Origin of the sequence: Providencia sp. PROV150, from assembly GCF_028481025.1 — a bacterium.
GTDB lineage: Bacteria > Pseudomonadota > Gammaproteobacteria > Enterobacterales > Enterobacteriaceae > Providencia > Providencia hangzhouensis.
In genome coordinates, this window is record NZ_JAMPPJ010000004.1 from 1 (window position 1) to 57,671 (window position 57,671).

The 57,671-nt window shown below is 39.1% G+C and carries 57 protein-coding genes and 2 pseudogenes (1 of these 59 running past the window's edge); 20 read left to right on the forward strand and 39 right to left on the reverse strand.

Annotated features, from left to right (window positions below; all coding sequences use genetic code 11):
* Positions 1–148: 148 nt before the first annotated feature.
* From PSE83_RS03990 to rluE, 9 genes are all read right to left on the reverse strand, one after another.
* Positions 149–748 (reverse strand): LysE family translocator, encoded by a 600-nt coding sequence (locus PSE83_RS03990; RefSeq protein WP_004253335.1) that lies wholly within the window; start codon positions 746–748, stop codon positions 149–151.
* Between the two features lie 331 nt (positions 749–1,079).
* Complete coding sequence (locus tag PSE83_RS03995) at positions 1,080–2,204, reverse strand: ribosomal protein uL16 3-hydroxylase (RefSeq protein WP_004253337.1); 1,125 nt, start codon at positions 2,202–2,204, stop codon at positions 1,080–1,082.
* 248 nt (positions 2,205–2,452) lie between these two features.
* Entirely contained in the window at positions 2,453–3,910 is a 1,458-nt protein-coding gene (phoQ, locus tag PSE83_RS04000) for a two-component system sensor histidine kinase PhoQ (protein ID WP_172412197.1), read from the reverse strand.
* A 1-nt stretch (position 3,911) separates the two neighbouring features.
* Positions 3,912–4,586 carry a two-component system response regulator PhoP gene (gene phoP / locus PSE83_RS04005; RefSeq protein ID WP_004253350.1) on the reverse strand — a complete coding sequence of 225 codons (675 nt, stop codon included), beginning with the start codon at positions 4,584–4,586 and terminating at the stop codon, positions 3,912–3,914.
* A 241-nt stretch (positions 4,587–4,827) separates the two neighbouring features.
* Positions 4,828–6,198: an adenylosuccinate lyase gene (gene purB, locus PSE83_RS04010; RefSeq protein ID WP_110591827.1), complete on the reverse strand. Its 1,371-nt coding sequence runs from the start codon at positions 6,196–6,198 to the stop codon at positions 4,828–4,830.
* A gap of 17 nt (positions 6,199–6,215) precedes the next feature.
* A complete protein-coding gene (gene hflD / locus PSE83_RS04015; protein ID WP_004253359.1) occupies positions 6,216–6,842 on the reverse strand; it encodes a high frequency lysogenization protein HflD in 627 nt (208 codons plus the stop codon).
* Positions 6,843–6,844: 2 nt separating this feature from the next.
* Entirely contained in the window at positions 6,845–7,948 is a 1,104-nt protein-coding gene (mnmA, locus tag PSE83_RS04020; protein WP_164565704.1) for a tRNA 2-thiouridine(34) synthase MnmA, read from the reverse strand.
* A gap of 139 nt (positions 7,949–8,087) precedes the next feature.
* Positions 8,088–8,537 carry an NUDIX hydrolase gene (locus PSE83_RS04025; RefSeq protein WP_140172511.1) on the reverse strand — a complete coding sequence of 150 codons (450 nt, stop codon included), beginning with the start codon at positions 8,535–8,537 and terminating at the stop codon, positions 8,088–8,090.
* A complete protein-coding gene (gene rluE / locus PSE83_RS04030; RefSeq protein WP_172767064.1) occupies positions 8,530–9,180 on the reverse strand; it encodes a 23S rRNA pseudouridine(2457) synthase RluE in 651 nt (216 codons plus the stop codon). Before rluE ends, PSE83_RS04025 begins: the two co-directional genes overlap by 8 nt.
* A 540-nt stretch (positions 9,181–9,720) precedes the next feature.
* Here rluE and icd point away from each other — a divergent pair.
* Positions 9,721–10,974 carry an NADP-dependent isocitrate dehydrogenase gene (icd, locus tag PSE83_RS04035; protein WP_004253371.1) on the forward strand — a complete coding sequence of 418 codons (1,254 nt, stop codon included), beginning with the start codon at positions 9,721–9,723 and terminating at the stop codon, positions 10,972–10,974.
* 122 nt (positions 10,975–11,096) lie between these two features.
* Here the strand turns inward: icd and PSE83_RS04040 are convergent.
* Positions 11,097–11,249 (reverse strand): annotated as a pseudogene (locus tag PSE83_RS04040) (integrase); the annotation flags it as partial.
* 194 nt (positions 11,250–11,443) lie between these two features.
* Here PSE83_RS04040 and PSE83_RS04045 point away from each other — a divergent pair.
* Together PSE83_RS04045 and PSE83_RS04050 are read left to right on the forward strand one after the other, a co-directional pair.
* Positions 11,444–11,794, forward strand: coding sequence for a hypothetical protein (locus PSE83_RS04045; protein ID WP_004253374.1), 351 nt, complete (start codon positions 11,444–11,446; stop codon positions 11,792–11,794).
* An 18-nt stretch (positions 11,795–11,812) separates the two neighbouring features.
* On the forward strand, positions 11,813–12,544 hold the full coding sequence (locus tag PSE83_RS04050; protein ID WP_094960453.1) for a hypothetical protein: 732 nt from the start codon (positions 11,813–11,815) through the stop codon (positions 12,542–12,544).
* A 69-nt stretch (positions 12,545–12,613) separates the two neighbouring features.
* Here the strand turns inward: PSE83_RS04050 and PSE83_RS04055 are convergent, their stop codons facing one another.
* Entirely contained in the window at positions 12,614–12,856 is a 243-nt protein-coding gene (locus PSE83_RS04055) for a Rap1a/Tai family immunity protein (protein ID WP_036957627.1), read from the reverse strand.
* Positions 12,857–13,133: 277 nt separating this feature from the next.
* Between PSE83_RS04055 and PSE83_RS04060 the strand changes: the two genes are divergently transcribed.
* A complete protein-coding gene (locus PSE83_RS04060) occupies positions 13,134–13,493 on the forward strand; it encodes a hypothetical protein (protein ID WP_004253383.1) in 360 nt (119 codons plus the stop codon).
* A gap of 34 nt (positions 13,494–13,527) precedes the next feature.
* On the opposite strand, the gene PSE83_RS04065 is transcribed toward PSE83_RS04060, so the two are convergent.
* Positions 13,528–13,854 carry a hypothetical protein gene (locus PSE83_RS04065; RefSeq protein WP_004253386.1) on the reverse strand — a complete coding sequence of 109 codons (327 nt, stop codon included), beginning with the start codon at positions 13,852–13,854 and terminating at the stop codon, positions 13,528–13,530.
* Between the two features lie 126 nt (positions 13,855–13,980).
* Between PSE83_RS04065 and PSE83_RS04070 the strand changes: the two genes are divergently transcribed.
* Both PSE83_RS04070 and PSE83_RS04075 read left to right on the forward strand, forming a co-directional pair.
* Complete coding sequence (locus PSE83_RS04070) at positions 13,981–14,544, forward strand: hypothetical protein (RefSeq protein WP_272660673.1); 564 nt, start codon at positions 13,981–13,983, stop codon at positions 14,542–14,544.
* 143 nt (positions 14,545–14,687) lie between these two features.
* On the forward strand, positions 14,688–15,059 hold the full coding sequence (locus PSE83_RS04075) for a DUF4113 domain-containing protein (protein WP_272660674.1): 372 nt from the start codon (positions 14,688–14,690) through the stop codon (positions 15,057–15,059).
* A 265-nt stretch (positions 15,060–15,324) separates the two neighbouring features.
* Here the strand turns inward: PSE83_RS04075 and PSE83_RS04080 are convergent.
* The 4 genes and pseudogenes from PSE83_RS04080 to PSE83_RS04095 all read right to left on the reverse strand — a co-directional run.
* A pseudogene (locus tag PSE83_RS04080) lies at positions 15,325–16,440 on the reverse strand (SAM-dependent methyltransferase); the annotation flags it as partial.
* A gap of 40 nt (positions 16,441–16,480) precedes the next feature.
* Entirely contained in the window at positions 16,481–16,738 is a 258-nt protein-coding gene (locus PSE83_RS04085; RefSeq protein ID WP_071585852.1) for a YjhX family toxin, read from the reverse strand.
* Between the two features lie 479 nt (positions 16,739–17,217).
* Complete coding sequence (locus PSE83_RS04090; protein ID WP_004253405.1) at positions 17,218–17,448, reverse strand: helix-turn-helix domain-containing protein; 231 nt, start codon at positions 17,446–17,448, stop codon at positions 17,218–17,220.
* Between the two features lie 55 nt (positions 17,449–17,503).
* A complete protein-coding gene (locus tag PSE83_RS04095; RefSeq protein ID WP_004253408.1) occupies positions 17,504–17,827 on the reverse strand; it encodes a helix-turn-helix domain-containing protein in 324 nt (107 codons plus the stop codon).
* Between the two features lie 823 nt (positions 17,828–18,650).
* Between PSE83_RS04095 and PSE83_RS04100 the strand changes: the two genes are divergently transcribed.
* Entirely contained in the window at positions 18,651–19,007 is a 357-nt protein-coding gene (locus PSE83_RS04100; protein WP_036957631.1) for an MmcQ/YjbR family DNA-binding protein, read from the forward strand.
* A 47-nt stretch (positions 19,008–19,054) separates the two neighbouring features.
* Here PSE83_RS04100 and tam read toward each other — a convergent pair whose 3' ends face one another.
* From tam to PSE83_RS04115, 3 genes are all read right to left on the reverse strand, one after another.
* Positions 19,055–19,813: a trans-aconitate 2-methyltransferase gene (tam, locus tag PSE83_RS04105; RefSeq protein WP_004253415.1), complete on the reverse strand. Its 759-nt coding sequence runs from the start codon at positions 19,811–19,813 to the stop codon at positions 19,055–19,057.
* A 67-nt stretch (positions 19,814–19,880) separates the two neighbouring features.
* On the reverse strand, positions 19,881–20,768 hold the full coding sequence (locus PSE83_RS04110) for a PhzF family phenazine biosynthesis protein (protein WP_004253418.1): 888 nt from the start codon (positions 20,766–20,768) through the stop codon (positions 19,881–19,883).
* 330 nt (positions 20,769–21,098) lie between these two features.
* Complete coding sequence (locus tag PSE83_RS04115) at positions 21,099–21,308, reverse strand: hypothetical protein (protein WP_004253420.1); 210 nt, start codon at positions 21,306–21,308, stop codon at positions 21,099–21,101.
* A gap of 829 nt (positions 21,309–22,137) precedes the next feature.
* On the opposite strand from PSE83_RS04115, the gene PSE83_RS04120 reads away from it, so the two are divergent.
* The gene (locus tag PSE83_RS04120; RefSeq protein WP_004253422.1) at positions 22,138–22,527 is read left to right on the forward strand and encodes a nuclear transport factor 2 family protein; all 390 of its coding nucleotides are present in this window, start codon (positions 22,138–22,140) and stop codon (positions 22,525–22,527) included.
* 91 nt (positions 22,528–22,618) lie between these two features.
* On the opposite strand, the gene PSE83_RS04125 is transcribed toward PSE83_RS04120, so the two are convergent.
* Both PSE83_RS04125 and PSE83_RS04130 read right to left on the reverse strand, forming a co-directional pair.
* On the reverse strand, positions 22,619–23,461 hold the full coding sequence (locus tag PSE83_RS04125; RefSeq protein ID WP_036957636.1) for an MBL fold metallo-hydrolase: 843 nt from the start codon (positions 23,459–23,461) through the stop codon (positions 22,619–22,621).
* Between the two features lie 207 nt (positions 23,462–23,668).
* Positions 23,669–25,321 carry a methyl-accepting chemotaxis protein gene (locus tag PSE83_RS04130; RefSeq protein ID WP_272660675.1) on the reverse strand — a complete coding sequence of 551 codons (1,653 nt, stop codon included), beginning with the start codon at positions 25,319–25,321 and terminating at the stop codon, positions 23,669–23,671.
* Between the two features lie 357 nt (positions 25,322–25,678).
* On the opposite strand from PSE83_RS04130, the gene PSE83_RS04135 reads away from it, so the two are divergent.
* Together PSE83_RS04135 and PSE83_RS04140 are read left to right on the forward strand one after the other, a co-directional pair.
* Positions 25,679–26,017 (forward strand): GlpM family protein, encoded by a 339-nt coding sequence (locus PSE83_RS04135; RefSeq protein ID WP_004253427.1) that lies wholly within the window; start codon positions 25,679–25,681, stop codon positions 26,015–26,017.
* Between the two features lie 211 nt (positions 26,018–26,228).
* Positions 26,229–26,567: a hypothetical protein gene (locus PSE83_RS04140; RefSeq protein WP_226616956.1), complete on the forward strand. Its 339-nt coding sequence runs from the start codon at positions 26,229–26,231 to the stop codon at positions 26,565–26,567.
* A gap of 46 nt (positions 26,568–26,613) precedes the next feature.
* Here PSE83_RS04140 and PSE83_RS04145 read toward each other — a convergent pair whose 3' ends face one another.
* Positions 26,614–27,396 carry a class I SAM-dependent methyltransferase gene (locus PSE83_RS04145; RefSeq protein ID WP_153673356.1) on the reverse strand — a complete coding sequence of 261 codons (783 nt, stop codon included), beginning with the start codon at positions 27,394–27,396 and terminating at the stop codon, positions 26,614–26,616.
* 85 nt (positions 27,397–27,481) lie between these two features.
* Entirely contained in the window at positions 27,482–27,973 is a 492-nt protein-coding gene (locus PSE83_RS04150) for a GNAT family N-acetyltransferase (protein ID WP_164565248.1), read from the reverse strand.
* Positions 27,974–28,107: 134 nt separating this feature from the next.
* Between PSE83_RS04150 and PSE83_RS04155 the strand changes: the two genes are divergently transcribed.
* Positions 28,108–28,452: a DMT family protein gene (locus PSE83_RS04155; RefSeq protein WP_004253438.1), complete on the forward strand. Its 345-nt coding sequence runs from the start codon at positions 28,108–28,110 to the stop codon at positions 28,450–28,452.
* A 43-nt stretch (positions 28,453–28,495) separates the two neighbouring features.
* Here the strand turns inward: PSE83_RS04155 and PSE83_RS04160 are convergent, their stop codons facing one another.
* Entirely contained in the window at positions 28,496–29,647 is a 1,152-nt protein-coding gene (locus PSE83_RS04160) for a pyridoxal phosphate-dependent aminotransferase (protein WP_164565249.1), read from the reverse strand.
* Between the two features lie 279 nt (positions 29,648–29,926).
* On the opposite strand from PSE83_RS04160, the gene PSE83_RS04165 reads away from it, so the two are divergent.
* A complete protein-coding gene (locus PSE83_RS04165) occupies positions 29,927–30,430 on the forward strand; it encodes a DUF1543 domain-containing protein (protein ID WP_004253444.1) in 504 nt (167 codons plus the stop codon).
* A gap of 40 nt (positions 30,431–30,470) precedes the next feature.
* Here the strand turns inward: PSE83_RS04165 and PSE83_RS04170 are convergent, their stop codons facing one another.
* Both PSE83_RS04170 and PSE83_RS04175 read right to left on the reverse strand, forming a co-directional pair.
* The gene (locus PSE83_RS04170) at positions 30,471–30,809 is read right to left on the reverse strand and encodes a hypothetical protein (RefSeq protein WP_004253447.1); all 339 of its coding nucleotides are present in this window, start codon (positions 30,807–30,809) and stop codon (positions 30,471–30,473) included.
* A 189-nt stretch (positions 30,810–30,998) separates the two neighbouring features.
* Complete coding sequence (locus PSE83_RS04175; RefSeq protein WP_094960468.1) at positions 30,999–31,223, reverse strand: hypothetical protein; 225 nt, start codon at positions 31,221–31,223, stop codon at positions 30,999–31,001.
* Positions 31,224–31,509: 286 nt separating this feature from the next.
* Here PSE83_RS04175 and PSE83_RS04180 point away from each other — a divergent pair, with 286 nt between their 5' ends.
* Complete coding sequence (locus tag PSE83_RS04180; RefSeq protein ID WP_004253456.1) at positions 31,510–31,887, forward strand: hypothetical protein; 378 nt, start codon at positions 31,510–31,512, stop codon at positions 31,885–31,887.
* 59 nt (positions 31,888–31,946) lie between these two features.
* Here PSE83_RS04180 and PSE83_RS04185 read toward each other — a convergent pair whose 3' ends face one another.
* A complete protein-coding gene (locus PSE83_RS04185; RefSeq protein WP_036957640.1) occupies positions 31,947–32,318 on the reverse strand; it encodes a hypothetical protein in 372 nt (123 codons plus the stop codon).
* Between the two features lie 373 nt (positions 32,319–32,691).
* Positions 32,692–32,940: a DinI-like family protein gene (locus tag PSE83_RS04190; protein WP_004253462.1), complete on the reverse strand. Its 249-nt coding sequence runs from the start codon at positions 32,938–32,940 to the stop codon at positions 32,692–32,694.
* A 581-nt stretch (positions 32,941–33,521) separates the two neighbouring features.
* Here PSE83_RS04190 and PSE83_RS04195 point away from each other — a divergent pair.
* Complete coding sequence (locus tag PSE83_RS04195; RefSeq protein ID WP_094960470.1) at positions 33,522–34,982, forward strand: alanine/glycine:cation symporter family protein; 1,461 nt, start codon at positions 33,522–33,524, stop codon at positions 34,980–34,982.
* Positions 34,983–35,170: 188 nt separating this feature from the next.
* On the forward strand, positions 35,171–36,070 hold the full coding sequence (yddG, locus tag PSE83_RS04200) for an aromatic amino acid DMT transporter YddG (protein ID WP_094960471.1): 900 nt from the start codon (positions 35,171–35,173) through the stop codon (positions 36,068–36,070).
* A 67-nt stretch (positions 36,071–36,137) separates the two neighbouring features.
* Here the strand turns inward: yddG and yidA are convergent, their stop codons facing one another.
* Both yidA and PSE83_RS04210 read right to left on the reverse strand, forming a co-directional pair.
* The gene (yidA, locus tag PSE83_RS04205) at positions 36,138–36,950 is read right to left on the reverse strand and encodes a sugar-phosphatase (RefSeq protein WP_004253474.1); all 813 of its coding nucleotides are present in this window, start codon (positions 36,948–36,950) and stop codon (positions 36,138–36,140) included.
* A gap of 226 nt (positions 36,951–37,176) precedes the next feature.
* On the reverse strand, positions 37,177–37,560 hold the full coding sequence (locus tag PSE83_RS04210) for a helix-turn-helix domain-containing protein (protein ID WP_004253477.1): 384 nt from the start codon (positions 37,558–37,560) through the stop codon (positions 37,177–37,179).
* Positions 37,561–37,893: 333 nt separating this feature from the next.
* On the opposite strand from PSE83_RS04210, the gene mgrB reads away from it, so the two are divergent.
* Both mgrB and PSE83_RS04220 read left to right on the forward strand, forming a co-directional pair.
* Entirely contained in the window at positions 37,894–38,040 is a 147-nt protein-coding gene (mgrB, locus tag PSE83_RS04215) for a PhoP/PhoQ regulator MgrB (RefSeq protein ID WP_004253482.1), read from the forward strand.
* Between the two features lie 230 nt (positions 38,041–38,270).
* The gene (locus tag PSE83_RS04220) at positions 38,271–39,647 is read left to right on the forward strand and encodes an amino acid permease (protein WP_036957645.1); all 1,377 of its coding nucleotides are present in this window, start codon (positions 38,271–38,273) and stop codon (positions 39,645–39,647) included.
* Between the two features lie 75 nt (positions 39,648–39,722).
* Here the strand turns inward: PSE83_RS04220 and pagP are convergent, their stop codons facing one another.
* Positions 39,723–40,298 carry a lipid IV(A) palmitoyltransferase PagP gene (gene pagP / locus PSE83_RS04225; protein ID WP_004253487.1) on the reverse strand — a complete coding sequence of 192 codons (576 nt, stop codon included), beginning with the start codon at positions 40,296–40,298 and terminating at the stop codon, positions 39,723–39,725.
* A gap of 671 nt (positions 40,299–40,969) precedes the next feature.
* Between pagP and PSE83_RS04230 the strand changes: the two genes are divergently transcribed.
* The 3 genes from PSE83_RS04230 to thiD all read left to right on the forward strand — a co-directional run bounded on the left by PSE83_RS04230 (position 40,970) and on the right by thiD (position 44,353).
* Positions 40,970–42,526, forward strand: coding sequence for a YjjI family glycine radical enzyme (locus tag PSE83_RS04230; protein WP_112308354.1), 1,557 nt, complete (start codon positions 40,970–40,972; stop codon positions 42,524–42,526).
* The gene (locus PSE83_RS04235) at positions 42,498–43,364 is read left to right on the forward strand and encodes a YjjW family glycine radical enzyme activase (protein ID WP_036957647.1); all 867 of its coding nucleotides are present in this window, start codon (positions 42,498–42,500) and stop codon (positions 43,362–43,364) included. Before PSE83_RS04230 ends, PSE83_RS04235 begins: the two co-directional genes overlap by 29 nt.
* A gap of 191 nt (positions 43,365–43,555) precedes the next feature.
* Positions 43,556–44,353, forward strand: coding sequence for a bifunctional hydroxymethylpyrimidine kinase/phosphomethylpyrimidine kinase (gene thiD / locus PSE83_RS04240; RefSeq protein ID WP_004253495.1), 798 nt, complete (start codon positions 43,556–43,558; stop codon positions 44,351–44,353).
* A gap of 46 nt (positions 44,354–44,399) precedes the next feature.
* On the opposite strand, the gene yegS is transcribed toward thiD, so the two are convergent.
* The 8 genes from yegS to PSE83_RS04280 form a co-directional block, all read right to left on the reverse strand.
* Complete coding sequence (gene yegS, locus PSE83_RS04245; RefSeq protein ID WP_004253508.1) at positions 44,400–45,299, reverse strand: lipid kinase YegS; 900 nt, start codon at positions 45,297–45,299, stop codon at positions 44,400–44,402.
* Between the two features lie 462 nt (positions 45,300–45,761).
* Positions 45,762–47,147 (reverse strand): prephenate-dependent tRNA uridine(34) hydroxylase TrhP, encoded by a 1,386-nt coding sequence (gene trhP, locus PSE83_RS04250; protein ID WP_004253511.1) that lies wholly within the window; start codon positions 47,145–47,147, stop codon positions 45,762–45,764.
* Positions 47,148–47,275: 128 nt separating this feature from the next.
* A complete protein-coding gene (baeR, locus tag PSE83_RS04255; protein WP_172767103.1) occupies positions 47,276–47,983 on the reverse strand; it encodes a two-component system response regulator BaeR in 708 nt (235 codons plus the stop codon).
* Positions 47,984–47,985: 2 nt separating this feature from the next.
* Complete coding sequence (gene baeS / locus PSE83_RS04260) at positions 47,986–49,374, reverse strand: two-component system sensor histidine kinase BaeS (protein ID WP_004253515.1); 1,389 nt, start codon at positions 49,372–49,374, stop codon at positions 47,986–47,988.
* A complete protein-coding gene (mdtC, locus tag PSE83_RS04265) occupies positions 49,364–52,465 on the reverse strand; it encodes a multidrug efflux RND transporter permease subunit MdtC (RefSeq protein ID WP_272660676.1) in 3,102 nt (1,033 codons plus the stop codon). The genes baeS and mdtC overlap by 11 nt, the downstream gene beginning before the upstream one ends.
* The gene (locus PSE83_RS04270) at positions 52,465–55,587 is read right to left on the reverse strand and encodes an MdtB/MuxB family multidrug efflux RND transporter permease subunit (protein WP_164565251.1); all 3,123 of its coding nucleotides are present in this window, start codon (positions 55,585–55,587) and stop codon (positions 52,465–52,467) included. The genes mdtC and PSE83_RS04270 overlap by 1 nt, the downstream gene beginning before the upstream one ends.
* Positions 55,587–56,831 (reverse strand): MdtA/MuxA family multidrug efflux RND transporter periplasmic adaptor subunit, encoded by a 1,245-nt coding sequence (locus PSE83_RS04275; RefSeq protein ID WP_094960479.1) that lies wholly within the window; start codon positions 56,829–56,831, stop codon positions 55,587–55,589. The genes PSE83_RS04270 and PSE83_RS04275 overlap by 1 nt, the downstream gene beginning before the upstream one ends.
* Before the next feature lie 249 nt (positions 56,832–57,080).
* Positions 57,081–57,671: the 3' portion of an MFS transporter gene (locus tag PSE83_RS04280; RefSeq protein WP_004253528.1), read on the reverse strand. It continues 762 nt past the right edge of the window; only the last 591 of its 1,353 coding nucleotides appear in the window; the start codon falls outside the window, past its right edge; its stop codon occupies positions 57,081–57,083.

Here is a 57,671-nt window from a genome sequence, read left to right on the forward strand (position 1 = left end):
GAGGTTGTTGACAAAGTGGGATAAAAGCGTGGTTTTTCCCACTTTGTGTTATCAGCCGAAAATCAATAAATTGATTTTCCTAATTTATTTTCAAAACCTATTCGACTTGCCGCTAAACATAATATGTTTGTCAGCACTCTTACTGTTGTTATTGAAATAATACAGAAATACCACTAAGTGCCAGTAAAACTCCCATGACTAAATTAAACCGCTTTAATGTCTTAGGTTGTTTTAGCCTTTCTCTTAATTTACTACCAAACATAGCCCAGATAGCAACACATGGCCAATTGATGGCTGCAAATATGACAGCGACTTGCAACATTGATAAATAAGGTGAAATTGTATTGGTATACATCGCCATTCCAGAGACTGCCATCATCCAGGCTTTAGGATTTATCCATTGAAATAACGCCGCTTCTAAGAAAGTTAGTGGTTTAATTTCTTGGTTATTTGTCTGTGCAATTGAATGGCTAATAGTGGTTTTCCATGCAAGCCAGAACAAATAAATAATTCCAAAATATTTTAATATCGAATAAACCATAGGGGATGATTGAATCAATGCGCCCACCCCTAGCCCTACTGCCACTAACATAATAAGAAAGCCAATTGATACTCCAAATGAATGAGGTAATGTTTTTCTAAATCCAAAATTAATACCTGAAGCAAGTAACATAATATTATTTGGGCCTGGGGTTATGGATGTCACAAAGGAAAACAATGATAAAGCCAAAAGAGTTTCTATGTTCATGTTGTTATCATCTTTAAAAGGGACAATTAACGCTGTGCGTGACTGGCGACGGTGAAGTCAAAACAGTTTAAAATTGAATCAAATAATGTGCTTTATCTTTGCGTGCTTACGGGCAAGAAGGGGACATATTGCGAGTAGGTGCTAGCGGGATATAATATATATTAAAATAAATAATTTAGTTATTAATAATGATGTGTTAATTGTAGTCAGCGGTTTTCAATTGATGGTCAGGAGGGTGCTGCCATATCATACTAATAATATTATTTTTAATAAAAGACCCATAATGAATGGGCCTTTTTCACAAATATAAATTTAATATTATCAGTACCGATTAATCATCAAAATACCAATAACCATTATTAACGAGCGCAGTAAGCAGTGCGATGAAATTAACATCATCAATGGCATCAGCTAAATTTTCGCTATTAACGGCATCATAGCGGCATAAACTATCAGCGGCCTCATAACACTCAGTTTCCAAGCATTCACCATTAACAAAAAATTGGTCGCCAACGCGTAATGCTCTGAGACCATTTAATTTGTATAATGTTTCTTGCTGAGTTTTTAGCAAATCATAGATTTCTTCTTGCTCATAAGGCGGTTCAGGTGGCGCAATGTCTAACTCGTGGCGTGATTGGGAGATAAACTCACCTAACCATTTGCGAAAGAGCTCAGGGTCATTAATGAGTGATTCCATCATCTCACGCAGCTTAATTTGTTCACCTTGCAAGATCTCCGCGGGGTTATCACGGAATGATAAATCAGGGTCACTATAGCGGTAGCTGCCTAAATCGTTAGAAATTAAGTGATCGGCAAAGCTACTGATTAATTCACGAGTATTTGGTGCACGAAAGCCAACCGAGTAATTTAATGAAGGTTCAATGGCGTAGCCTTCATGTGGGAACCCAGGTGGAATGTACAAAATATCGCCGGGTTCCATTTCTTCGTCTATGATGGCATCGAAAGGTTGTACTTGCAGTAAGTCAGGGTGCGGGCAATGTTGTTTCATTGGGATTTTTTCGCCCACGCGCCAACGACGGCGGCCTTCACCTTGAATAATAAATACATCGTATTGGTCGAGGTGAGGACCTACACCACCGCCGGGGACCGAGTAGGAGATCATTAAATCGTCCATTCGCCAGTCTGAAAGTACACGGAATGGTTTCATCAACGCAGAGCTTGGGTGATGCCAATGGTCAACAGCCTGAACTAAAATAGACCAATTTTCTTCACCGAGATGGTCATAGCTTTCAAATGGGCCATGGCCAACTTGCCAAATCCCTTCTTTATGGCTAACTAAACGGCTATCAACCTCATCTTCCATCGCCAAACCTGCAAGTTCGTCAGGCGAGATAGGGTCAATAAAATTTGCAAACCCTTTTTTGATAAGCAGTGGGCGCTTCTGCCAGTGACTGTCGAGGAAACTTTGCCAGTCGAGATTTAGTTTGTAATCCATCTTATTGTCCCTTGGAGCTGCTAAATATAGCTAATCAGTTTATTGCAATATACCCGGTCTCAATACTACAAAATGACCTATATGTGTAATGGTATGATGTTAAATAAACTTTATGAAAAACATATAGTAAAGGTTTATCTTGAGAGTAAACCAATCAGTTACCCTAAATTACTTTTCATAAAACACTTCACAAATAGTATACCGGAAATGGTTTGTAAAATAGGGGGTAAACGGACACATATCACAGATTAACTATCTTCAATCATAGATTGCTGCCTAAATGTGACGGATAAACGCGCTCCGCCAAGAGGGCTGTCACTAATTATGATTTCCCCGTCATATTGGTCGATAATATCCACTGCAATAGATAAGCCTAAACCTTGACCTGGGCGAAGGGTGTCTGCGCGTTGCCCTCGAACGAAGATCAAACTACGTTTGCTTTCAGGCACCCCTGGGCCGTCATCATCGACAACTAATGTTAAGCTATCAGCACCTACAACAGCACTAACTTCAACAAATTCAAGGCAATACTTACACGCATTTTCCATGATATTACCCATCACTTCCATAAAATCATTGGGTTGACCCAGCCATGTTGTTTCAGGAGAAACATTAACCGTTATAGAAACCCCTTTGTGCTGATAAACTTTATGTAGGGCACTTGCAAGGCTATCTAGTATTGATGGGACAGATGAAATTTCACGTAGCATCATGTTTTCATCACCTTGCGTTGATGCGCGGTGTAAATAATAACCCACCTGTTGAGAAATACGGCCAATTTGTTCAAGCATGATAGGCTCTGCTTGTTCAATGTTCATTTGTTTGCCTGAACGAAGTAGCCGCAATGTCGACTGTAAAACAGCTAAAGGTGTCTTTAAACTGTGTGTTAAATCAGAAAGTGTGGTGCGATATTTACTGTAGCGTTTTCGTTCATTCGTTAACAAAATATTAAGGTTGCGTACTAGGCCGCGAAGCTCATACGGTGGGTTCTCATCCAGAGTATCCCGTTCACCTTTTTCTAGGCTACTGAGTTGTGATACTAATGATTTAATTGGCCGTAGACTCCAATAAGCAGCTAGCCATAATAACGGGATGACTAAGATTAAATTAGCCAGCAAAACATAACCAAACCACTCCCAAACTAACCCGGTATTTTGTAAGTCTTGTGGTAGAGTATCTACAACGACGATGGTGAGCGGGGGTAGGTTTTCACTTGCTGCATATTGGTTGACGGACACGGAATGAGTCAGCGGTTCGTCATCGTTATCCATGTCATCTAACTTTGTATTGAATTCGGGGTTATCGTCTAGGAGCTGGCGGGTTTCACGAATATCCGTATCAATTTCATATAAGCCCTCTTTTTTTAGCCAATCATTACGGATCAGCCGTTCAACGCTAGGCACATCACGTTGGCGCCATAGCACAAGCCCTTGTTCATCATAAATAATAACCAAAGTTGGGTTATTCAAAGTAAAATTTGGTGGGACTCGGATGTCAATTTTATTATTTTGCCATTGGGCTAGGCTATAAATTAAGTTACTTTGGCTACGTAATAAGGTGTAAGTCGTTTTATCAAAACTAATTAAATACCCCAAAATCGCAACAATACCATAGGATAAAGTGAGCGCTAAGATTACCGCTGATGTTGCACAAAGAAAACGTGCTCGTAGCGAAAGGGGTTTGAACTTAAATTTACTTAGCCACATATTAGCCATTCACATCAAAACGATAGCCTTGACCGCGTACAGTAACAATTACATCATCACTATGGAATTGTTGAATTTTTTTGCGTAATCGGCCCATTAAAACATCGATAGTATGACTTTCTCTAAGTTCGGCATCTGGATAAAGCTGGCGCATTAGCGAGTCTTTGCTAACCACTTTTCCATTATTGCGGAGCAGTGTTTCAATAATGGTGTATTCAAAAGCCGTTAATTTGACGGTTTCACCATTAACTGTAAATTCTTTACGTGAGAGGTCAATAACGAAATTACCTAATTCGAGAACTTGTGAAGCGAGACCGCTATTTCTGCGCATTAAAGCTTGCATACGGGCGACCAGCTCTTCTAGCTGGAAAGGTTTCGTCACGTAGTCATCTGCACCACTGTTTAGCGCTTGTACTTTTTCTTGCCAACTCTCCCGAGCCGTCAATACTAAAAGTGGAATATTGACGTGCTCACCACGCCAGCGTTTTATCATGGAAAGCCCGTCTTCATCAGGTAAGCCCAAATCGACAACCGCGATATCTGGACAACTTTCGTGTAAAAAATAGTCAGCTTCTTTTGCGTCTTCAGCGGAGTCAACCTGATGACCCAGATCTTTAAGCTGTACGGTTAAATGGTGGCGAAGTAACGCATTGTCTTCGACAATAAGAATACGCATCGGAAACCCTCACATTGAAAAGAGATAGCTACAACTGATTCAAATAGTAGCACTAGTTACGCTATGGTAAAAAGAGTTCTGAATAACGACAAGAGATTAAGTAAATATAAATCAAACGAACCGGAAAAATATTTTATCTATATTTATCTCTAGATAATTTAGCATAAGGAATAGAACGGGGAATTCAGAATGATAATTAAAAAGGGCGACTTAGAAGCCGCCCATTTTGAAAATATTGAGACTATTTTAGTTCGTCAATAAAAGTGACAGCGTAACCGATATAGTTAGCCGGTGTCATTTCTTTTAAACGCACTTTTTCGTGTTCTGGCAAATCTAAACCATCAATAAATTGTTTCATCCCTTCAGCGGTAACGCGTTTGCCACGGGTCAATTCTTTGAGTTTTTCATATGGTTTTTCAATACCATAGCGGCGCATTACAGTTTGAATAGGCTCAGCTAATACTTCCCAGTTTTGGTCTAATTCATCCAGTAAATGCTGTTCATTAACTTCTAATTTGTTTAAGCCTTTCATGGTTGATTGATAAGCAATCAATGCATAACCTAGGCCGACACCGAGATTACGTAATACAGTCGAGTCCGTTAAGTCACGCTGCCAGCGAGAAACAGGGAGCTTGCTCGCTAAATGACCTAAGACGGCATTTGCTAACCCTAAGTTACCTTCAGAGTTTTCAAAATCAATCGGGTTCACTTTGTGTGGCATGGTAGAAGAGCCAATTTCACCAGCGATTGTTTTTTGTTTGAAGTGATTTAATGCGATGTAGCCCCAAATATCACGGTCGAAATCTAACACGATAGTGTTAAAACGAGCGACACAATCAAATAACTCAGCAATATAATCATGAGGTTCAATTTGCGTGGTGAATGGGTTCCATTGGATGCCCAAAGACGTAACGAAGGTTTCGCTAAATTCGTGCCAGTTAACTTCAGGGTAAGCGACCATGTGGGCATTATAGTTACCAACTGCGCCATTAATTTTACCTAAAATTTCAACTTGTTGCAGCTGACGGAATTGGCGTTCCAAACGATAAGCAACGTTGGCAAACTCTTTACCAATGGTGGAAGGCGTTGCAGGTTGGCCGTGAGTACGCGATAGCAACGGCAAATTGCGGTACTCATGAGCCATTGTTTTGATTTTATCAATAATTTGACGCCATTGTGGCAGTAATACTTCTTCGCGAGCAGTTTTCAGCATTAATGCGTGCGAAAGGTTATTAATATCTTCTGAAGTACAAGCGAAGTGGATAAATTCAGAAACTGCATGAAGAGCAGGGATGTTGGCTACTTTTTCTTTTAGGAAATATTCTACAGCTTTCACATCATGGTTGGTTGTGCGTTCAATTTCTTTGATACGCATTGCGTCTTTTTCACAGAAGTTCGCGACAATTTCATCTAAGTAAGCGATTGCGTCAGCGTCAAATGAAGGAACTTCTTTGATTTGAGCGGTTGCAGCCAGTTTTTGTAGCCAGCGAACTTCAACTTGTACGCGAAATTTCAGTAAACCAAACTCACTAAAAATAGTGCGTAAAGCGCTGACTTTATCACCGTAACGGCCGTCAATCGGGGATACAGCGGTCAGTGAGGATAATTCCATTGGTAGCAACTCCAGATTTAAAGGTGAGACAAAATATCTTTCGCCTGATTAGCCAGACGATTGCGAGAGAACATGAGTTGGATACGACTTCCACCAACTTGTTGCCAAAGCACTGCGCAGCGAATACCTGCGAGCAAAGTGGCTCTAACTTTTGCTTGAACGAGTGTATTTTTGAGAATGTCTGGGGAACCAGTGACTTGAATTCGAGGCCCTGCAGGGCTGACTACGTCGACGTAAATACCCGCAAGTGCGTTAAACACACCTTCAGAGAGCGGTTCAAAATAGTCAGCTTGGCGCTCAAATTGTTCAATACGTTGACCAAGTTGGTTCATCGCTTCTTGATTTTTATTAAGACGGCGCTCAAGTACCATAATACTTAACATATAACGTGTCATTTCAGCGGATAAACCACTGTTACCGCCTGTTAACATGCCTAACATGGCATTGAGACCGGTCTTTAAATTTTCGGCATCATTACCAAATACATCCAAAGTTGATTTTGGATTCATATTGGTGAGGCAATTGACCATGGTTTCAGTGTCTTTCTCGAGACAAACACCTTCATGTGCGAGTTTTTGAACCATCGCGCTTGCTTGGCAGATACCCGCTAAAGCAAGCGTAATGTCGTAATAGTTTTTTGCCACATTTACTCCTGAATACGGGCTTCAATAATACCGCCACCGAGACAGACTTCATCGATATAAAATACGGCGGATTGACCTGGAGTGACAGCCGCGACTGGGTAGTCAAATGCAACTTCAATGCGATCATCACTTAATGGGGTTATCGTACAAGGGATATCCGCTTGACGATAACGTGTTTTTACTACACAACGTAGTGGTTCAGTCATTGTTTTACGGTCAACCCAATGTAATTGCTGAGCAATTAACCCAACAGACATTAACCTAGGGTGTTCATGGCCTTGAGCAACGATAAGAATATTGTTTTCAACGTCTTTATCGACAACATACCAAGGTTCTTCAGAGCCCTCTTTTGTACCACCGATACCTAAACCTTTACGCTGACCTAAGGTGTGGTACATCAAACCTTCATGTTGACCAATTGTTTCGCCATCGACAGTGACGATAGGGCCGGGTTGAGCAGGTAAGTAGCGGCCTAAAAAGTCGCGAAACTTACGCTCACCAATGAAACAAATCCCTGTAGAGTCCTTTTTTTTCGCAGTAACTAAGCCAATTTCTTCGGCAATACGGCGTACTTCAGGTTTTTCGAGCTCACCAACTGGAAAAAGGCTTTTAGCGACTTGCTCGTGACTCAGGGTATATAAAAAATAACTTTGGTCTTTGTTGCTATCTAAGCCACGTAATAATTGGCTTTTACCATCGATATCACGGCGACGCACATAATGACCAGTGGCAATGTAATCTGCGCCTAAATCTTCAGCAGCAAATTCTAAGAAAGCTTTAAATTTGATTTCTTTGTTGCAGAGAATATCTGGGTTCGGTGTGCGACCAGCTTTATATTCAGTTAAAAAATGTTCGAAGACATTGTCCCAATATTCAGCAGCGAAATTAATGGTATGAAGTTCAATACCCAGTTTGTCACACACGGCTTGCGCATCGGCAAGGTCAGCCGCAGCTGAGCAATATTCTGTGTCGTCATCTTCTTCCCAATTCTTCATAAACAGACCAGCAACCTGATACCCTTGTTGCTGTAGCAAGTAAGCGGATACAGAGGAGTCAACACCACCGGACATACCGACGATGACTTTTTTTTGGCTGTTATCTGACATGGTACTATTATTTGACATGGAAATATCTCACTGCGGAAAAATCAAGCCCCATACTTTAGCATGTTGTTCCCGCATTACACCAGAGTTAGAGGGGAATATTATTGCTTGGTGAAATCTTCACCAAGCAGAAGTTTAGTGCTTAACGATAATGATCGCCGTAAGCTGTTAAGATATCGAGAGGATAATGTTTTCCTGTGAGAAAACAGCGTAAACTTTCAGCCACTAATGGTGAACGCAGGCAGTTGCTATCTATAATTTCTTGGGCGGTCAGCCAGTGGCATTCGCTAATATCACTGTCTTGTGGCTGTGTTTCACAAATGGATTCAAGTTCTACGGCGAACAAAAAGCGGATAAACTGGGTTTTATCTGGGGCAATCCATTGGTGAATTTTAATTAATTGTGTTGGTGTGGCTTTGATTCCAGTTTCTTCTAGTAATTCACGTTCGGCGGCTTGCAAAATCGTCTCACCAGCTTCTAAGTGCCCAGCGGGTTGATTCCAAGTGGGTTTGTCATTTATCCACTCTTCCACGACTAAAAATTTGCCTTGAGCATGCACAACAGTTGCTACAGTCACATTAGGTTTAAACAACAGTTATCTCCTTCCATTCGCCAACTGAAAGATTTCCCAAATTAAATTCACCAATCTGATAGCGAATTAGCCTAAGTGTTGGAAAACCTATATTTGCCGTCATACGACGGACTTGCCGATTACGTCCTTCATATAAGGTGATTTTTAACCAACTGGTCGGGATATTTTTACGTTCCCGTATAGGCGGGTTTCTTTGCCATAGCCATTCTGGTTCATCAACTAGTTCGATCCCTGCGGGGAGCGTTGGACCATCATTTAATGTTAATCCTCGCCGAAATTTTAGCAATGCATCTTCGCTGGGAATACCCTCTACTTGAGCATAGTATATTTTCCCTGTTTTTTTCTGTGGTTGCGTTAAACGGGCCTGTAGTTTTCCATCATTAGTTAAAATTAATAAGCCTTCACTGTCCCTATCAAGGCGTCCTGCTGCGTATACATCGGTGATTGGAATATATTTTTTTAATGTATCGCGGCCTTGTTCATCAGTAAATTGAGGTAAAACATCAAAGGGTTTGTTAAATAAAATGATTTTAGTTGGTGTTTGCGAACTAACCGAAATCCGCTTAGTTCTATGCTTTAACGCAGTAGAGGTTGGCGAGTAACGATTTTTTTTCGGAACTGATTTTTTGTTCGGTCTGTTCATGGTCATTCAATGAGAATTTATTGGTTTTAATTTATGGCGGTTTATCCTATCTAGTGTAGGAGATTTAGCGGTTTGATCCTAGAACGTATTTTTCATGGCGATGTAATATTTAATTAACAACTTTAAAAACATTTAAATCAATAAAAACAATTTTTCATTTAAAAATAAGTACATATGAGTTTATTTGGATGACGATAGTGTGAGCGGAACGTATTTTTAATTTGAGTTAACTTGCTAGTATTATTTGTTGTTAGAAAAATATTTTAACAAAAGTTAAGTCATTCGCTCAAATGCGTCGTTGACAACTTTTCATCGTGGTTTGATTTATTTCTAATAATGGAATGCTTAAATTAATTTATTGATTTAACAGTGTTTATAAATAGTTATTTGATTAACTTACAAGATAAAACAGTACGTTAAATGCGATCGGCATTGAAGCTTAGATGAGTAATCATTGGCGTTCGACGCAGATTGAAGTAGTATTGACACGTCTCTTACAAAAAATTAACAAGCAAAATACGCAAGTGAAAGGAGAGGTTAATGGAAAGCAAAGTAGTAGTTCCGGCAGAAGGCGCTAAAATTACCATTGATGCAAAAGGCAAGCTAAACGTTCCGAACAACCCAATTATCCCTTATATCGAAGGTGACGGCATTGGTATCGATGTTACACCAGCAATGTTAAAAGTGGTTGATGCGGCAGTTAAAAAAGCCTACAACGGTGAGCGCAAAATTTCTTGGATGGAAGTTTACACCGGCGAAAAATCTACACAAATTTATGGTAAAGATGTTTGGTTACCAGAAGAAACCCTCGATTTAATCCGTGATTACCGTGTTTCAATTAAAGGTCCTTTAACAACTCCTGTTGGTGGTGGTATTCGTTCCTTGAACGTTGCACTACGTCAACAACTTGACCTGTATATCTGTTTACGTCCTGTTCGCTACTACAAAGGCACGCCAAGCCCAGTTAAACAACCTGAATTGACGGATATGGTTATTTTCCGTGAAAACTCTGAAGATATCTATGCGGGTATTGAGTGGAAAGCGGGTAGTGCAGAAGCAGACAAAGTTATTAAATTCCTGAAAGATGAAATGGGTGTGACTAAAATCCGTTTCCCACAAGACTGTGGTATTGGTATTAAACCTTGTTCAGAAGAAGGCACAAAGCGTTTAGTTCGTGCAGCAATTGAATATGCTATTGATAACGGCCGTGATTCAGTGACTTTGGTTCATAAAGGTAACATTATGAAATTCACTGAAGGTGCATTTAAAGATTGGGGATACCAATTAGCACAAGAGGAATTCGGCGGTGAATTATTAGATGGCGGCCCATGGGTTAAAATTAAAAACCCTAAAACAGGCAAAGATATCATTGTTAAAGATGTTATTGCAGATGCTTTCTTACAACAAATCCTGCTGCGCCCAGCTGAATATGATGTTATCGCGTGTATGAACCTAAATGGTGACTACATTTCTGATGCATTAGCAGCACAAGTTGGTGGTATCGGTATTGCACCAGGTGCGAATATTGGTTCTGAATGCGCATTATTTGAAGCAACGCACGGTACTGCACCTAAATATGCAGGCCAAGACAAAGTTAACCCAGGCTCTATCATCCTTTCTGCTGAGATGATGCTGCGCCACATGGGCTGGACTGAAGCGGCTGATCTAATCGTTAAAGGTATGGAAGGCGCAATCGAAGCTAAGACTGTAACCTATGACTTCGAACGTCAATTAGAAGGCGCTAAATTACTGAAATGTAGCGAATTCGGTGACGCAATCATTAAACACATGTAATTTATTACGTGGTGTGATTAATAACGGGAGCCTAAAAGCTCCCGTTTATTTTTTGTTCAATTAAAATTTTCCCTAAAACCCCCCAAAAATCCCTCCCCAAAACGGCTCAAAAAATAGGCTATTTAGATCGCGATAATTTGCCATTCTTTACCTCGGTCATCATTATATTTATCAGTCATTTTCTGTGACTTATGGCCAAGAAGTTTCTGAATATTGATACCTTGTTCTCGATAGAGTCTTTCCGATAAAGAACGTTGTTCATGAAATGAAGGTGCGGATCTTTCTGGCCATGTTAAACCACCATGTTCAAGACGCTTATAGACTCTTATAAACGCTTATAAATGTCTATATGACATACAACTGGGGTTGTTAAGTTAGCTTAAACACTTTAATATGATCGCAGCTATCTTAAGCATATTGCTTAATTACCCGTCAAAATGTCATTAATCTAAACTAACAAGGGGGCTATATGAGAACTGAACATACCAGATCTGTACAAACAATTAGCCATGCAACAGAACTTGTTAATACATTTTTTGATGATAATACTGAAAAGTTTTTCTCTGTTCGTCGCCTTAGTATGAGAAAGGATCCGAATAGACAGTTGTTTATTGTTACTATCGAAAATGATAACAAAAGCGATGAATATGAAATTGTTCCTTTTGCTGAGTTATCATATCGCCAAAAAAAGATTAATATAGTCGTTGACCCTAGCACGCAATATCCAGAACTAAATCAAAGCATAACTGATGTGATTGAAAAAATTAAATCTTCAATTCTTGGTTACATGTCAAATTATCAGAAGTTGTCTGTCCATTAATAAGATAGTGAGAATGGAATGGCTCCAAACTTTACCAGTAGTTACTCAAAGGATCTGAATAGAAAGCCAGAATGTGAAAGAGAAGATGAGATAGAGTCTTTCCATTATCTTACTGTTGAGGGCGATTTACTAAAAATCACGGAATACGCTCTTACTGGCAGCGAGTTTCATTATTACTCTAAAATTGTCGCATTAGGTTGTACTACTGAAGGTTTTTATGCAGACCATGCTGAGTTTTTGAGAAGTCACCGATTTTCTGATGAACATATCATTGGTGAGCTGCTTGAGTTAGGAATGCACGCGGAAGAAGATGATACTTTAATTGGGCGTGTTGCTTATAATGACTTCACTTTTTTTGATGGTTCAGCGATAAAGACAGGCAAGCAAATTAGGGGCGTGGCTATTCTTGATGATTATCAGGCTGGTGGCGTAGCTCGTAATGTTTATAAGTGCTTGTTACTGAAGCATGAATATATAGTATGTGATAACTTACAAACTATAGGTGGTGGTTCGTTGTGGGTGTCTGGCATGACCAGTATTGGTGAAGTAAGGATCTATGATACCATCCAAAAAAAATTCATTGATGTGCTATCAAAGGCTGGCTGTGGGTACAACGGTATAATCCCGTGGAGTGCAGAAGGCTTATCTCAAGCGGATATCGCTAAATGGGAGCCTAGGAAGTTATCAATGGACTCATGTCACCATATAGTAAACATTATCAGCAAAGATAGAATTTACAATATTGACTAATGTATTAACAGCTAAACCCACTTCGTTGGGTTTTTTATTGCCTAAGTAGAGGGGCCTCACCCAGAGACCTTATTTCTTCGGGCATGGCCATGCACTAATAAATGAATCCACTACTTGATGACTTGCTTGCTTGTTACGAGCTTCAGGTGAATTCTTTAGGTGTTTGGCCGCAACATCCATAGCTTGGTTCAAAGTAACACTACGTGGTGGGCAGAAAAGAATGCCTGAACCAAGGTCAAATGTTCCTGCAATATAGCCCGAGTACATACCCGATTTAACAACATCGTTAGCATCTAACAGAGTGTCATTCATTAGACGCTCCCTTGCTTGACTATATTCATGCACAGAATTCCCATCCCAAAGGTAATTTTGAGCAAAAAGTGGCATAGGGATTAGTAGGAGAAGTAAAAGTTTTTTCATTAGAAGTCTCAGAGAATAATTAATATTTTAGTGTTTTGGTAGGGCGCAAAATATCATATTTTCTTATACTTTAAAAATGACAAGTCTAGCTGCCTAATTCAGCGGTTTTTATTGCCTGAACTCTGCATCTATCCTAGAATTTACGTACTTAACTTAAATATGGTGATGTATGAAAAAGGGATTGGTGGTATTGCTTTTAGGTCTAGCTTCGTTTAGCTCATTTGTCAGCATTGCGAGTGTTGGCGCTAATGAACGGCCTGAAATTACAGAAGATGATGTAGTGCCAGATATGGCGGCAAGTATTAATCGACAGAAAGCACTTCTATGTGGTGCGTTTGAAAAACATGGCAACATACGTACTTGTAAGCGTTTAGTTGATAACATGGTTGCTTTGGCTTATTCCCAAGGCGAAGCTAGCATGGGCTGTAAGTTAAAAGCAGATGACCCGAAGTATAAGGAAATACCAAATATTGAAGAATACTGCGATAAAGCTAAGAGTCTAATTAGCAACCTAAGCCCTAATGATTAACCTGCTTCGGCAGTTTTTTTGTTATGAGCATCGATTAAGGATATATCCAAGACTCGGGTTTATCATAAATACCACATTCATCATCCATTACTTTAGCATGTAGTTTTTTGGCGATTTCTAGCATTTTTATATAGAGGGCAGTATCAGGCCATTTGGTATAAATCCTACCTTCGTACCAGTCAAGCCAAGGTTCTTCGTAGGTGCTATTACCGAACCATAAAGCGTTAAACTCATCGTTAATAGCATTTATTTTTAGCTCTGGGTCTTGTTCAACAAGAGCTAGCCACTCATCGCTACTGATTGGATTACTTTCACTATCAAACCAGCATTCAGCGCGAGTAATATGAAATTCTACACCCATACAGTCATCCTTATTAAATTAGTGAAAATAAAATATCACTTAAATACATAATCTGAAAGTGTGCTTTGCTTCAATTTGCATCCTCGCTAGGCTAACATTACTGAAACTAATTGATGGGATGGTGAGATGAAAGGATACGTAGTTGCTAGTTTGCTAATGATGACGTGCTTTGGTTCTGTTGCTGAAAATAATAAAGATACCGCTCCATTCGGGTTTAAATGGCAAGCATCGGTAGATGAAGTCAAAGAAAGTATTTCTGGCAATTACATCATTGTTAGTGAGGAAGTTAGTTGCCCAATAAGCAAGTTAAAGCTAATTAAGGCTAATGAAGAACACACAGGCAGTTGGGTGTATGAATTAGGGTTCTTTACTCCAAGGTCAGGCGATAATTTCATAGGATTGAACGAGGTTAGCTATAGCAAATCATCAAAAGATAAAAAAGCTATTGATGAGGATTTTAAAAATGTACGGGCTGAGCTCACAAGCCGCTATAAAGAAAAAGCCAACGAGAACAACACGCCAGATGAAATGTCATTCACCTATAATAGTCCTTATGTAACTGGTTTACTTGCATACGAGGATGGCTATGCAGGTTGGCAGGTAACCGCGATTGTACTAAACACACCGACTTTAGATAGAAAAGAGTGGGCCGAGGTGTACGATAAAGCAAAATCTGAGTGCTTTAAGTAGTAAGATAAATAGTTAGTGTTAATTTCTGTCTAGCCCGTCCTTGGGCTAATTTCATTGCATTACCCAGCGATCATTGACCCAACTGGCAGGGCTGTCTTCAATATTTACAACCCAATCAGTTGAAGGTAGCAACGAAGTTAACTGTGAAAGTGCGTCAAGCCAATACTCAATTGATTCCATCAGTATACCCCAGCAGTGATACCAGGGATATTATCAATGCAGCAATGCGTGGGTTAAATACTATTTGGCGTGACGGTTACCGGTATTATAAAGCAGGCATCATACTATCTGATTTTACTGATTCAGATGTTACTCAGTTTGATATGTTTTCAACACAAAAGCCATTTCGTAATAGCGATGAGCTAATGAAAACATTAGACGCCATTAATAAGAGCGGGCAGGGTAAAGTGTGGTTTGCTAGTAAGGGCGGCGATAGCGGATACAAAATGAAAAGAGAAATGTTATCGCCTGCTTACACAACAAATTTTGATGAATTGCCAGTGGTTAAAAGCTAAGAAATGGGCTGAGCGTTTTAAATGTATTGCTGAATAAATAAAAGAAAGCAGGGAGAAGAGCTGTGAAACACAAACAATATGGACTTTGCTTTTTGGCCTGACACAACTGGGACACAGAGCCAAATTGAATATAATTTTCTGCTCTGCCTTAACAACAGACATAGCTTGTATCCTTTGTAATCCAGTTTATAGGGAGCAGAACAATACATTTGTTCAATGCAAAGAAGAAGCCCCGGTATTTCCAAAAAATACCGGGAGTCTGTTGTTACCTGGCGATGAGCGCAAACACACCCCAGCCAATGTATTCCCGCGTGTAAGTCACGTGACGTTTCGGCGAGACCGTTAGCTCGGCCCTGACTTCTGCGGCGAAGTCGTCGTCAGGGTTAGCTTCCAACCAGCGGCGCATGGTCAGCCATTTCGCGGCCTCATACCGGTCCCAGCCTTCTTGGTCTGCCAGCACCATTTCCACTACGTCATAGCCGAGGCCGTCGAAAGCGCGGATAAGTTCAGGTAACGTCAGGAAATCAGCTATTGCGTTAACGCCACAGGCCTGAGCTATCTCTTCCGCTGCTGGTAGCTGACGCCAGTAGGGTTCGCCGATAAGCATGAATCCGCCCGGCTTCAAGCTCTGAGCCAGCAGCCCGACGGTCCCAGCAAACCCACCAGCAATCCATGTCGCCCCGATGCAGGCGACAACGTCGAATTTCTCCTCTGCAACATACCCAGCGGCGTCGTTATGTATGAACTGAACCCGGCTGCTGACGCCGAGTTCTTCCGCGCGGCGTTTAGCCTGTTCGCTGAACAACTGGCTCATGTCGATACCGACACCGGTAATGGCGTGATCCCGGGCCCAGGTACAAAGCATTTCCCCCGAGCCACTGCCGAGGTCAAGAATGCGAGCATCCGGCTTCATACGTAGTACACGGCCCAGCGTGGCGTACTTCTCTTCGGTGAACGGGTTGTGGATGCGATGTTCGCTTTCACTTATGGTAAAAATACGTGGGATATCCAATGCTGAATTCCTTTTATTGTGTTGAGTATTAAGAGGAAGTTCCTCTAAGTTTTTTGCTTTTTCAGCCAGAAGAGCAAATAGCTTCCCTTCAAATGTCTCGCTGACTGGCCAGTCGTGTCTTTCAGGAGGAGGGGGCAGGGTAAATCCGACATTATCGAGCAGGCTGAAGTACTCGTCATTGCGCAAGGCCATCATCTGGCTGCCGAAACGGGTGGTATGACCGTTTGCTTCAGTTATTCCCTGACGTTTAACTTCTTCGAAAGTATGGACTTCAGTGAGCAGCCGGCCCCTAGGCTCCAGCCGTAGTGCGCAGCGGCTGATGATGGTGCACGCATCCGTCAGTTCCCCAAACGTCATCATGATGAAATCGAGCGACCTATCAAGGGTATTGAAATCCATTATGCTCTCCTTAGCGGTTATCAAGCTGTGCACGAACATTATTCAGCCCGGTGGTGTTGATACGGTACGGCTGACCGTTGACGGACTTGATAAGTTTTTTGGCTTTGAGTTTTTTGAAAGTGGAGAGGGTGCAGTCGGTGAGCAACAGCCCTTCACGGGTGTAGCATTCAACGGCGGTGATGCGACCAGACGCATCGCGGACGTGCGCGATACGACCACCTTTAGCGAGAACGTGTAAGGTACGTTGTTCCTGACGGGATAAATTCATACTGGAAAACCTGTTTAATCATCATGTGCAAAATTCGCAAACACACTGCGGTGTTCGCATTCGATTTCGGCGCATTGATAATCAGTTCGGCCTGAAAAGGTCGATAAACTGATTATCGGATGATTACATTCTCCAGCATCAAAGCCTCGGGTTGAGTTGAAAGGTATTTACAGGGTTAATGTTAACACACAATTTAAATATGGGTATGTACAGTACAATAAAGTGTGATTTACTTCATCAAATTCCTTTTTTAACTTTGGCATGCTCCCCCGTTCATTCACATAGAATGCTGTTAGCAATGTCTGTTCCTCGAACAGAGCAGCACCATGAGTTCTGTTTATGGTTAGTTTAGTGCCAGAAGATGAATCCTAAGTTTTACTCAACTTAATGGCTTAGTTTCAAGTCTAAGAATAAAGAAAACTATGGGAGGAAGGTTAAAAGGCCAGCAGGAGCAAGCCTTTTAACGCGGGAGATATTGTTTAATTTCTCAGATAAACATTTAAAAATACGTTTATATGTATATTAAATATTTTAGATATGATTATTAGATGATCTGCATAAATTGAAGCATTTCCACTTTCATATTCGTTATAATGGCTGTCTGTAATATTTAGACTATCTGCCATTTCATGAGTTGATATTTTTTTATTTACTCTAATGTTTCTTATATATTCACCAAGGTTCTTATTTCTTTGTGTGGTTTTTTTCATTATTATCTTTCTATCTATTATATTGGTGTTAGCGCAGTATTTTATTTAAATTTATTTACAGATAAAGGTATTGATTTCTACGTGGCAATGAATTTGAATATAAACGCAATCCTAAATTAATAATTTCGCCATCACTCTCTAATTCTTTTAATAAAGAAACAAAGAAGGATTCGACACTAATATTTAATTTTATTAAAAATAGTAAAATTAGGCTGAATGATATAGTATTAATACCATTTTCGTAGCGTGAAACCTGCTGTTGGCTGACATGAAGTAATTTGCTTATGTCTTCTCCTGTCAGGTCATTTTCAATGCGTTTTTGTCGTAAATAATTTCCAATTAAGATGTTTACTTTGCTATTTAAAATAGCACGATCCATATTAACCTCTATAGTGAGTAAGAATTTTCTGAGATAAAAATTAGTCAAATAATAATATTAAGTACAATCGTTTATAACGCTTGATGGAATATTTTTCATCGGTATAAACGATTGATACGAAAAAATCAATCGTTTGATTTTATTTTCGTTTGGGCTTAATTTCATGATAAATAACAATTAATTTGATATTTCTTGTTTTTAAAATATTACAAGACAAATGAAGTGGCAATTGCGAATACACGCAATAAGAGTATTTGCGGTTTCATTTTTTATGGTATCTTGAATATTAACTTCAATGATTAAATTATGCTTATTGTTTAGTATTTTATTTATTTTGTATTTACATTCGATTTTTCTTATTTAATTTATACATATAATAATATTATTATTTACAACGCTGCATCATTTTTGAAATAAAATATTATCAATTGAAATATTTTGTTACAATATAACTGGTTTAATAGTGATAAAACAATCTAGAAAATTTTCTTATGTGTTGATTTTATCGTAAATAATAATGTGCTTATATTAAATCTAGCCGCAATTATTTAGAGTATCGGCAGTGATTTTATATACTTGAGGAGATTAATTATGGAGGTTAAATTTTCACTTTATGTTTCATTATGAAACTATTTTTTGAGGGATACAATGGTGGAATTCATACAGCTATACTGTTTTTTAGTGATATATAACGTATAACTATATGCAGATACTGTGTAACCCGAAGTCACGCTTTTTGAAAAAAAAGGTAGTGAACTAGAAGAAATGCAATAGTGAGGATGGCTGATATGGCTGAAGCTCATTAATGAACTGGAGTGATAACATGAACCGAAGTGAATTGGTTGATTATATTCAGCATAATTATGGCGTGGATCCTGAGACCCCTTGGGGGAAGTTCCCTGAGTATATTGTTTTTAGGAGAAGAAATAACGCAAAATGGTTTGCAGTTATTATGCGCATTTCATCAAATAAATTAGATACAAATAAAAATGAAGAGATGGTTAATATCGTCAACCTTAAAGCTCCCCCTGAACTCATTGGCTCATTGCGGTTAAAAGACGATATTTATCCGGCATATCATATGAATAAAGAGCATTGGATTACGATAAAGCTGCCAGGGAGCCTTACCGATAGTGAACTCAAAGAGTTAGTCGAAGATAGTTATAAGTTAACAGCATAACAGTTTATTATATTGCACCCCATCCTTAGGGAAAGTTTCTATACTAGCTAGTTAAGTTTTTTAGCAATGATAAATAATCGAGGAAATGGCATTAAAACATAGCCATTATCTTGTTTTGGGTAAGTTTCTGTTAATAATTCATGATAACGTGCGAGAAATTGCTCTTTTTGCTTTTTATTTAAGTTTTCAAGGTAAGGCCTCAACCCTGTTGCTCTTAACCAATCAATGATTGAATCAATAGATGGCATGACGTGGTAATAAGTTGTTTGCCATATATCAACAGAGCAGGTAGCTGCTGAAAGCAAATCATAATATTCAGTTATTGATAAAAGTGCTGTTCTATATATCGCAGAAATGGATTGCTCATTGGCTACTTTGCGCATTAAAGCATGTGTGGGTTCATTCCAATTATTTGGCATCTGAATGGCTAAAATACCGCCACTTTGTAGTTGGTTAACTAGGTGAGGAAATAATACCTTGTGATCAGGTAACCATTGTAAGGATGCATTGGCAAATATAAGGTCCTGCTTGGTTTCAGGAACCCAGGTTGTGATGTTCGCTTCTGTAAACTGGCAATCAGGAAGATTCTTTCTCGCTTCAACTAACATAGCGGGAGAATTATCAACTCCCATTATTCTTGCTAATGGATACATTTCACGAAGTATCTGAGTTGAATTACCGGGCCCACAACCTAAATCAGTTAAATTACATGCGTTAGAGACATGAATATGACTGAGTAAGTCGTATGATGGACGAGTTCTTTCCCGCTTAAATTGTAGGTACAAGTCTGGGTTCCAATCTTGCATGTGTGAGCCTCATTGTATTATTAGATAATTAAATCATAACCTATGGCTGAGCATATTGCATTTCTGGCTAAATATGAATTATTTGCGTACCCATCAGAACAGCTTGACCACCAACTTCTACCTGAATGATATTTTTTGTTTGCGAGTTAATTGTTACTTGAATTAATGACGGGCATCCCATTGCTCGACCTTGTTCAAACAGAAAATGAGTTTCATTTGGTAAAACATAATTGACCAAATAGCAGCCAAGGGCTCCGCTAGCACTGCCTGTTGCTGATTCTTCATTTATTCCGTAGAGCGGTGCGAAATTTCGACAATGTGCTGTGGTCGAAGAGTTATGGTTTAGCTCAAATACATGAAAACCGATAGCTTTGAATTCACGACTTAGCCTTGCTATTGCCTCATAATTAGGCTGTAGCAAATCTAAATGACCAGTTTTAACTGGAATAATAATGTCGGGTAACCCTGTTGAAACTATCATGATAGGTAAGCCTGTTTCAGCAATAACTTCGTTAGTTATGCCAAGGGCTGTTGCTACTTCATTGATACTGGGCCCATTGCGTAAGGTTGGTAGTGTTTGCTCCATAACGATGTTATTTGGGCTAACAGACACGCTCAGAATACCTGCTTTGGTTTTTTGAGTGTAAAGCCCATCAGTAAGTTGCTTAAGTGAAGCTAAAGTAGAAAACACAGCTAATGTGGCATGACCACAAAAATCAACTTCACCTTCAGCAGTATAGAAATCTACTATAAAATCAGTTTCTTCGCCGTTATAGACAAATGCAGTTTCTGAAAAACCGACCTGCCGCGCAATAGCAATTTTTTGTGAAGTGCTGAGTTTTGGCGGGTTGAGGACAACACCTGCTGGGTTACCACCAGAATTATTTTGTGTGAAAGAATTGACAAGGTATACCAGGATAGCTTGCTCAACTGAATCGGTATTTTTATTTTGCATGGGGATCTTATTGATTGGTTAAAATTTAACAAGAAGTATAGACAATATATTAGCATTAACTCATTGTATAATAGAATAAATATAAACAATCTATTGAGATAACATGATAGCGATGCAGAACTCAATATTATAAAGAGTTAAGTTGAAGTTGATTGAAAATTTGATATAAGTTGGGTGATTTATTTTGATGCAGGTGAAAATAATTGAAATATATGCTGCATAAAATTATGCGGAAGAAATATACAAAATCCTTCAAGACCTAGATGAATAGTAAAAAATTTTATTTATATGGCAATAAAACTTATTATTACCTAAGCTAGGTAATAAGCCTCAACCATTAGAGCAATGTTCAAAGCTATGTTTAAGTTGTTTAATAGCATATTTTTCTATGTCTCTTAAATTCATATTCATGGTATCCAACCCTTTGATATCCATTTTAAGTGTATGAGTGGAGTTGTCGTCACCGATCAAAGTTATATGCAAGCCTGTAACTTTTGTATTTTCTTCTAATATATTTACTTGAGTTAGATTAAATCGCATAAAAGTACCTTTTATGTAAATTATAATTATTAATTAATTTACTCTAATTGCATGTTTATTTCCTTTACAAATAGTTAAAAATTGTAACTGTCATTGTTCTTAAAATTATCATAATAAATATATAAATTTCTCACGATTTATTACTTAAGTTTAAGTTATGGAGACGTCACCACCTATAGTATCCATGATAGATGCCTATTCCGTTGAATAATCGTCCGATTTATCCAATAAGATCTAGTGGGTAGCAAAATGAGGAAAATATCACTGGTTATTGAAGGGCGTTGTTTCTAAGGTATGCCATCATTTAGCAAAAAAAGCCCCTGCAAGCAGGGGTATCTAATGGAAATGTATATTTATAGTTATTGTTATAAGGTGCCTGTTGTTTAGATAGGCTATCAGATAATACCAGTGATTAAGGATTAATCCAAATCAGAGTAAGCATAAAATTAAAATAAATGTTTTACAGGGGGGCTTGCGTTTGAAATTACTAAGCAACTAATTGTTTTTTAATATTAATTTCTTTTTTTAGAACCTAATTCCAAGTGAGTGTAACTACATGATATCTAATGCTTATGATTAACTTATTGAGAATAATACATAAATCAAACTAAAGTTAGCGAGATGAATGTAAGGTTTTGACTGAATACAAAAACATAATAAGAGTAAAAACGAGTATTATTTTATAGATTATCTCACGGACAAATGGGAAATTATTGAAGTATAGTAAAGGAATATAATTAAAAAGATAATTAAATCGGTTTTGACTTGAAATATAAAATATTACTCCCATAACAGTTATAAATAATCTTTTTAATGTAAGGGATAAAAGATGACTAATGCACAGTGGGTAATACAAGCATTAAATGCGGTATTGGGTGAGAATATTGGTTCATTGCCTGTGGCTAAACAGTATTTTTCGGATAAATATATTCAAGTTGTTGATGGAAAACAAATTGATTTTAATGAATTTATTACACATTTGCAGGTATTGAAAGAAGTCACTGAGTCGATTGTTATTACTATTAAATCTATCGCAGAGGGGGATGGATGTGTTCATACTCAACATCTGGCAAAAGCCACTAAAAAAGATGGTTCAGTAAGTGAATTTGAGGTATTTGCTTGTTTTCAAATAGAAGATGGAAAAATTACCCGTTGCGAAGAATTAACAAGAATGGTTAAAGGTAATAATACTGATGAAGATTTAGGCTCAAGAACCTAAATCTTTATTGCTTGTACAATACTGAATACTACTATTGTAGGTAAAACCCATATTAAAACAAGGTTTTACCTTACTTTTATTCTATCTTATATTAACTTGGGTAAATTAACTGTAATCCAGTACCAACTTCTTGTACTGGTGCATATTTTGCCAAATGTATTTTTGCGTTGAGATCTGTACAGTGGCATGGGTGTATAAATTTTATATCCTGCTGGTTAAAGTAATTACCTGTTTTTTCCAAAATTTCTTTTGATGCTTGCTGTAAATGAAACCCACCTATGACAGTGACAATATTATTTATGCCAGTTACATGCTTTGCATATTCAGTAATATTACAAATTCCAGAATGAGAGCAACCCGTTATTACAATTAGGCCTTCAGACGTTTTAATTGCAAGTGCTGAGTCATCAAACACATAGTCATCAATGATATTATGATTGAAGTCGAGTGTAGTACCAATTGGCTCTTTTCCCTCAAAACTATTGAGTCTAGGAATTTGGCCTAAAAAAATTATATTTTCAGAAAGGTAGTATGGTTTTGTCGCTTCTATACAATGAAAATAAGAAGCTAAAATGTCTTTAGATGTATTTGTCCCGATGACTTTAGATTGAAATTTTTTGGGAATTAGCGCATCCGGATGGTATATCAAGTGTTTAGTTTCAGGTGCTTCAATGTTACGGCGGTCAAAGTGTTGAATTAGGTGACCTAAGCCCCATGTATGATCATTGTGGCCGTGAGAAAGCACCAGGTCAGTAATATCGGCAAGATCAATATGTAAAATATTCGCATTATCAATAAATATATCTGAATAACCTGTATCGAATAATATTTTTTTATCATCAGCTTCGATATAGTAGCAAACACCGGGTTCACCACAAAAATAACTATCAATCAGGGTATTATTATCTACAAGAACAGTAATTTTTATTGTCATCATGAGCTCATGTTTAATAGAAGTAATCGTAATCTGTTGTATCAGATAAACAGTAACAAATTACTAAATGGCGATAAAATATAATTATAAAAAATGAGGAAATGAGAGGAATACGAGAAAATTATAAAAAAGGTCAGAGGCGACTATCGACAGCCAACCTCCTAAATAAATTGCGATATAAGCTTATACATTGCGAGGCAAATTATTTTACTTATTCACTTCTTGTTGAATTTCATCACCTGTTTCATGGGGATTGGTTGGCTCTGTATGAAAAATAGACATAACATCTTCTAATAGATCTGATTGAGCTTCTAAAGCTTTTAAGGATGATTGCAACTCACGAGTCATAGCTGCATTCGCTTGAGTGGTGTTATCTAATTCATTGATTGCTAGATGTATTTGACTCACCCCATGGGTTTGTTCATTTGAGGCAAGCGCAACACTTTGGATCATTTCATTGATATTAGATGTGTCTTGTGCAATTGAAACGATATTGTCATTTGCATCCGCTGCTAATTGGAAACAGTGGTTAATCTTATCATTTGAATTATTAATCAATAGCTTGATTTCTTTGGATGCTTGAGTACAACTAATTGATAATTCGCGCACTTCATTTGCGACGACCGCAAACCCTTTGCCATGTTCACCCACTCTGGCAGCTTCTACAGCGGCATTCAATGCTAATAAATTAGTTTGAAAAGCAATATTATCAATGGTTGAAGTTATTTTACTTATTTCTTTTGAAAAATCGACGATATCATCCATATTTTCTACAACATCAGAAATAAGTTCATTGCTTTTTTCAATAGTTACACTTGTCTCTGACATCAATTGGCACGATTGGTTAGTGTGAGCTGTATTTAATTTAAAAGATGAATCGAGTTCTTCGACACTGGCTGCGGTTTCGACAATTGCCGCGGCTTGTTGATCTGCTCGAATAGAAAGGTCGTGATTCATCTGGGTGATATCTCCAAGCTCAACTTTTATATGATGAGTGTTGTCATAGATATTTTTAACGATATCAATCAGCTTACTTTGCATATTAGATACATGCTGTTTAAGTAATTTAATTTCATATAAACCTTTGTTATCAAAGGTATGATATAGAACGCCATGGCTAACTTTCTCAATACCATCAATAACTTGGTTTAGTGGGCGAATAAAGAAAAGCTGTAGAATAAATCGAATAAATAGAGTCACGAGGATAACGATTGAGATAGTAACGATTAAGCCAATCAAACTTTGCTTATACAATTGCTCACTTGCAAGAGCAATATCATGATAATTACTATTTAACTGTTGATGATAATTAACGTAGTTTTTCTCAAATGTATCTTGAAACCCTTGAGTAGGTTGGTTTAAAAAGTCATATGTTTTTCCTTGAACTAAAAATACAGAAAGTTCATTCAATGCAGCATATAACTCTTTATATGATTTTTCTAGTTCAGCAAATTCATCACCGTTTTTATAAATTGAGGTGGATGTGAATGCATCCCAATAGTTTCCTGTTTCTGTTATTTTTTTATGATAAAACTCGATGAGGCTATCTATGTCAGTGTTTGATGTTTTCATCTTATTGATAACCAATAAATGACGAGAGCTAGCGCGATTCAATGTGTTTCGTGCTTGTAATAAAGATTGCCACGTATTATTCAGTTGTGTTTGTTCATTATAAATAGTGTCGAGTTTGGATAATGTCTCTTGATATTGCTTTAAAGAACTAAAGAAAAACCAACAGGTTGAAAGAAGAAGGACGATAAGCAGGCCTGAAATAAACCAGACTAGAGTTGTCGTTTTAAAACCAGAAAAAGAGAATTTAGCTGAACTAAAATTAATTTTTTTTAAATTACCAGACATCATTGATTATTTCCTTTCATACCATCGAGTAGTATGTTTGCACGCATACTAAGTACGACTTCTAAACATAACGTGATTAACCATGAGCAAATCGAAGTTGTCCAATAGCTAAAAAGTTATATGTAGTCACGCGGAAGCATCAGGCGTAGGGACTAAATGAATGTATCGGCACTAACTCTGGATACTTTATATCCAACAATTTGACTTAGCTCATAAAATTGAAAGTAATTAAGGGGTTTTACTGATCGAGAGAGAATGGGAGGAAATAATTGTTGTACATTGCTACTTAGAATACAGTTAATTTACGAATTATTTGTGATAATAATAGTCAACCTTTAAAACTTTGGCTTTGAGTGCGGTATGCTTTCTTTATTCTTTAAATGCCTTTTAGGCGCTTTAGCTGTATTGATTATTGCACTATTTTCGCGTAGTAAAATTTACTATATTGCAGGTTTAGTTCCATTATTTCCTACATTTGCATTAATTGCACATGTTATCGTTGTACAAGAACAAGGCACAGAAGCACTAAGAAAAACGGCATTGTTTGGGCTGTGGTCACTCATCCCTTATGCAATGTATTTATTAACGGTATATTTGCTAGCAACGAAAATGACGGCTTGGGGAAGTTTAAGTATTGCAACTGTTATTTGGATAATAACAGCAGCAATATTGGTTTATATATGGCAACTCACTCAATAAATAACATAGGGAGAAATAATTAACTGTAAATAATGATAAAACTAAACTATCACGATAAGCTGATAGCTTAAGCCTTATGGGCTATAGTCGCAAAAATCTAAGTATTAACTATAATGATAAGCAGTGTTTTCCATTGAGTTGTACAGTTAAAATGTTATTAAGAACCTTGGTATTATTATTAGTTGCTGGTTGCGCGTATATTGCAGGAATTATGACTGAAATTAAACTTGATCCTGAGTTAGATACTGAAGGTCGAGTGAAAAGTTCTGTCGAAGATTTTCTTGCTTACCCCTCAGCTGCAAATTATAAAAATGTTCAATACTATGTATTGACCAAAAGTGAAGAGGGGGATGAAACTGGCTATTATTGTGGCGAAGTCTTTGGTTTTGAAAATGAATTACCCCATGGCTATAAAAGGTTTATCGTTAGACTCCATAAAAATAGAGCTGGCAAGGTAATGATATCCATTCCTTTTGTAGAAAAAACAGATGATATTATTCCCGCAGAGCAATTTGAATCTGTGTGGGACAGGTATTGTAAAAGAAGCTAATTTAATATAGCTCGTTGAGTGACAAACAAAACGAGCACCAATAATATTAATTTGTTTTAACTGCCATCGTTGCTAGGAATGTGGGCAGATAATTATCAACGACAAATCGTGGATTAGGTTGCCAGTCTTCTTTAAAGCCAGTGATATAAAAGCCTACCTTTATTTGCCCCCCAATAAGATCTGTTAATGAGTGACCGAACACAAAAGCTTCTCGCCTTGCTTGCTTTTGCGCTATTTGCTCTATTGATAGGGTAGATAGCTCGGAGTACGGCATAGTATGACTTGGTTTTATTAAACCTTGCTCATCATATCGCTTATCACGTTCTCCAATGAAAACAACTGGATTAAAAAAACTGGATAACAGTCGTCCATTTGGTTTTAAAACACGGTAGCATTCTTGCCAGACTGGGTTAACATCTGGAATATACAGGTTAGAAATAGGGTGAAATATAATATCAAATGATTCATTCGCAAACATGTGTAATGAGCGCATATCACCTTGAACAATCTCTAATGTTAAATTATCCCTTTCTGCCACCATTTTGTCTTGCTCAAGCTGTTTTTGAGAAAAGTCAAAAACAGTCACATTCGCCCCTGCGGCCGCGAGTACTGGAGCTTGCTGTCCCCCAGCAGAGGCTAAGCAGAGAATTTTTTTATCTTTTACATCACCTAACCAAGCGTCATCAACAGGAGTTGGAGTTAGATGAACCTGCCACTTTCCTTTTTTAGCTTCATTGATAGTTTTGGAATCAACGGGGGTTGACCAAGCAAGTTGCGATTCTGCTTGTTTATCCCATGCTTTTTGGTTGGCACTCATAAAATCTGTCATAAAAAGACCCTCTGCATACAATAATTTGTCACAGTGTAGCAAAAAATGAGCAAATTGAAATAAAAATGTACCGGTTAGTACACAATTAATTTCCTACCATTAAATGATATGAGGTGCCATTAAATTCAAAATTAGTGACATTACTCATTCCTATCTTCTTATGTGCAAAAAGGGACCTAAGATTATCTGCATTGATAAATGCAATAGGCTTTCCTTGGTTATACGAACAAACGCTATCAAAAAGGCTCTTTAGAATATTTTTTCCTCTATAATTTCTATCAATACAAACAGGGCCATAGAACCAATTATTCTGTATAATTTCCGTATGCTGCTTAATGATCAAATGTGCTATAGCGGGTAGGGATGAAGAATGAGGATCAAAGCTAAATACGACTGCGATAATTTTATTTCCATCTCTGGCTATAACAGTAGTTAGACTCCCTGAAAACATAGCGTTGACTTTAGCTTGAGGATATTCACCGAGTAACCCACCTTGTTGGGATTCAGAATTAGATTGCAATAATTGAGCCACAGCAGGACAATCTGATTGTGTCATTAATTCATATTTAATATTCATTATTCCCTCGTAATGATTGCTAAATACGTTTAAATTTATAATATGAAGAGTAGCGGGATTTGTGGGAGCACATTGTAATGTGTTACTTCTAACCCCATAATATCGGTTATTTATTCTTTGTCTATTGAATCAGTATGTTAACTAAACTTTATCCAGTATTTTTACTTGTTATTTCAAATGTATTTATGATGTTTGCTTGGTATGGGCATTTAAAATTTACAACAAAGCCACTGTATGTTGTTATTTTCTTTAGCTGGTTAATTGCATTGGTTGAATACTGTTTTGCGGTGCCAGCTAATCGGTTAGGGCATCAGTACTACAGTGCAGCTGAATTAAAAACAATGCAAGAGGTGATAACACTCTGTGTTTTTGTTCTTTTTTCGGTGTTGTATTTAGGTGAAAGTTTTACCATTAATCATTTAATAGGTTTTATTCTCATTTTTGCGGGGGCCTTTTTTATATTTAAGGGGCCATTTTAACAAAAAGAGCAGTTTGAGCTGCTCTTTTTGGATTTGACTTAATTTATACCCATCCTTTTTCATGGAATTGTTTCAGTATTACAACAAATTGCTGCATTTCCTCGGGGGTTCCTAGCGTTAATCTATTCCAGCCAACCGCTGGTGGAAATTCACGACCTACCATGACATGAGCATCAGCCATACGTTGTTGATAGGTTTTTACGTCCCCTTTAACTTTATGGAAAATAAAATTAGCCTGTGATGGAGCATATTCCAGCCCGATTTCGTTTAATGCTTTTTCTACGATTTTTCTCGATATATCGTTGGATTTTAGGCTGTATTGAATAAATGATTTATCCTTTAGTGATGCAATCGCAGCAACCGCACCTGCTGTATTAGTATTATCAATAGATAAAAACGTATCTACAGCAGCAATAATTTCGGGAGTTGCGACCCCATAGCCGACTCTTAAGCCTGCTAAGGCAAAAATTTTAGAGAAGGTACGTGTGACAATCAGGTTGTTTTGACCTTTTTTGACTAATTCAATAGCACTTGTAAAGTTCGGGTCTTCAACAAATTCAGCGTAAGCTTCATCAACGATAAAAAATGTGTTGTCAGAGTCTTTACTCAGCCACTTATCAAGCTGGCTATAAGGCGTGATCATTGCCGTCGGATTATTTGGGTTACAAATATAGACCATTGATAAACCATCAAAGTCATTAGCGGCTTGTTCCATTTTTGCTAAGTCAAATGATAAATCGGTTTTTAAAGGAATTTTCGTTATCGTCACCCCTAATGGTAGGGAGTATAGCTCCGCATAATTGAATGTTGGGTCAGGTGTGACAAGCTGAATATTGATACCGCGTTTCTTCGCTTTATTTGCCAACATCGCGACAGTGGCTTGAATGGTTTCAGATGAACCATTGCCTATACTAATGTTCTTATCGGATAAACTGTAGAGCTCACCAATATTCTGCTGTAATTCAGCACGAGCATCATCAGGGTAGCGGAATGCATTAGGTAATGCTTTAATGATAGCTTCTTTAGCCTTTTCGGACATCCCTAATGAGTTTTCATTGAAATTCAATAGTAATGGGTGTTTTTCACTCGGTAAGACAATGTTACTATTTTGTGCAACCGCATGATTAAACAATGAATTAAGCGCAAGCCCACCAGCCACTAATGAGCTGGATTTAAGAAATGAACGACGATCCATAGTTATTCCCTGAAATTATTATTTTTGAATGTATTAGATTACTCATAATTATCTCAAAGTAAATAATTATATAGATAAAATGACTTTTTATTCATTTGATTGTTTGGGTTAACTATTTCAAATCATTGCATAGGAAATTTAATATTATCTATTTAATTGATATTAAAAGATAAAATTTTTTAACTCGGGAGTGACTAGAATAATAAGTAATTGTGCTATGAATTAAATTCGTTATATAATAATTTATATGATGATTATTTGGCTATAATAGGAACAATAATGAAGCTATACATGTTTTATGTGGGTGGTAACGCAGGTAAATCTAATATTGAAGTACATGATGTTCAGTTTGTGGCAGCAGAGCAACCTACAGATGCTTGGCCGACATTAAGAGAAAATTGGTTTGGTGATAAAGACAAGATCCATATTGATGGTTATGCAGTGATTAATTGGGCCGATGGGTTTGAAATAGAATTACGAAAAGAACCCTCAACAAGTGAATATCGCCTTTATTTTGTTAATGTAGGTGGATATATTCCAAGCAACCTTGCGGAATTACACGAGTTTGATTTATTCGTTGCTAAAACTGCACATGAGGCTAAACAAAAAGCACTTCAGGCGCTATTAACAAATAGTCAGCAACAACATAAAGATAATTTGAAAGATGTGGATGATTGCTTATTACTACAACAAGTTGGTGATTTTTATATACATCTAACTGAAAATAAAAATGGAAATCACTTTATTCCTCAGTGGCAAGGTTACCAGCCAATCGGAATATAAAATAATACCAAGGGTAGTGTTATTCTACCCTTGGTAAAAATTACTGACCTTGTACAGGGGTATTAGGCGTAATTTCTACAACTGCAACTTTAACCATATATTGTTTACCATTTTCTCCTTTAGGAGCATCTGCAGCAATTTTTTTCAGTGTTTCATCTGGCTGAGCTGTTTGAATTGATGTTGAATATTGCATCATACCACGGTGACGATTTGCATAATTAGAGTGACGATAATTATCACAAGGTCTATCATTATATTGGTGTTGATTTTGGTACCCACCACGGTGCCATGAACCATTCCCATCCCCTGGGTAAGCAAATGTTGAAAAACTGATAGCGATTAAACTTGCACTAAGAATTAATGGCTTTAATATATTCATGTGATATCTCCTTTAGAATATTTATTAATTATCATTCTGCCATTCTAATTATGTAATTCAATTACATTTACTTATCTAAATGAATAAACCATAATTTAATCACTTTATATTCATTATTTCTTCACAATGAAAATAGTTTGTTAATGAAATGAGAGTGAGGTTAAATTATAATTCTCTGTTGGTTTTGTTTTATTGTTTTTCATTGAAAAACTTAGCGAGTTTACTGATTGATATAATTGATGCAACGGCAATATCTTTATTATAATCATCACATAATACTAACAGTCTATCGATGGCGGCTTCTTGTTCAATTGAACAAATATAATCACCTAATGCATTTATTGCAGCTATTTTAACATCATTGTTATTGCCATGAGTTAAGTTAACGAGATTTTTAACGATCTTTTCTTTCATAAAAATAGATTAAATTAGCCTAATAGTATAGAGGTTAGTATAAAACTAGCTAACAAAATAAAAAATGTTTTTTTTATTAATGTTAAGTTAATAGATATAAATTGAATCAATAGTGATAGGAAGGTTTTAGAATAGTTTTCAATATTAAAGTTCGAGTTTTATGAGAAAATAGCAATTGGTTAGGGGGAATATCAAATAGTAGAGCCAAAAGCTCAAATTGTTTATTCAAACTGATATAATCCATTTATACTAGTTCGATTTATCATAAAGTAGAAAGGGTGATGCGTTGAAGCGTATAAAAACAAAATTACTGATTGTACTGCTATTGGCTTTAGGAGTATTTGCATACCATTCTTATACGAGTATTGGTGATTCAGATGTTAAAAATGAAGCACAAAGCTTGGTGGAAAAGAAATTCGGCAACTCATCAGCAGTTGAGTTTAGTGATGTTGAAATAGTACAAAAAAATGAGTTTAAGGAAGGGGAGAGTTATCGAGTTTGTGGCTTATACCATTTATCTTCCCAAGAAGACGCTCTGCCATTTGTTGCGAATGTGATTGTTAAGGAAGGGAGTTTCTCTGAGCATGGGCAGCTGATTATTAGTGAAACACCGGAGTTAAAATTTTCCATTGAACAGTTGTGTGTTAAAAAACAAGCTAATTGATAAAAAAGCGCTCAAAGTAAAAGTTGAGCGCTTTTTTGTTTTCTAGAAAAATTAAATGATTAAGATTTATTCAAAAGAAGTTCAGTTTGAATTTTACAAGCTGAAACAGAATCATTTAATGATTTATTGAAGTCAGCTTCATTAGCAAATTTAGATTTATTGCTACGTACGGTATCAATCGCTGAAGTTAGATTTTTGCGGAGGTCTGACTCAACAGTGGCTAATTGCTTGAGATCGACATTTTCACTTTTCAGTTTAGCAATGGTTTCTTGGGTTAATTCACTGCTAGTTTTGTCAGTGCTGTATGCTTCACTTAGTGCTTGACCTGTGATTTCACAATAATCGTTGGCTATCTCACTAATATTTAATGGGGCATTATCAGCCATAACAAGGGCTGGGGCCAGGCAAAAAGCCAGTAATAAACGCTTCATAGTCATACCTCTATTTTGCACACAATGAATAATAACTCTATCTGGTATTAGAGAAATACTATAGCAGATTAGACCTAAAACGGGGGATGTCGAATGGGTTTTAGCATGATTTCATAAAAAAGAGCCAGTATAAATACTGGCCGCTATAATTAGCAAAAGCAATGTAAATGAAAATTACGTTATATAAATTACCATATAACGGTGTGAGGTAAAGCGATTTCCACTTATTTTGGTGAAAGTTAAGATTAAGTATGATCTTGATCAGAGTTTGGATAAATATTGGAAGAGCGTTATTGAAATATAGGAGAGTTAAAACAACCAGCTAGCGATCATGCAGACCACTGCTGGTTCTATTCATAACCTCACAGAGAGCTTATTGTTTTAACCAATGACCATGTTTTAATACATCTTCGACAAGTTCATGTAAAACAATATGTGCTTCGTTATCATCATGAAAGCCTTTAGTTTGAAAGGTTGTTGGGCCATTATCATGAGTAATCAATAGATAACTACCAGGGTAGACTTCTAAAACGCGAGCTTTCAGTTCTGCAATGAAGGATTCATATGATTTTTCAGGGAGCTGAGAAAGTGGGTCATCAGATAACTTAATATTAATTTCCATGCGTTAACCTCTTGTTTATAAATTTAATTAAGCTCAGTTTATTGTTAAGTGAAAGCATAAGCAATAATCTAATTATGATGATTGCAATTTGATTTATTTTGGCGCTGTGAATTAACGTTATTCATTGAGTCAATATTCCAAATAGCAAGTGAGTTAAATATAGTTAATATGATAAATGTTTTAGTTAGAGGATAAGCTAATTAAAATTGACGATGTGAAATAAATAATAGGCTTTTATTTGTTTAAGTGACTATTTGATTAAAATAAATACTATAATTCAATCATTTGATTGGTTTTTTGTTAAATAATAAATGATTTTATCATGCTTATATTTTTCAATATGTTACATGTCTTTTTTTGTAAATGTCTAACTTGTTTTTATTAAAACGTAATGTAGTTAATGATTGTTCAAGCGAAAATCAATTTACATTAAAGATAAAAAAATATAATTTCTGATAATCATATTAAGATGATTTAGCTTTTGTAAGCTGAACTCCTTTTTCTGGAGTTATATTTTAAATGTGAGGTTTTGATTTTCGATTAATTATTTATTAATCGTTCTAATAAAAAAGGAGTGTAATTTGATAGAATTTATAAACTCATTAACTAATTTTATTTGGGGTTCTTTACTTATTTATTTATTACTGGGTGCCGGCCTGTATTTTACTCTTCGGTCAGGGTTTATTCAAATTAGGCATTTTGGCCATATGTTTAGTGTCTTAAAAAATAGTAAACAGTCCGATAGTGCGGGTATCTCATCTTTTCAGGCATTATGTACAAGTTTAGCCGCTAGGGTCGGCACAGGAAATTTAACCGGAGTTGCAATTGCGCTAACAGCAGGTGGGCCAGGTGCTATTTTTTGGATGTGGGTCGTCGCTGTACTCGGAATGGCTACGTCTTTTATTGAGTGTACTCTCGCACAGTTATACAAAACCAAAGATGATAAAGGAAACTATCGAGGTGGGCCTTCATATTATATGCAAAAAGGCTTAAACCAACGCTGGATGGGCGTATTATTTTCCATTTTCCTGATTATTGCCTTTGGTTTAGTATTTAATGCAGTACAAGCTAATTCTATTGCTCAAGCAACCGCAGTCGCCTTTGATTTCAATCCAATTTATGTTGGCATTGGCTTAGTTTTATTAAGCGGAGTTATTATTTTTGGTGGATTGAAATCCATTGCGAAAGTTGCTGAATTAGTTGTTCCAGTTATGGCGTTAGCTTATTTGCTATTAGCTTTTTGGGTTGTTGGGCACCATATTGAACGATTACCTGAAGTTTTTATGCTGATAATCCGAAATGCATTTGGTTTGCAAGAGGCAGCCGGTGGGGCTGTCGGTTATGGTGTTGCCCAGGCAATGACACAAGGAATTCAACGGGGGTTATTCTCTAACGAAGCTGGGATGGGGTCTGCACCAAATGCAGCGGCATCTGCGGCACCTTATCCACCACATCCTGCGTCTCAAGGGTATGTACAGATGCTTGGTGTATTTATGGACACCATCGTTATTTGCAGTGCGACCGCCATTATTATTTTATCATCTGGCGTTCTAGAAAGTGGAATGGATAACATTAATGGGATTGAATTGACACAGCTTGCTCTTTCTTCTGCTGTTGGCAGCTGGGGAAGTACGTTCATTGCAATTGCTATCTTCTTTTTTGCATTTACATCAATCATTGCTAATTATGCTTATGCCGAAAGTAATATGATTTTTCTAGAGAATAATCATACGGCTGGGTTATTTATTTTCCGTTTAGCTGCGTTGGGTATGGTGATGTTTGGTGCGCTCGCTGAAATGCCATTTATTTGGAAACTCGCAGACTTATCGATGGGCTTAATGGCGATAACTAATCTAATTGCGATCCTTTTATTATCGGGTATCGCTTTCAAACTTGCTAAAGATTATAACCAGCAGTTAGTTGCAGGCAAAATACCGACTTTTGATATCAATCAACACCCTGAATTAAAGAAACAGTTTGAGGAAGGGATATGGGAAAAAGAAGAAGTTGATAAGTGGGTTGAGAAAGAAACATCTCGCTAATACAAAACATTTTAAGCATAAAATTCTTAGGTGATAGCCTGAGAATTTTTTTTATGAAATATTATCAATGCGTAATAAGAATAAGCGCTTACATTATAATTATTTGAGCTATAAGGTTTTTTAAGGTGATAAAATAAATGTATTATTACAATAAATACCAATTTCGAAACTAAATAGCTGAGAAAATTATGAAATTGAATCAGTATGCCGCAACGCTGTATGGGGTTATATCAATCTTGTTGTGGAGCACAATGGTAGGGCTGATCCGTAGTGTAAGTGAAAACTTTGGGCCTGTGGGTGGTGCTGCATTAGTGTATACAGTCGGTTCGCTTGTATTGGTACTCGTTATGGGGATACCAAAAATAACGAAATATCCTAAACGCTATTTGCTTTGGGGAACGGTATTATTTGTTAGCTATGAAATCTGTTTTGTTTTGGCGTTAGGATTAGCTAATAACCGGCAACAAGCTATTGAACTTGGTATGGTGAATTATTTGTGGCCAAGTTTTACTATCGCACTTGCTGTGTTTTTTAACCGCCAGCGTTTCACTTTATTATTAGGATTAGGGTTGGTTTTAGCTTTTATGGGGTTGATCTGGGTAATTTCAGGCAATCAGCCATTGTCGGTGCAAACTATTTTGGCAAATATACAAAGTAATCCCCTTTGTTATTTTTTAGCTTTTATTGGAGCCATTGTTTGGTCATTTTATAGTAATGTTACCAAGCGTATTTCTGGTGGTCACAATGGCATGGTATTATTTTTCATCATGACTTCTATTGGGTTATGGATTTTGTATTTTTTTAGTACGCCAACAGCGTTTATTATCAATAGCGAAAGCCTGTTGTTATTACTCGTTGCCTCTATTGCGACTGGTGGGGCGAATGCATTATGGACATTTGCGGTTATCAAGGGCAATGTGGCTTTTCTAGGGACGCTTTCTTATTTCACTCCAGTTATATCGACAGCATTCGCGTCTATGTTGTTAAGTACTGCATTAACGTTAAGTTTTTGGCAAGGTGTGTTAATGGTGACAATGGGGTCGGTGATTTGCTTTTTAGCGACTAGGCAAAAACCAATACACGGTTAAAAATGGCAGCGCATACTGGTGTAAGCGCTGCAACGGAAAATATACTGAAGTGAAATTTTTTGCGGACTTATACATTAATAAACTTATTAATGGCGACGGCAACACCATCTTCATCATTGGTTGTGGTGACAAATTTAACCATTTGGCGAATTGGCTCTAAAGCATTGCCCATTGCGACAGAAACACTGGCGTATTGCAGCATTTGGATATCATTGTTTTGGTCTCCAATACTCATGACTTTATCCGGTGTAATGCCTAGTTTTTCACAGATACATTCTAACGCAGCGCCTTTACTTGAGGTTTTATTTGATACCTCAAGGAAATATGGGCTTGTTCGAGTTAAAGAGTAATTATCAAAGACATTCTCTGGAATATAGCTGATACCCATATCTAATTTTTCTGGATGGTCAATTATCATAAACTTAGTAAATTCCAGAGAAGAGTCCATTTCATTAACGGGGCAATAGATAAGCGGAGTGTGGGTTAGATAAGCATCTGCCACCGTATAGTGACTAATATGGCGGTTTGCCGTGAACATGCTGTTATCCGCAAGAGCATGCATGTGGACCCCGACATTTCTAGCCAGTTCCTCAAAATATTGGAAGTCAGCGAAATCTAACAAATTTTCTGCCAGATGACTGCCATCATTGGCTTGGTGAATGACACTACCATTATTACTAATACAGTAGTTATCCGCTGTATTTAAATCTAATTCCCGCAGGTAGGGGGATATACCCGAAAATGGCCTACCGGAGGCTAAAATAATATGGACACCTTTTTGCTTAGCTTGTGTGATGGCCTCTTTTACTACGGGAGATATTTGGTGTTGGGAGTTAAGTAATGTGCCATCTAAATCAATGGCGACCAGTTTGATTGACATCCAATGCCTCCTAAAATTCGTGCTTTCTGCCAATACCTTACTCCAATTATTCGGAATGTAAATTATACAAATAGTTATAATTTTTACGCGTACTAGAATAATGGGTATTTGATGTGAAATTGAACAGAATATAACGCAGGAACTCTGTTCAATAGTCAAAGGTTGAAATGACAATGTTTTATAGCATTAGTGTGTGAATCAATAGATTAATGCGGCTAAAATATTCTCACTCATAATTATGAATCAAATGAAGCGGTTGCTTAACATCTAATTGGATTTGGTCATTCTGTCTAAAATCAAATGGCGTAATGCCATATTCCTTACGAAACATATAGGTAAAGTGGGACTGTGACCCAAAACCAAAATCCAGTGCGATATCGAAAATAGACTGGTTGCTGTTGCGCAGTAAGTTAACCGCACCAGCAAGACGGCGTTGGCGGATGTATTTACCCAGTGAAATCCCTGTGACTTCTTTAAAAATTTTTTGCATATGCCAAAGTGAATAGCCTGAATAAGCCGCGAGCTCTTCTAAGTGGATCACGCGCCCTAAGTGTTCTTCTATCCATTTACTCAAAGCATAAACAAGTGCTAAGTGGTTATCTTGTGGCATCTCAAATGTTTTCTAGTTTTACGGTAGCAGAAGTATACACAACTTCATTTCATCATGACAAAGGCTGCTTGTGCGGTATTTCCTATTTTTAGGATAAAAAAAGCACAATCAGAATAAGTTAATGGCCAATAGCACCTAAAATGAGCGAAATTTTTGTAAAAAGAGGTCAATTGCATATTTTCCTCAAATTTAAGGCTCGAAATTAGAGTACCATTTATTTTATAAACGCATTACGTGCAATGCCATAAGTGATATCAATCATAAAATGGCAGTACCTTAGTATTGTAATCATTTGAAAAATAAAATCATCATAGAAATATGAAGGAATTATCGGTGTTTGGTCGTAAATTAATTATTGTTATAAGTGCAATCTTGGCCTGTATTTTTCTCTATCTTTTAGCGATGGATAGCCTGTGCGACCAAGGTGGAGAGGACTTTATTTTTGGTATTTGTCGTGTAACTGACTTGTTACCATTTTGAATTTGCTTTTTAATGCACAATCCATGATATTGAGTTGGGGTAACTATCCTGCGGTATCATTTTGTTATGTGATGAAAAAAAATAACTAATAGCACCAGCTTCTGGTTCGTAGAATAGGGTAAAAACAGCGCCAGAAGAATGTAGTGTTAATAAGAAAATTCAAATAAACTTGTGTCATTATCATTAGTTTGGGCGATAAAAAGCAAGTAAGAGGACGAAAGGGTAAAGTTATGGCGCAACAGCAACAGACGCTAAAGCGGGGATTAAAAAATAGGCATATCCAATTGATTGCTTTGGGAGGCGCTGTTGGTACAGGGTTATTCCTCGGAATAGCAACAACCATACAAATGGCAGGGCCATCAGTTTTACTTGGCTATGCATTGTGTGGGTTTATTGCTTTTCTTATCATGCGCCAGTTGGGAGAAATGATTGTTCAGGAACCGGTCGCGGGTTCATTTAGCCATTTTGCATTTAAGTATTGGGGTGGTTTTGCGGGCTTCCTCTCAGGGTGGAATTACTGGGTTATGTTTATCCTTGTTGGGATGACAGAACTGACGGCCGCAGGTAAATATATGCAACACTGGTGGCCTGAGCTCCCGATATGGGTTTCTGCCGCGGTGTTTTTTATTGCGGTAAATGCCGTTAACTTGGTTAATGTTCGCTCTTATGGGGAAACTGAATTCTGGTTTGCATTGATTAAAGTTATTGCTGTCGTAGCTATGATTATTTTTGGTTGCTACTTACTACTTAGCGGTCATGGTGGCTCACAAGCGAAAGTGAGTAACTTATGGGAGTATGGCGGTTTCTTTGCTAATGGTTTTAATGGGCTAATAATGGCTTTGGCTATTATTATGTTTTCATTTGGGGGCTTAGAGCTAGTCGGTATTACGGCCGCAGAGGCAGAAGACCCAGATAAAAGCATTCCAAAAGCGATAAACCAAGTTGTGTACCGTATCTTGATTTTTTATATTGGTTCGTTAGCTGTATTGTTAGCGTTGTACCCTTGGGTTGACCTTGATGGCAAAACAAGCCCATTTGTATTAATTTTCCACGAATTAGGGGACTTACTAGTTGCTAATTCGTTGAACGTTGTCATTTTGATCGCTGCGTTGTCTGTTTATAACAGCGGGGCTTATGCGACAAGCCGTATGTTGTATGGTTTGGCACAACAAAGTAATGCACCTAAATTTCTTGCAAAAGTGAATAAAGGTGGCGTTCCAGTCATGGCTTTATTAGTTTCAGGTATTGCGACTTCTGGCGGGATTTTAATTAACTTTGTGATGGAAGGTAAGGCTTTCGAATTATTAATGTCATTGGTTGTGACGACGTTAGTTCTGAACTGGATTATGATTTGTGTTTCAAATTTGAAGTTCAGAGCGGCAATGAACAAACAAGGTGTTGAAACGAAATTTAAAAGCATTTGGTATCCATTTGGGAACTATCTATGCTTAGCATTTTTGCTGTTAATTTTAGGGATTATCCTGACAATGGACGGCTTACGTATCTCGGTATTAATTATGCCATTATGGATAGCGGTTCTATGGGTTGGGTACCAGTTCTCAGGGGCTAAAAAGCAAGATTTAGCTAAAAGCCAACAGCTGAGCTAAATTTGATTTTCTGATAATAAAAAGGTCGGTGGGAATATCCCACCGGCCTTTTTATACAGTAATGAAGTACTTAAATTACCATTGCCAACGTAACCAAGCGAATAATACGTTACCGTTATTATAAGTTCCCGGAATATAAGTGGCTTGTAGCGAAAGTTTGTCATATTCCACTGATACCAGAGGAAGCGGTGCTGGGATCGGAATATAGTACATATCCTTGCGGGCAGTAACACTTAGAGTGAAGCCAGCTCCCATGCGAAAACCATCAATGTCCCCTGGGATCCACATTTTTTGGAATGCATAACCACCAATTGGCTCCCAATCATTATGTGAATCTTTAAATGCCATTGCATAGATAGCATGCCAGTCATTGTCTTCATCATAACGATATTTACCAAAGCCCAGACCCCAAGGGCGCTCGTTATATTCATCTGTTTTTTTCTTGTCGTACATTGCACGGTTGTGCCAAGTCACAGCGGGAACGTATAGCTCATATTTGTCTGAGTCCCATGTGGTACTGACATTACTTTTAAATGTATCCCATAAATTTGCTGATTGCTCTTGTGCAACGGCAGGCGATGATATGCAGATTGAGGCGCTCATGAGTAGCGATGCACCTACGGCCAACTGTATGTTTTTATAAACTCTCATTGTAAATCCAGTTCTGTATCGCAGATATAAAAATGATGATTAGCTCGCTAATGATTATCAGATTAGCATTATTATTATAATTTTGAGCGAAATTATTTTAATTAAGATGTACAGAATATAACAGTATTTATTACATAGTTAAGGATAATAATTGGCTGGTCATGGTAGAACCGTTTAATTTTGCCTGTTTTTAAGTAGGATAACCGATAGATAAATTGGATGTTAACTTATCAGATTGGTTATTGAATAGGCTAATCCTCCTAAAAATAACCAATAATAATAGATAAGGTATTTCATTTTCTTATTAATAAAGCCGTTATTTGATAAGAAAAAATGAAAGAGAATTTTTTAATCAAGAATAAGAGAAAACATTGTGTCACTCATTATTGTTGTATTTAACGTTTTGTAATAAAAAGATATTTTTAACAATTTAGGTGATTACGACTAGTAATGTTGATAGAGCAGACATTTATGAAAAATAGCGTGCAAACAAATCTAAAAAGTATGATGCACGTCAAATAATGACTTGTCTCAATGGGATGAAATGAGTGTTATAGGCGGCAGGTATAAGCTGCTGCATGTCAACACGGGTAGGAGCGAGTACTTAAAGGTTTATAGCATATACATTGCTGTGCGTAACCTTGGCTTCTAACTAACAAAGGAACATCACCATGATGAAACGCCAAGAACCACTGACTGAATATCAAGCAAAATGCTTGGCTATCGCTACAGACAAAATATTATCACCAAAACAAAAAGCCAATTTTTTAGCGATAGAGGCCGATAGTAATATTCCTTACCTTGCGATGAGCCAACCCCTAGCGGATGCGTTAAATGAACGTGTTATTTGTGATATGTATGAAGGAAATGCACCGTATAAGCCACGTTATGTATTGCCTGATTATGTAAAATACCTCAAGCAAGGTTCAAAATACTTAGAGTTAGCCCCTGCTGAGGACTTTGATGATGCCCTTAATCATCTGATGATTTTGTACCACCACGTCCCTTCGGTAACCAATTTCCCTGTGTTTTTAGGGTATTTAGATAAAGTCCTCATGCCATACGTGGGTGAGTTGACAGAAGAACAACTGTATCCAAAACTAAAAAGATTCTGGGTGCAGTTAGACCGAACTCTACCTGATGCTTTTATGCATGCCAATATTGGGCCTGATGACAACGTTATTTGCCGTTTGATTTTACGTATTGATGCAGAACTAAAACAAGTCGCACCTAACCTGACATTTGTCTATCATCCACAACGCACACCAGAGTCACTTTTCTTACAAGCGATTGAGAATATTTGTGAATGTAGTAAGCCACATATTGCAAATGATATTGTTCATAGTGCGGCATTCGATAAACAAGGTTACGGTATTGTCAGTTGTTATAATGCATTACCTGTTGCGGGTGGCGGAAGCACTTTAGTTCGTATTAATTTGCGCGAAGTTGCGTTACGCAGTCAAAATTCAGCTGATTTTTTAAATGTGCAATTGAAAAAGTATTGTGAGTTACAAATGGAACTCATTGAAACACGTAGCGCATTTTTATATGAGGAATCTAATTTCTTCCAAACCAGTTTTCTTGTTCAAGAGGGGTTAATTGAGCCAGAACGCTTTGCACCGATGTTTGGTATTTATGGTTTAGCTGAGGCCGTGAATATCTTGATGGAAAAAGATGGCGTGAAAGGCCAGTACCAAGCGAATTCACCAGCTTTACCATTGTCTTATCAAATTAGTGAACAATTGGCAGACTTTGTTGAAACAACACCGGTTAAATATGGCTATAAAAACCGAGCTATGCTTCATGCGCAATCTGGGATTAGCTCAGACATAGGAACGACGCCGGGGGCTCGTATTCCATATGGTGAGGAGCCTGATCCTGTGTCGCATATTCAAGCCGTTGCACCTCATCACAAACACTATTTATCTGGGATCAGTGACATTTTAACCATCGATGAAACGATTAAACAAAACCCGCAAGCATTAATGCAATTGTGCAAAGGGGCGTTTAGTTGTGGGATGCGCGAATTTACCGCAAACGTGGCAAGTAATGATTTAGTCCGTGTCACTGGCTATATGGTGCGTTTGTCAGATATCGAAAAATACAAAGAACAAGGTTCTAGAAGCAATACTACCTGGTTAGGTGAAGAAGCGACTAAGAACTGTAAAATTACAGCCCGTCAGCAGCGAGTCATCAGCAATGAGCAATCGATGCGCTACGCTGAATAAGGTTATTCCTTTTTCCTGCGTAGATGGGCCGGGCAATCGACATGTTATCTTTTTGCAAGGTTGCAATTTACGTTGTTTGAATTGCCATAATCCATATACCATGGCGCTCTGTGACCATTGTGGGGACTGCGTTTTAACCTGTCCTCACAATGGGTTATCATTTGTTGATGGTAAGGTTATATGGGATAGCGATGCCTGCCAGCTCTGTGACACTTGTTTACAAACGTGCACTAAGAATTCAAGCCCAATGACAGTGTCGTTAAGTGTTAATGATGCTATCAATGACTTGAAAAAAAATGTTGTCTTTCTGAATGGTATAACCATTAGTGGCGGGGAAGCAACAACACAATTACCTTTTATTATTGAATTATTTAAAGCGATTAAAGACACACCTGAACTGAAACATTTAACCTGCTTTATTGACAGTAATGGCCATCTTGCTTCTGCGGGGTGGAGTAAGGTAATTGAGTATACTGATGGCGTAATGATTGACTTAAAATCATGGAGCGATGAGTGTGCCTTAAGATTAACTGGGAAAGATAACCAACGTGTATTTCAATCAATTCAATTTCTGGCACAAGCGGGGAAATTGTATGAATTGCGTTTATTATATATTCCTCAGCAAACAGATTATCTAGAACATATTGATAAACTGGCTGATTTCTTAAATCAACTTCCTGCAAACACACGAATAAAAGTTAATGCTTTTCAGCAACATGGCGTAAAAAATGAAGCGGCTAACTGGCCTGCGGCAACCCAAACGGAAGTAGAGACATTTGCCCAGCTATTAAAACAGCGAGGTGTCGGTAACATTCATTTGCCTAATGTGTACTTATAAGTCACGCTAATTTTTCCTGTGTAATATATTTCCCCTTTTTATCTAAGTCATTAAAATTCATTCACTAACCGCTGGTATTTGTTAAATGATATGAGACAATCAAAGCGGTTTTATTGTTTGATTTAAAATGATTTCAGTAAACCTCGCTTATCAATCTATTCAAATGCTTTAGCCGAAAAGGGGAATCACTCATGAGGATCAATGCGTTAACTATAGCCGGAACAGACCCATCGGGTGGGGCGGGTATTCAGGCGGATTTAAAAACTTTCTCTGCGTTAGAGGCTTATGGTACGAGTGTGATGACGGCATTGGTGGCTCAAAATACCCGAGGCGTGCAATCCGTCCAAGACTTACCCCCTGAATTTGTGGCGGCACAATTAGACTCTGTTCTCAGTGATGTGCGAATTGATAGCGCAAAAATCGGCATGTTATTTAACCAAAGTAATATCGCAGTTGTGGCGAAGGCGCTGAAGCAATATCCTATTCCGTATGTGGTATTGGATACTGTAATGGTGGCTAAAAGTGGCGACCCGTTACTATTACCCGATGCGGTTGATGCACTGCGCCAACAATTATTGCCCCTCGTTTCTATAATTACACCGAATCTCCCTGAAGCCGCGGTATTACTAGACGAAAAAGTTGCACAAACAGAAAGCCAAATGTTGACTCAGGGGTATAAATTACTTGAAAAAGGTTGTCAAGCGGTGTTGATGAAAGGCGGGCACCTAAGTGATGCTGAAAGCCCTGATTGGTTAATCACACCTGAAGGTGAATGGCGCTTTACCTCTATTCGCGTAAATACTAAAAATACCCATGGTACTGGGTGTACTTTGTCAGCGGCTTTGGCTGCTCTGCGCCCTCGTTGCTCTGATTGGCAAGAAGCGGTTACGCAGGCTAAAGCCTATTTACAAGCTGCGTTAGAGCAAGCGGACAGTTTAGAAGTTGGCAAGGGGATTGGCCCAGTACACCACTTCCATGCATGGTGGTAGCCTGTAATGATTGAAAGCCCGAACACTAGGGCTTTCTCGTTATATTTTAAGCTAATAAGTTACATTGAGGCGGCAACCGGCACTGAATAGCATTCGGCTGCACTGCGAACGTAAAGGTATCTCCCGATAATGGCTCACCATCAAGGTTTAAGATCATATCGTGAGGAGATGAAATTTTTACCCATGATAATTGCCTTTCGACCAAGTGCTCGTTTTTATCGTCTGAAAATAGGTTTGCTAAAAATGCGGGTATGACATCCCTTGCAGGAATAATCAGTAAATTTAATGCGCCATCATTAATCAGTGCTTGCGGTGTCAGTTGTTGCCCTCCGCCCGCTTGGCGGCCGTTTCCGACAGCGATGACCAACGTTTCACCTTCCCAACTAAAGTTTTCACCCTCAATGCGGCAAATATCCGTTTTCAGCGTATCAGGGCGCAGTAAGCCATTTATCACGTAAGCGGCACCGCCCAATGCTGATTTCAGTGCTTCAGGCGTTTCGGTGGTAATGCGCGTCCCAAAGCCGCCAGTCGCCATATTGAGAAAATAATATTGCTTATTGACTTGCGCAATATCAATGGGAACTGCTTTACCTTTTAATGAGAGAGCAAGGGCGGCTTCAATATCCAGTGGAATATTCGCGCTGGTGGCAAAATCATTTGCCGTTCCCATCGGGAGAATTCCTAAAGTAGGGCGAGAGTCACTCGGGAACTTCATCAAGGTACTGGCAACCGCATTCACTGTGCCGTCACCTCCTGCGGCAATGATGGTATCAACGCCGTGTTTTATTGCCTGAGAAATAAAATAATAAGTATCATCCAATTCCCACGGAATACGGACTTGAATTTGATGGCCTTCATTACGTAAGTGAGTAATGGCCTTTCGCAGCTCAGCGTGATTGGCTTGTTTACCATTAAGGATAATCATGGCTGACTGATATTGATTCATATATACCCATCCATTCGGCTTAACATATGGCAAATATTCGTTAAAATGAGTATAAATGGATTTATAAGATATTGATGAGCTTATTTTAGATTTTTTACAGTAATAGCGTTAACAAGAGAAATGAAATAGAAATTGCAGATAAAAGAAATGGCTAGCTCAAGGGAGATTGAGCCAGCCAAGGAGGTGGTTCCTAGTCTTATTTTATGACTTTCTAGTTCTTCGTTTTCAAGAGTGACTATACGATATTGAATAGCCAATTGATGTGATCTGTTGCATAAAATTGGATATTCAGTGCACTTTTCAATGTAAATGTCAATAACGCGAATGATTCTCATATAAGAAAAAGCATATAAAGTGAAATAATATCATATTATAGATAAAAAAAAGCCAAAATATCAAAACGTTAAACGATGAGATTTTGGCTTTTAGCGAACAAACTATTTAAAAAACACGGAGTGGCGGTTAGCCTGCAATTTGCTTTTCTGCCTGAGTTTGGTGAGGTGCGCGGGTCGTTGTTCCTGCTAAGTTACGGATCAACAAACCAAAATTAACATCGACATCCTCAGGGATTGGCAGGTAAACCACATGGCCGTTACCGGGTGCAACATCAATCGCTTCACCTTTGCGGTTTGCTAATGAGTCCAAAGTAAAGACAATATTACCCGCCGGGGTCATCATCTCTAAGCTATCCCCAACACTAAATTTATTTTTTACATCAACCTCAGCCATACCATTGACACGTTTACCTGTGAATTCACCCACAAATTGCTGAGTTTCAGAAACAGAATAGCCATATTCATAGGTTTGGTAGGCATCGTGAGTGTGGCGACGCAAGAAACCTTCAGTGTAACCACGGTGTGCTAACCCTTCTAAAGTAGATAACAACGTTGGGTCAAAGGGTTTTCCTGCGACAGCATCGTCAATCGCACGTCTATAGACTTGTGCAGTACGAGCACAGTAATAAAACGATTTTGTGCGGCCTTCAATTTTTAATGAGTGAACACCCATTTTTGTTAGGTTTTCAACGTGTTCGATTGCACGTAAATCTTTAGAGTTCATGATATAAGTGCCATGTTCGTCTTCAAAGGCCGTCATATATTCGCCTGGACGTTTAGCTTCTTCTATCATAAAGACTTTATCTGTTGGCGCGCCCGCACCTAGGGTTGGTGCCACATTTTGTACAGGGATAGGTTCATGCACATGGACAATATTACCCACATCATCTTCTTTACCTTCTTGTACGTTATATTCCCAGCGGCAAGCATTGGTGCAAGTCCCTTGATTTGGGTCGCGTTTATTAATATAACCGGAAAGTAAACAACGGCCGGAATAGGCCATACAAAGGGCACCATGGACAAAGACTTCAAGCTCGATTTCCGGTACTTGTTGACGAATTTCAGCAATTTCTTCGAGGGATAATTCGCGAGATAAGATCACACGTGTTAAGCCCATTTGTTTCCAAAACTTCACCGATGCCCAGTTAACTGCATTGGCCTGCACTGATAAATGAATATCCATCTCAGGAAACGCTTCACGAACCATCATAATAAGGCCAGGGTCAGACATGATCAGAGCATCTGGGCCCATTTCAATGACGGGGGTTAAATCACGAATAAAGGTTTTTAATTTCGCATTATGAGGGGCAATATTCACCACCACATAAAACTTTTTACCCAACTCATGGGCTTCCTGAATGCCTTTAGCTAAGTTTTCGTGATTAAATTCGTTATTTCGTACGCGTAAGCTGTAACGAGGCTGTCCTGCATAAACGGCGTCTGCGCCATACGCGAAGGCGTAGCGCATATTTTTTAATGAACCGGCAGGAGACAAAAGCTCTGGTGTAAACATGGTTATTCTCTATCTGATGTCAAGTCAGCACTCACTCATACGAGAGAGTGTTTTTAAGGGATGAGGATTTTACTCCTATTTGATAAAAAAACCAAATATCCCACAAGAATAGTATGTCTATTGATTACTTAATATTCATCCCAACGGTAGCCGAGGCCATATATTGAACGAATAAAGGTTTTTTCGTTATCGAGGGACTCTAATTTACGGCGTAAATTTTTGACGTGACTATCAATTGTACGGTCCGTTACTACGCGGTGGTCGTCATATAAGATATCCAGTAACTGGTCGCGAGAAAACACCATACCTGCATTATCAGACATAAACTTGAGTAGCCGAAATTCAGCGGGCGTGAGTTCAAGTAACTGTGAGCCATAGCGTACTTGAAATGCATTTTCATCAATAATAAGCTTGGTTTGATTATTGCTATTAGTTTGGCTATTACTAGTTGTCATATTTGGCTGGCAACGGCGTAAAATCGTTTTGACTCGAGCCACGACTTCTCGCGGGCTAAAAGGCTTACAAATATAGTCGTCAGCCCCAATTTCTAACCCTAATAAACGGTCAATTTCTTCGGTTTTTGCTGTCACCATAATAATGGGAACATCACTGAATTTTCGTAGTTCACGACATACTGAAATGCCGTCCATACCGGGTAACATTAAATCTAATAAAATGAGTGCAGGTTGATGTTGTTTAACATAGTCGATTACTTGGTCACCCCGTGCAATTAATGCGGGTTGATAATTTGCAGCTTGTAAGTAATCGAACAGCAGTTGGCCTAGCTTGGGTTCATCTTCCACAACCAAAATAGGGGTATTGCTCTGTTCAGTCATGATCATAAACCTTTGTCTTTTAATTGAATCGGTAAATTAATGGTAATTTTGACACCACCTAATGGTGACGGTGCTGCGGAAATTGTTCCATGGTGAGCCTCAACAATATTATAGCAAATGGCCAACCCTAAACCTGAACCGCCACTGGCGCGATTACGAGAACCTTCAGCACGGTAAAAACGTTCAAATAAATGTTGGCATTGCTCAGCAGACAGCCCCGGGGCGCTATCTTGCCAAATTATACTGAGCTGGTTGTGGTCTTGTGTGACTTGAATGGCAATTTTACCTTGTGGGTCTGTATAGCGTAAGCTGTTTTCCATTAAGTTATAGAATAACTGAGTGATGCGGTCAGGGTCTGCAAACACGTTGCCTTGTGCAATAAATTGCCGTTCAACTGAAAGTTGTTGGTCTTCTAACCGCCAGCGAGCTTGGCCTATCGCCATTTCAATTAAAGGAATGATATCGGTAAGTTGCATACGATAGACCAATGAGCCTCTATCCGATAACGAGAGCTGGTGGAGGTCATTAACCAGCTTAATTAAAGTTTGAGTTTCATTCAGTAGGGAATTGATTGTTTCGGGAGTGGCTTGCCGGACGCCATCTTGCACAGCTTCTAATTCGCCTCGCAGAACTGACAACGGCGTGCGGAGCTCATGGGAAATATCCGCCATATAATCACGCCGCATTTGTTCGTTTTTTTCAAGGGTAGAGGCCAGATGGTTAAAATCTTTAGCCAGTTGCCCAAGTTCATCGCGGCCAGACTCAGGAACCCGCGTGGCAAAATCACCATTGGCGAGCCGGTTAGTGCCTTCGAGTAACCGCTTGATGGGTTTCAAAAAACTACGGGCAAGGAACAATGTGGCAATCAGAGCCACAAATAAAGACAGCCCAGCGATGATCCAACTGGTATACATTTGTTTGGTATCAAAACGGCGGTCAAGGGCGCTGCTGATTCCCGTTTCATAGCTGGCAACGAGCCAACCGACGGTTTCGCCATTGCTAGTAACAATAGGCTCACGGAGAACTTTGCTCGGTAGGGGCGTGTCTTGCCCGAAAATTAGCCGGTCTTGTGTATCATAAACCCAAAAAATGGTTCGCCAGCGCTGTCGCATCGGGCCACGATGCTGTTGATGTTCTACAGAGCGCAGAATACGAAAGAAAATGCGATCATTACCAATCAAAAACCGCCAATTGCCCATTTCTTCATATTGTTCCGCAAGGGCGGAAGAAACCTGCTCAACGCGTTGTTGGTCATTTTCTTTAATATAATCAATAAAGCCATGTTGAAAACTCATGCGCACGCCTTGGTGCATAATTAGCACTAGCAATAAGCATGTCGCAAAAATAGCTAAAAAAAGCCGAGTACTAACGCTATTTAACCTAAGCTTCATGGTTATTCTCCACAATCTTATGCGTTAATGACTTTTTGCGCTGCCAACGTTGCCTTAAGCTATCAAAACTTAAATACACAACAGGAGTGGTAAATAAAGTCAGCAATTGGCTCATTATTAAGCCACCGACAATGGTGATCCCGAGAGGTTGACGTAGTTCTGCTCCATCACCACTACCTAACATTAACGGTAACGCACCAAAAATGGCGGCGAGTGTCGTCATTAAAATAGGGCGAAAACGTAATAAACTGGCACGGAAAATGGCTTCTTGAGCGGTTAAACCCGCTGTTCTTTGTGCTTGAATAGCAAAATCCACCATAATAATGGCGTTCTTCTTGACGATCCCAATTAATAGCATGACGCCGATTAAAGCGATTAAACTAAATGGTGTGTCAAATAACTCAAGGGCTAATAATGCACCGACACCAGCAGAAGGCAAAGTTGATAAAATTGTCAGTGGGTGAATATAACTTTCATATAGAATCCCAAGGACTAAATAGACAGTCACAATAGCGGCTAAAATCAAAAATAATTGTGATTGCAAAGTTTCTTGGAATATTTGTGCCGTTCCTGCAAAAGACCCTCGCACTGTAGATGGCACGCCAAGCGCAGTCATGGTTTTTTCTATTTCGACGATGGCATCATTTAAGGTATAACCGTCAGCGACATTAAATGCGATAGTGGATGAAGCTGATAGCCCCTGGTGGTTCACGCTTAATGGCGCATTCGCCGGCTGCCAACGAGCAAAATAAGACAGCGGGATAGCGTCACCATCTTTATTGATAACAAACATTTTGTCGAGGGAACTGACATCTTGCGTATATTCAGGGGCAACTTCCATCACCACTTTATATTGGTTCATTGCTTCATAAATAGTGGAAACTTGGCGTTGGCCAAATGCGTTGTTAAGCAAACTGTTAGCTTCACGGACATCGATACCTAGCTGGGCCATTAAGTCCCTATCGTAGGTGATCGCCATTTCTGCGCCTTTGTCTTCCTTATCTGAGTTCACATCTGTCAGCTGTGGCAATTCACCGAGTGCTTTACGAATGGCGGGTTCCCAGTCACGCAATGCAGAAAGTTCATCCGCAAGCAGTGTAAACTGATAGCTGGCATTGGCTTGTCGACCTCCCACTCGAATATCTTGTACTGGCATCATAAACAGGTTAGCCCCTGGCTCATTGGCTAATTTCATGCGTAACCGATTAATGACTTCAGCTGAACTTTCAGTACGTTCACCCAGTGGTTTTAATGAGATATACATAAAACCGCTGTTTACCCGGCTACCGCCAGTAAAACCGGTGACATTATCCGTCGCTGGGTCGGCTTTAACTTGCTGCATAAAACGGGTCATTTTTTCTTTCATTGACTGGAATGAAATACTTTGGTCTGCGCGAACAAAGCCCAGCACACGGCCAGTATCTTGTTCAGGAAAGAAAGTTTTCGGAACGGTAATATACAGATAAACGTTTAAGCCGATTGTGGCAAATAGCACCGCGAGAACACTACGGCGATGTTCGAGTACCCATTTTAAAGCGATGCCATAACTTTCTTGCAAGCGCAGCAACACACGTCCAAACCCGCGATGTTTAGCTTTGACGTTGCGAGGACGTTTCTTCAGTAAGTAAGCACACATCATAGGGGTGAGCGTTAATGAGATCACCAAAGAAATACCGATAGCGGTTGCAAGGGTAATGGCAAATTCGCGGAATAAACGGCCGACCAGTCCATCCATAAGCAGTAGCGGAATAAAAACAGCCACTAAGGAAATACTCATGGAAACGACGGTAAAGCCGACTTCATGCACGCCTTTAACCGCCGCAATAAACGGTTTTTTACCATTTTCGATATGACGCGAGATATTTTCTAATACGACAATGGCATCATCAACCACAAAGCCCGTCGCAACCGTTAATGCCATCAATGACAAGTTATTTAAACTAAAGCCACATAAATACATGGCTGTAAAAGTCCCAATCAATGAGACAGGGACAGCAACGGCAGGGATCAAAGTAGCACGACCTGAACGTAAGAACAGCAGTACCACGAGGATCACCAAGGCAACGGCAATCAGTAGAGCACGTTCCACTTCGGCTAGAGACGCGCGGATGGTCGGTGTTCTGTCTTGTGCCACTTTTAAATCAATAGCGGCAGGGATCATGTCATTGAATTCAGGCAATTCAGCACGAATACGGTTCACTGTTTCAATAATATTGGCGCCAGCTTCACGACGAATGACAATCAAAATAGCCGGTTTACCGTCTGCCATACCGGCAGCGCGTACGTTTTCAATGGAATCTTTAACATTGGCGACATCGGTGAGCTTTACAGCATTGCCTTGGCTGTAATGAACAATAATTGGTCGATAATCGGCTGCTTTTTTTAACTCATCATTAGTCTGTACTTGATAACGTTTTTCGTCATCATTGATATAGCCTTGCGGTTGGCGAACGTTAGCACTACTAATGGCTGAGCGCACGGCATCAAGGGAAACCCCTTGGTTAAATAGGGCGGTTGGGTTGAGTTCAACCCGTACGGCAGGGAGCGAGCCGCCACCAACTGAAACTTCACTAACCCCTTCAATTTGCGCAATTCGCTGGGCTAAACGGGTAGATGCAATATCATAAATTTCGCCAGTACCCATGGTCTCTGAGGTCATGGTTAAAATCATAATTGGCGCATCAGACGGGTTAGACTTGTAATAACGTGGACGGCTTGGCATACCGCTGGGCAGCAGGTTTTGCGCCGCATTAATCGCAGCTTGCACTTCCCGAGCCGCGTTATTAATGTCTTTGTCGAGATTAAACTCAAGGGTAATAGTGGTTCGCCCAAGCGCACTGCTTGAGGTCATTTCGCTGATCCCAGCAATACTGCCTAAAGAGCGTTCAAGAGGTGTCGCAACGGAGGACGCCATGGTTTCCGGTGACGCCCCAGGAAGTGACGCTGTCACGTTAATCACAGGGTAATCTACTTGAGGCAACGGAGAAACGGGTAAAAATAGAAAGCTCAGGGCACCACACAAAGTAATCGCAACGCTAATCAGCGTCGTTGCTACCGGGCGGCTAATAAATAGAGCAAAGAAGCGCTTCATTATGACACCTGTGCCTTCTTCGCTTGGCGACGGTCTTTAAAATAATGAGAAAGACGGTCGAACAATAAGTAAATAACCGGTGTGGTAAATAAGGTGAGGATTTGGCTCATAATTAAGCCACCAACCATACAAATTCCTAATGGTTGGCGTAATTCTGCACCGACACCTGTACTTAGCATTAATGGCAAGGCACCTAGTAATGCCGCCATGGTGGTCATTAAAATTGGGCGAAAACGCAGTAGGCAAGCTTGGTAGATGGCATCATAAGGGGACATTCCCTGTTCACGCTCTGCAGCAAGGGCAAAGTCAATCATCATAATGGCGTTCTTTTTCACGATACCAATTAATAAGATGATGCCGATGACTGCAATAACATCAAGGTCTTTTCCTGCCATCATTAAAGCAAGTAATGCGCCAACCCCCGCAGTCGGTAAGGTAGATAAAATCGTAATCGGGTGGATAAAGCTCTCATATAAAATGCCTAATACGATATACATCGCCACAATTGCGGCTGCAATTAACCAGATAGTGCTGCTTAGTGCAGCTTCAAAGGCTAAAGTCGCCCCTTGGAATTGTGTGGTAATGGATTTTGGCATAGCAATTTGTGATTCGGCCAATTTCACGGCATTGACGGCAGACTCAAGCGAAGCGCCATTCGCCACATTAAACGAGAATGTCACCGCGGGAAATTGGTCGAGGTGATTAATGGCTAATGGCCCATTACCTTCTTGAATATTTACCAAGGTGCTTAGTGGCACAATGGCTCCATCAGTGCCTTTTAGACGAATATCATTCAGCGCATCCATACCATCACGGGTTTGTGTGTCATGTTCTAATATCACACGATATTGATTTGACTGTGTGTATATGGTTGAAACCATTCGCTGCCCAAATGCATTATATAAAGCGTTATCAATGGCTGACATTGTGATACCAAAACGGCTTGCGGTATCACGGTTAACATTCACATAGGCAACTAGCCCTTTATTTTGCCAATCACTACTGACATCCGTGAGTTCAGGTTGTTGTTCTAGGGCTTCTAACAAGCGTGGAACCCAAGTGGTTAATTCCTCTAGTGAACCGGCCTGTAACGTAAATTGATACTGTGTGCGTGCAACTTGCGTATCGATGGTGAGATCTTGCATAGGCTGCAGATATAAATTCACCCCAGCAATGTTATCCACGGATTGTTGTAGACGATCAATAATCGCCACCACTCTATCTTCACGCTCATCAAGGGGCTTTAAGGTAATTTGGAGACGCGCGTTGTTTAATGTTGGGTTGCTACCATCAACCCCCACATAAGTGGTGACATTATCAACCGCAGGGTCTGCCAATAATTTTGACGCAACTTCCTGTTGCTTTTGCGCCATGGCCGCAAAAGAAATAGATTGACGGCTTTCAATTGACCCTTGAATAATTCCACTGTCTTGCAAAGGGAAAAACCCTTTTGGGATCCACATATACAGCAAAACAGTCAGCACCATGGTGCCTAGCGCCACAGAAAGCGTTAACCATTGGTGATTAAGAATACGTTTTAACCAAATTGCGTATCCAGCAACCATACGGTCAAAGAAACGCTCACACGCTAGTTCAAAACGGTTATGTTTATGTTGCGACTCTGGTTTTAATAAACGCGCACACATCATTGGCGTTAACGTCAAAGAGACGACAGCGGAGATCAAAATAGCCACGGCTAGGGTAATGGCAAATTCGCGGAATAACCGGCCGACAATATCCCCCATAAATAACAGCGGGATTAATACTGCAACTAAAGAAAAGGTGAGGGAGATAATGGTAAACCCGATTTCACCCGCCCCTTTGAGTGCAGCGACCAGAGGCTTATCGCCTTTTTCTAAGTAGCGGGAAATATTTTCAATCACCACTATCGCATCATCGACCACAAAACCTGTGGCGATGGTTAATGCCATTAGGGTGAGGTTATTGACAGAAAAACCACAAAAATACATGACTGCAAAGGTACCAACGAGGGACAGCGGTACCGCAATGCCCGGTATTAAGGTGGCAATTCCATTGCGTAAAAACAAATAAATCACCATCACCACGAGGGCGATGGCTAACATTAACTCAAACTGTACATCATTAACGGACGCTCGAATAGTACTGGTTCTATCGGTTAAAATATCGACATTAACCGATTTAGGTAAGCTTTCAATTAATTCGGGTAACAGCGTACGAATGGTATCTGTGGTTTCAATGACGTTAGCACCGGGCTGCCGCTGCACATTGATCACAATCGCCTGTTCATTATTTGCCCATGCCCCTAAATAGGCATTTTCGGCACCTTGTGCAATCGTTGCAATGTCGCCTAAACGTACAGGCGCACCATTTTGGAAGGCCACAATAAGCTGACGATAGTCGTCAAGTGACTTCATTTGGTCGTTAGCAGAAAGCGTCACTGCTCGCGTTGGCCCATCGAAACTCCCTTTTGCGGAGTTGACGTTAGCATTGTTGATGGCTAGGCGGATGGTTTCGCTATCCAGCCCTTTGGCTGCCATGGCTTGTGGGTTTAAATTCACGCGAACAGCAGGGCGTTGACCACCGGCTAAGGTGACTAAACCCACTCCATTAACTTGGGATATTTTCTGGGCAATTCGCGTTTCAATAATATCCTGTACCTGCGTTAATGGCATCGCATCAGAGGTGACCGCTAAGGTGAGTATAGGTGGGTCAGCAGGGTTTACCTTATTATAAATCGGAGGATAGGGTAAATCCGAAGGCAGTAAGCTACTGGCGGAATTAATCGCTGCTTGGACTTCTTGTTCGGCAACCTCTAGAGGCAACGTTAATTGGAACATCAGTGTTATAACTGATGCTCCTCCTGAACTTTGCGATGACATCTGTTTAAGACCCGACATTTGCCCAAACTGGGTTTCCAAAGGCGCAGTCACTGCAGAGGTCATCACATCGGGGCTGGCTCCCGGGTAAAGGGTAACAACTTGAATCGTCGGATAATCGACTTCGGGCAGGGCTGAAACAGGTAAGAAGCGATAGCCGATGATCCCTGCAAGTAATATAGCCACCATGAATAATGTGGTAGCCACAGGGCGCAAAATAAATAAACGAGAAGGCCCACCGCCTTTTAACATTTCAGGCTGCATTACGCTTTCTCCGCGCTATTGGCTTTACCTTTGCGGGGCTCTTTTTTGGCGATGCTTTCAGCGGTAACGACTTCGACAGTTGTGCCATCGGTGAGTTTATCAACACCATCGGTGATGACTTTGGTATTTGCTGCGAGCCCACTTTCAATAACGACTTGTTGGCTATCTTGCATCCCCACGGTCACATTGTGTTTGCTGACTTTATTATCATCACTCAATACCCAAACATAGTGACCTTCATTGCCCATTTGCAGTGCAGCGGTTGGGATCACCACGGCATTTTGCAGCGTTTCAACTTGCATTTTTACGTTAACAAATTGATTAGGGAAAAGTTTTTCTTCTTCATTGGTAAAGCGCGCTTTTATTTTAAGAGTGCCGGTCGCAGCATCAATTTGGTTATCAGTACTGAGTAGCTCACCGCTTGCGATTAGCGCGATATTGTTTCTGTCCCAAGCTTCAATCAATACTTTTTCACCGGAAGATTGTGCTTGCTGGATCGCGGGAATATCACCTTCAGGTAAAGCAAACAAGACATCTGCGGGTTGAGTTTGTGTGATAACAACAAGAGGGGTTGAGGTTCCTGAAGAGATAAAGTTTCCGACATCAACTTGTTTTAAACCAACCCGCCCTGAGATGGGGGCAGTAATTTTACTGTAGGTTAATTGCAGTTTGGCATTATCAACAGCCGCTTGGTCGACTTTAATACTGCCTTGTGCCTGTAATACCGCCGCTTTTTGGTTATCTAGCTCTTGTTGTGAAATCACTTTAGTGCCAGCAAGCTTTTGATAACGCGCTAAATCTAATTGCGCATTAGCTAACGTTGCTTTGTCTTTAGCTAATTGCCCCTCAGCTTGTGATAGCTGAACTTCAAATGGGCGAGGGTCAATCTGTGCCAATAAATCTCCCTTATTGACATATTGCCCTTCGGTAAAATACAGCTGCATTAACTGGCCTTCAACACGGCTGGTTACAGTGACAACATTTGCCGCTTGCACCGTGCCTAAGCCTGATAAAAATCGCGGAACGACTTTTTGTTCAGCAACGGCAAACTGCACAGGGGCTAACACACGTGGTGGGCGGCCCATCGCGCTTCGCTGTGAGTTTGGTTTTGCTACGGTACCAGTAGATTGTGTATCTGATTGTTTTTCTTGATGATAAAAGTACCAAGAAACGCCAGCTACCGCAATAATGGCAATAAAAATGGCAGAGCGAATAAAAGGTTTACGTTGTTTTTGTTTATTCATTTTGGGTAATTCGCTTAACTCAAAAAAAGTGGATGAGATCCGTCAGGCTGTATACTAAAAAACTAACAAAAAAGAGTCAGTTAGACATATTAGTAGTTTAACGTGATAGGTACAAAGAAAAATGGAGGAAATATGAATAAGTGTCAATTTCTGTACTTGTATACTTCAGTGCTTGTAAAGGGGGAGAGCGGGGGGAATAATTTTGTAACAATTAAGATTGCCCCCTGAGTAAATAGGGGGCAATCGATTTTATAAACTAGAAGCTTTTAATACCGCAGATTTTTCGTTTGAAGACTCTGAATTGACAGTCCAACCTTTCCAAGATAGAGGAATGAAGGCTACAGCAACCGCTAATAATGAGACGCCAGCGACATAATAGGCAGGTGCCATGTGAGATTGCTGCAACCAAGCACCAGTTAATATTGGTGTTAAACCACCAAAAATTGCATAAGCCACATTGTAAGCGAATGACAGACCAGAATAGCGAATTTCAGGTGGAAATGCGCGTGTACTGATAATAGGAGTGGTTGCAATCGCACCAACAAAGAAGCCCATCAAGCCATAGTTAAAAATTAACGTACTCGCCGCAATATCACTGGATAATGACGAATAGAAGTAAATTGCCGTTACGGCTAATCCACCCCATGATAAAGTCATTGAGGTACGTGTTCCGGTTTTATCGCCTAACCAGCCCCAGAAGATACAGCCTAATGTTAAGGTCAATGTCGCCGCACAGTTGGCTTGCAATGCCACATTCCTATCAATGTTATAGATCCCTTTTAACACCACATCTGGTGTCATCAAAATGGTGACAACGATAGCGGTTGATAATGACCACGT

Bases quoted from the DNA above. Each gene is read 5' to 3' on its own strand.
- PSE83_RS03990 (WP_004253335.1), bottom strand. From the start codon at position 748: ATGAACATAGAAACTCTTTTGGCTTTATCATTGTTTTCCTTTGTGACA.
- PSE83_RS03995 (WP_004253337.1), bottom strand. From the start codon at position 2,204: ATGGATTACAAACTAAATCTCGACTGGCAAAGTTTCCTCGACAGTCAC.
- phoQ (WP_172412197.1), bottom strand. From the start codon at position 3,910: ATGTGGCTAAGTAAATTTAAGTTCAAACCCCTTTCGCTACGAGCACGT.
- phoP (WP_004253350.1), bottom strand. From the start codon at position 4,586: ATGCGTATTCTTATTGTCGAAGACAATGCGTTACTTCGCCACCATTTA.
- purB (WP_110591827.1), bottom strand. From the start codon at position 6,198: ATGGAATTATCCTCACTGACCGCTGTATCCCCGATTGACGGCCGTTAC.
- mnmA (WP_164565704.1), bottom strand. From the start codon at position 7,948: ATGTCAGATAACAGCCAAAAAAAAGTCATCGTCGGTATGTCCGGTGGT.
- rluE (WP_172767064.1), bottom strand. From the start codon at position 9,180: ATGAACAGACCGAACAAAAAATCAGTTCCGAAAAAAAATCGTTACTCG.
- icd (WP_004253371.1), top strand. From the start codon at position 9,721: ATGGAAAGCAAAGTAGTAGTTCCGGCAGAAGGCGCTAAAATTACCATT.
- PSE83_RS04045 (WP_004253374.1), top strand. From the start codon at position 11,444: ATGAGAACTGAACATACCAGATCTGTACAAACAATTAGCCATGCAACA.
- PSE83_RS04050 (WP_094960453.1), top strand. From the start codon at position 11,813: ATGGCTCCAAACTTTACCAGTAGTTACTCAAAGGATCTGAATAGAAAG.
- PSE83_RS04055 (WP_036957627.1), bottom strand. From the start codon at position 12,856: ATGAATGACACTCTGTTAGATGCTAACGATGTTGTTAAATCGGGTATG.
- PSE83_RS04060 (WP_004253383.1), top strand. From the start codon at position 13,134: ATGAAAAAGGGATTGGTGGTATTGCTTTTAGGTCTAGCTTCGTTTAGC.
- PSE83_RS04065 (WP_004253386.1), bottom strand. From the start codon at position 13,854: ATGGGTGTAGAATTTCATATTACTCGCGCTGAATGCTGGTTTGATAGT.
- PSE83_RS04070 (WP_272660673.1), top strand. From the start codon at position 13,981: ATGAAAGGATACGTAGTTGCTAGTTTGCTAATGATGACGTGCTTTGGT.
- PSE83_RS04085 (WP_071585852.1), bottom strand. From the start codon at position 16,738: ATGAATTTATCCCGTCAGGAACAACGTACCTTACACGTTCTCGCTAAA.
- PSE83_RS04090 (WP_004253405.1), bottom strand. From the start codon at position 17,448: ATGAAAAAAACCACACAAAGAAATAAGAACCTTGGTGAATATATAAGA.
- PSE83_RS04095 (WP_004253408.1), bottom strand. From the start codon at position 17,827: ATGGATCGTGCTATTTTAAATAGCAAAGTAAACATCTTAATTGGAAAT.
- PSE83_RS04100 (WP_036957631.1), top strand. From the start codon at position 18,651: ATGAACCGAAGTGAATTGGTTGATTATATTCAGCATAATTATGGCGTG.
- tam (WP_004253415.1), bottom strand. From the start codon at position 19,813: ATGCAAGATTGGAACCCAGACTTGTACCTACAATTTAAGCGGGAAAGA.
- PSE83_RS04110 (WP_004253418.1), bottom strand. From the start codon at position 20,768: ATGCAAAATAAAAATACCGATTCAGTTGAGCAAGCTATCCTGGTATAC.
- PSE83_RS04115 (WP_004253420.1), bottom strand. From the start codon at position 21,308: ATGCGATTTAATCTAACTCAAGTAAATATATTAGAAGAAAATACAAAA.
- PSE83_RS04120 (WP_004253422.1), top strand. From the start codon at position 22,138: ATGACTAATGCACAGTGGGTAATACAAGCATTAAATGCGGTATTGGGT.
- PSE83_RS04125 (WP_036957636.1), bottom strand. From the start codon at position 23,461: ATGACAATAAAAATTACTGTTCTTGTAGATAATAATACCCTGATTGAT.
- PSE83_RS04130 (WP_272660675.1), bottom strand. From the start codon at position 25,321: ATGATGTCTGGTAATTTAAAAAAAATTAATTTTAGTTCAGCTAAATTC.
- PSE83_RS04135 (WP_004253427.1), top strand. From the start codon at position 25,679: ATGCTTTCTTTATTCTTTAAATGCCTTTTAGGCGCTTTAGCTGTATTG.
- PSE83_RS04140 (WP_226616956.1), top strand. From the start codon at position 26,229: ATGACTGAAATTAAACTTGATCCTGAGTTAGATACTGAAGGTCGAGTG.
- PSE83_RS04145 (WP_153673356.1), bottom strand. From the start codon at position 27,396: ATGACAGATTTTATGAGTGCCAACCAAAAAGCATGGGATAAACAAGCA.
- PSE83_RS04150 (WP_164565248.1), bottom strand. From the start codon at position 27,973: ATGAATATTAAATATGAATTAATGACACAATCAGATTGTCCTGCTGTG.
- PSE83_RS04155 (WP_004253438.1), top strand. From the start codon at position 28,108: ATGTTAACTAAACTTTATCCAGTATTTTTACTTGTTATTTCAAATGTA.
- PSE83_RS04160 (WP_164565249.1), bottom strand. From the start codon at position 29,647: ATGGATCGTCGTTCATTTCTTAAATCCAGCTCATTAGTGGCTGGTGGG.
- PSE83_RS04165 (WP_004253444.1), top strand. From the start codon at position 29,927: ATGAAGCTATACATGTTTTATGTGGGTGGTAACGCAGGTAAATCTAAT.
- PSE83_RS04170 (WP_004253447.1), bottom strand. From the start codon at position 30,809: ATGAATATATTAAAGCCATTAATTCTTAGTGCAAGTTTAATCGCTATC.
- PSE83_RS04175 (WP_094960468.1), bottom strand. From the start codon at position 31,223: ATGAAAGAAAAGATCGTTAAAAATCTCGTTAACTTAACTCATGGCAAT.
- PSE83_RS04185 (WP_036957640.1), bottom strand. From the start codon at position 32,318: ATGAAGCGTTTATTACTGGCTTTTTGCCTGGCCCCAGCCCTTGTTATG.
- PSE83_RS04190 (WP_004253462.1), bottom strand. From the start codon at position 32,940: ATGGAAATTAATATTAAGTTATCTGATGACCCACTTTCTCAGCTCCCT.
- yddG (WP_094960471.1), top strand. From the start codon at position 35,171: ATGAAATTGAATCAGTATGCCGCAACGCTGTATGGGGTTATATCAATC.
- yidA (WP_004253474.1), bottom strand. From the start codon at position 36,950: ATGTCAATCAAACTGGTCGCCATTGATTTAGATGGCACATTACTTAAC.
- PSE83_RS04210 (WP_004253477.1), bottom strand. From the start codon at position 37,560: ATGCCACAAGATAACCACTTAGCACTTGTTTATGCTTTGAGTAAATGG.
- PSE83_RS04220 (WP_036957645.1), top strand. From the start codon at position 38,271: ATGGCGCAACAGCAACAGACGCTAAAGCGGGGATTAAAAAATAGGCAT.
- pagP (WP_004253487.1), bottom strand. From the start codon at position 40,298: ATGAGAGTTTATAAAAACATACAGTTGGCCGTAGGTGCATCGCTACTC.
- PSE83_RS04230 (WP_112308354.1), top strand. From the start codon at position 40,970: ATGATGAAACGCCAAGAACCACTGACTGAATATCAAGCAAAATGCTTG.
- PSE83_RS04235 (WP_036957647.1), top strand. From the start codon at position 42,498: ATGAGCAATCGATGCGCTACGCTGAATAAGGTTATTCCTTTTTCCTGC.
- thiD (WP_004253495.1), top strand. From the start codon at position 43,556: ATGAGGATCAATGCGTTAACTATAGCCGGAACAGACCCATCGGGTGGG.
- yegS (WP_004253508.1), bottom strand. From the start codon at position 45,299: ATGAATCAATATCAGTCAGCCATGATTATCCTTAATGGTAAACAAGCC.
- trhP (WP_004253511.1), bottom strand. From the start codon at position 47,147: ATGTTTACACCAGAGCTTTTGTCTCCTGCCGGTTCATTAAAAAATATG.
- baeR (WP_172767103.1), bottom strand. From the start codon at position 47,983: ATGACTGAACAGAGCAATACCCCTATTTTGGTTGTGGAAGATGAACCC.
- baeS (WP_004253515.1), bottom strand. From the start codon at position 49,374: ATGAAGCTTAGGTTAAATAGCGTTAGTACTCGGCTTTTTTTAGCTATT.
- mdtC (WP_272660676.1), bottom strand. From the start codon at position 52,465: ATGAAGCGCTTCTTTGCTCTATTTATTAGCCGCCCGGTAGCAACGACG.
- PSE83_RS04270 (WP_164565251.1), bottom strand. From the start codon at position 55,587: ATGCAGCCTGAAATGTTAAAAGGCGGTGGGCCTTCTCGTTTATTTATT.
- PSE83_RS04275 (WP_094960479.1), bottom strand. From the start codon at position 56,831: ATGAATAAACAAAAACAACGTAAACCTTTTATTCGCTCTGCCATTTTT.